61 protein-coding genes (1 of these 61 only partly in view) are annotated in these 57,671 nt (G+C 38.6%); 42 read left to right on the plus strand and 19 right to left on the minus strand.

Annotated features, from left to right (window positions below):
• Nucleotides 1-26: 26 nt before the first annotated feature.
• From MK805_RS14185 to MK805_RS14200, 4 genes are all read left to right on the plus strand, one after another.
• Nucleotides 27-1,130 (plus strand): inositol-3-phosphate synthase, encoded by a 1,104-nt coding sequence (locus MK805_RS14185; protein WP_240876549.1) that lies wholly within the window; start codon nt 27-29, stop codon nt 1,128-1,130.
• Nucleotides 1,131-1,160: 30 nt separating this feature from the next.
• Nucleotides 1,161-1,934 carry an SDR family NAD(P)-dependent oxidoreductase gene (locus MK805_RS14190; RefSeq protein ID WP_240876550.1) on the plus strand — a complete coding sequence of 258 codons (774 nt, stop codon included), beginning with the start codon at nt 1,161-1,163 and terminating at the stop codon, nt 1,932-1,934.
• A gap of 15 nt (nt 1,935-1,949) precedes the next feature.
• Nucleotides 1,950-2,756, plus strand: coding sequence for a histidinol-phosphatase (locus MK805_RS14195; RefSeq protein ID WP_240876551.1), 807 nt, complete (start codon nt 1,950-1,952; stop codon nt 2,754-2,756).
• Nucleotides 2,757-2,891: 135 nt separating this feature from the next.
• Complete coding sequence (locus MK805_RS14200; protein WP_240876552.1) at nt 2,892-3,299, plus strand: NUDIX hydrolase; 408 nt, start codon at nt 2,892-2,894, stop codon at nt 3,297-3,299.
• A 17-nt stretch (nt 3,300-3,316) separates the two neighbouring features.
• Here MK805_RS14200 and MK805_RS14205 read toward each other — a convergent pair whose 3' ends face one another.
• Nucleotides 3,317-3,922 (minus strand): AAA family ATPase, encoded by a 606-nt coding sequence (locus tag MK805_RS14205; RefSeq protein WP_338057521.1) that lies wholly within the window; start codon nt 3,920-3,922, stop codon nt 3,317-3,319.
• Nucleotides 3,923-4,357: 435 nt separating this feature from the next.
• Between MK805_RS14205 and MK805_RS14210 the strand changes: the two genes are divergently transcribed.
• The 4 genes from MK805_RS14210 (at nt 4,358) to MK805_RS14225 (ending at nt 8,357) form a co-directional block, all read left to right on the plus strand.
• Nucleotides 4,358-4,858, plus strand: coding sequence for a GNAT family N-acetyltransferase (locus MK805_RS14210; RefSeq protein WP_240876554.1), 501 nt, complete (start codon nt 4,358-4,360; stop codon nt 4,856-4,858).
• Between the two features lie 225 nt (nt 4,859-5,083).
• Nucleotides 5,084-6,490, plus strand: a complete 1,407-nt coding sequence (locus MK805_RS14215) for a S8 family serine peptidase (RefSeq protein ID WP_240876555.1) — start codon at nt 5,084-5,086, stop codon at nt 6,488-6,490.
• Between the two features lie 124 nt (nt 6,491-6,614).
• Nucleotides 6,615-7,820, plus strand: coding sequence for an MFS transporter (locus tag MK805_RS14220; protein WP_240876556.1), 1,206 nt, complete (start codon nt 6,615-6,617; stop codon nt 7,818-7,820).
• 36 nt (nt 7,821-7,856) lie between these two features.
• Complete coding sequence (locus MK805_RS14225) at nt 7,857-8,357, plus strand: GNAT family N-acetyltransferase (RefSeq protein WP_240876557.1); 501 nt, start codon at nt 7,857-7,859, stop codon at nt 8,355-8,357.
• 425 nt (nt 8,358-8,782) lie between these two features.
• Here the strand turns inward: MK805_RS14225 and MK805_RS14230 are convergent, their stop codons facing one another.
• Nucleotides 8,783-9,964, minus strand: coding sequence for a glycosyl hydrolase family 18 protein (locus MK805_RS14230; protein WP_240876558.1), 1,182 nt, complete (start codon nt 9,962-9,964; stop codon nt 8,783-8,785).
• Between the two features lie 184 nt (nt 9,965-10,148).
• Here MK805_RS14230 and MK805_RS14235 point away from each other — a divergent pair, with 184 nt between their 5' ends.
• The 5 genes from MK805_RS14235 to MK805_RS14255 are packed head-to-tail and all read left to right on the plus strand — an operon-like array spanning nt 10,149 to nt 13,932.
• Entirely contained in the window at nt 10,149-10,889 is a 741-nt protein-coding gene (locus tag MK805_RS14235) for a nucleoside phosphorylase (protein WP_240876559.1), read from the plus strand.
• Nucleotides 10,890-10,900: 11 nt separating this feature from the next.
• Complete coding sequence (locus tag MK805_RS14240; RefSeq protein ID WP_240876560.1) at nt 10,901-11,503, plus strand: ECF transporter S component; 603 nt, start codon at nt 10,901-10,903, stop codon at nt 11,501-11,503.
• Between the two features lie 5 nt (nt 11,504-11,508).
• Complete coding sequence (locus MK805_RS14245) at nt 11,509-12,285, plus strand: energy-coupling factor transporter transmembrane component T family protein (RefSeq protein ID WP_338057516.1); 777 nt, start codon at nt 11,509-11,511, stop codon at nt 12,283-12,285.
• The gene (locus MK805_RS14250) at nt 12,282-13,130 is read left to right on the plus strand and encodes an energy-coupling factor ABC transporter ATP-binding protein (protein WP_240876561.1); all 849 of its coding nucleotides are present in this window, start codon (nt 12,282-12,284) and stop codon (nt 13,128-13,130) included. Before MK805_RS14245 ends, MK805_RS14250 begins: the two co-directional genes overlap by 4 nt.
• Nucleotides 13,123-13,932: an energy-coupling factor ABC transporter ATP-binding protein gene (locus tag MK805_RS14255; RefSeq protein ID WP_240876562.1), complete on the plus strand. Its 810-nt coding sequence runs from the start codon at nt 13,123-13,125 to the stop codon at nt 13,930-13,932. The genes MK805_RS14250 and MK805_RS14255 overlap by 8 nt, the downstream gene beginning before the upstream one ends.
• Before the next feature lie 565 nt (nt 13,933-14,497).
• On the opposite strand, the gene MK805_RS14260 is transcribed toward MK805_RS14255, so the two are convergent.
• Complete coding sequence (locus tag MK805_RS14260) at nt 14,498-15,373, minus strand: LysR family transcriptional regulator (protein WP_240876563.1); 876 nt, start codon at nt 15,371-15,373, stop codon at nt 14,498-14,500.
• Nucleotides 15,374-15,497: 124 nt separating this feature from the next.
• On the opposite strand from MK805_RS14260, the gene MK805_RS14265 reads away from it, so the two are divergent.
• Nucleotides 15,498-16,961, plus strand: a complete 1,464-nt coding sequence (locus MK805_RS14265; RefSeq protein WP_240876564.1) for an MFS transporter — start codon at nt 15,498-15,500, stop codon at nt 16,959-16,961.
• 582 nt (nt 16,962-17,543) lie between these two features.
• Here the strand turns inward: MK805_RS14265 and MK805_RS14270 are convergent.
• The 5 genes from MK805_RS14270 to MK805_RS14290 all read right to left on the minus strand — a co-directional run bounded on the left by MK805_RS14270 (nt 17,544) and on the right by MK805_RS14290 (nt 21,326).
• Entirely contained in the window at nt 17,544-18,185 is a 642-nt protein-coding gene (locus MK805_RS14270) for a class I SAM-dependent methyltransferase (protein ID WP_240876565.1), read from the minus strand.
• 201 nt (nt 18,186-18,386) lie between these two features.
• Nucleotides 18,387-19,055 (minus strand): phosphatase PAP2 family protein, encoded by a 669-nt coding sequence (locus MK805_RS18060; protein WP_338057517.1) that lies wholly within the window; start codon nt 19,053-19,055, stop codon nt 18,387-18,389.
• A gap of 263 nt (nt 19,056-19,318) precedes the next feature.
• Nucleotides 19,319-19,834, minus strand: a complete 516-nt coding sequence (locus tag MK805_RS14280; protein WP_240876567.1) for a hypothetical protein — start codon at nt 19,832-19,834, stop codon at nt 19,319-19,321.
• A gap of 140 nt (nt 19,835-19,974) precedes the next feature.
• Nucleotides 19,975-20,394, minus strand: a complete 420-nt coding sequence (locus MK805_RS14285) for a hypothetical protein (RefSeq protein WP_240876568.1) — start codon at nt 20,392-20,394, stop codon at nt 19,975-19,977.
• A 140-nt stretch (nt 20,395-20,534) separates the two neighbouring features.
• The gene (locus tag MK805_RS14290) at nt 20,535-21,326 is read right to left on the minus strand and encodes a polysaccharide deacetylase family protein (RefSeq protein WP_240876569.1); all 792 of its coding nucleotides are present in this window, start codon (nt 21,324-21,326) and stop codon (nt 20,535-20,537) included.
• Nucleotides 21,327-21,656: 330 nt separating this feature from the next.
• On the opposite strand from MK805_RS14290, the gene MK805_RS14295 reads away from it, so the two are divergent.
• From MK805_RS14295 to MK805_RS14320, 6 genes are all read left to right on the plus strand, one after another.
• On the plus strand, nt 21,657-22,199 hold the full coding sequence (locus tag MK805_RS14295) for an RNA polymerase sigma factor (protein WP_240876570.1): 543 nt from the start codon (nt 21,657-21,659) through the stop codon (nt 22,197-22,199).
• Between the two features lie 6 nt (nt 22,200-22,205).
• Nucleotides 22,206-22,724 (plus strand): anti-sigma factor family protein, encoded by a 519-nt coding sequence (locus MK805_RS14300; RefSeq protein ID WP_240876571.1) that lies wholly within the window; start codon nt 22,206-22,208, stop codon nt 22,722-22,724.
• Nucleotides 22,721-23,605 carry a DUF8173 domain-containing protein gene (locus MK805_RS14305; RefSeq protein ID WP_240876572.1) on the plus strand — a complete coding sequence of 295 codons (885 nt, stop codon included), beginning with the start codon at nt 22,721-22,723 and terminating at the stop codon, nt 23,603-23,605. The genes MK805_RS14300 and MK805_RS14305 overlap by 4 nt, the downstream gene beginning before the upstream one ends.
• The gene (locus tag MK805_RS14310; protein ID WP_240876573.1) at nt 23,606-24,283 is read left to right on the plus strand and encodes a phosphatase PAP2 family protein; all 678 of its coding nucleotides are present in this window, start codon (nt 23,606-23,608) and stop codon (nt 24,281-24,283) included.
• Nucleotides 24,284-24,408: 125 nt separating this feature from the next.
• Nucleotides 24,409-24,801, plus strand: a complete 393-nt coding sequence (locus MK805_RS14315) for a hypothetical protein (protein WP_240876574.1) — start codon at nt 24,409-24,411, stop codon at nt 24,799-24,801.
• A 107-nt stretch (nt 24,802-24,908) separates the two neighbouring features.
• The gene (locus MK805_RS14320; RefSeq protein ID WP_240876575.1) at nt 24,909-25,517 is read left to right on the plus strand and encodes a TetR/AcrR family transcriptional regulator; all 609 of its coding nucleotides are present in this window, start codon (nt 24,909-24,911) and stop codon (nt 25,515-25,517) included.
• 577 nt (nt 25,518-26,094) lie between these two features.
• On the opposite strand, the gene MK805_RS14325 is transcribed toward MK805_RS14320, so the two are convergent.
• Complete coding sequence (locus MK805_RS14325; protein ID WP_240876576.1) at nt 26,095-26,274, minus strand: hypothetical protein; 180 nt, start codon at nt 26,272-26,274, stop codon at nt 26,095-26,097.
• Nucleotides 26,275-26,647: 373 nt separating this feature from the next.
• Here MK805_RS14325 and MK805_RS14330 point away from each other — a divergent pair, with 373 nt between their 5' ends.
• From MK805_RS14330 to MK805_RS14355, 6 genes are all read left to right on the plus strand, one after another.
• Nucleotides 26,648-29,053 (plus strand): heavy metal translocating P-type ATPase, encoded by a 2,406-nt coding sequence (locus MK805_RS14330; RefSeq protein ID WP_255724663.1) that lies wholly within the window; start codon nt 26,648-26,650, stop codon nt 29,051-29,053.
• Nucleotides 29,054-29,065: 12 nt separating this feature from the next.
• Nucleotides 29,066-29,317 carry a glutaredoxin family protein gene (locus tag MK805_RS14335; protein WP_240876577.1) on the plus strand — a complete coding sequence of 84 codons (252 nt, stop codon included), beginning with the start codon at nt 29,066-29,068 and terminating at the stop codon, nt 29,315-29,317.
• A 112-nt stretch (nt 29,318-29,429) separates the two neighbouring features.
• Nucleotides 29,430-29,630 (plus strand): copper ion binding protein, encoded by a 201-nt coding sequence (locus MK805_RS14340; RefSeq protein ID WP_240876578.1) that lies wholly within the window; start codon nt 29,430-29,432, stop codon nt 29,628-29,630.
• Nucleotides 29,631-29,712: 82 nt separating this feature from the next.
• Nucleotides 29,713-30,546 (plus strand): hypothetical protein, encoded by an 834-nt coding sequence (locus MK805_RS14345; protein ID WP_240876579.1) that lies wholly within the window; start codon nt 29,713-29,715, stop codon nt 30,544-30,546.
• A gap of 90 nt (nt 30,547-30,636) precedes the next feature.
• A complete protein-coding gene (locus MK805_RS14350) occupies nt 30,637-30,969 on the plus strand; it encodes a metal-sensitive transcriptional regulator (RefSeq protein WP_240876580.1) in 333 nt (110 codons plus the stop codon).
• Between the two features lie 133 nt (nt 30,970-31,102).
• Complete coding sequence (locus MK805_RS14355; protein WP_240876581.1) at nt 31,103-31,324, plus strand: hypothetical protein; 222 nt, start codon at nt 31,103-31,105, stop codon at nt 31,322-31,324.
• A 26-nt stretch (nt 31,325-31,350) separates the two neighbouring features.
• Here MK805_RS14355 and MK805_RS14360 read toward each other — a convergent pair whose 3' ends face one another.
• Together MK805_RS14360 and mgsA are read right to left on the minus strand one after the other, a co-directional pair.
• On the minus strand, nt 31,351-31,560 hold the full coding sequence (locus MK805_RS14360) for a hypothetical protein (protein ID WP_240876582.1): 210 nt from the start codon (nt 31,558-31,560) through the stop codon (nt 31,351-31,353).
• A gap of 95 nt (nt 31,561-31,655) precedes the next feature.
• Nucleotides 31,656-32,063 carry a methylglyoxal synthase gene (gene mgsA, locus MK805_RS14365; protein ID WP_240876583.1) on the minus strand — a complete coding sequence of 136 codons (408 nt, stop codon included), beginning with the start codon at nt 32,061-32,063 and terminating at the stop codon, nt 31,656-31,658.
• A gap of 278 nt (nt 32,064-32,341) precedes the next feature.
• Between mgsA and MK805_RS14370 the strand changes: the two genes are divergently transcribed.
• The 9 genes from MK805_RS14370 to MK805_RS14410 all read left to right on the plus strand — a co-directional run bounded on the left by MK805_RS14370 (nt 32,342) and on the right by MK805_RS14410 (nt 45,019).
• Nucleotides 32,342-32,500, plus strand: coding sequence for a hypothetical protein (locus MK805_RS14370; RefSeq protein WP_240876584.1), 159 nt, complete (start codon nt 32,342-32,344; stop codon nt 32,498-32,500).
• Between the two features lie 595 nt (nt 32,501-33,095).
• Nucleotides 33,096-33,917 (plus strand): GNAT family N-acetyltransferase, encoded by an 822-nt coding sequence (locus tag MK805_RS14375; protein WP_240876585.1) that lies wholly within the window; start codon nt 33,096-33,098, stop codon nt 33,915-33,917.
• A 666-nt stretch (nt 33,918-34,583) separates the two neighbouring features.
• Nucleotides 34,584-36,623, plus strand: coding sequence for an alpha-helical endospore appendage domain-containing protein (locus MK805_RS14380; RefSeq protein ID WP_240876586.1), 2,040 nt, complete (start codon nt 34,584-34,586; stop codon nt 36,621-36,623).
• Nucleotides 36,624-36,650: 27 nt separating this feature from the next.
• Nucleotides 36,651-38,303, plus strand: a complete 1,653-nt coding sequence (locus tag MK805_RS14385) for an alpha-helical endospore appendage domain-containing protein (protein WP_240876587.1) — start codon at nt 36,651-36,653, stop codon at nt 38,301-38,303.
• A gap of 23 nt (nt 38,304-38,326) precedes the next feature.
• Entirely contained in the window at nt 38,327-39,952 is a 1,626-nt protein-coding gene (locus MK805_RS14390) for a DUF11 domain-containing protein (RefSeq protein WP_240876588.1), read from the plus strand.
• 16 nt (nt 39,953-39,968) lie between these two features.
• Entirely contained in the window at nt 39,969-40,640 is a 672-nt protein-coding gene (locus MK805_RS14395; protein WP_240876589.1) for a DUF11 domain-containing protein, read from the plus strand.
• Nucleotides 40,641-40,658: 18 nt separating this feature from the next.
• The gene (locus MK805_RS14400) at nt 40,659-42,695 is read left to right on the plus strand and encodes a DUF11 domain-containing protein (RefSeq protein ID WP_338057519.1); all 2,037 of its coding nucleotides are present in this window, start codon (nt 40,659-40,661) and stop codon (nt 42,693-42,695) included.
• A 178-nt stretch (nt 42,696-42,873) separates the two neighbouring features.
• Nucleotides 42,874-44,139, plus strand: coding sequence for a phytoene desaturase family protein (locus MK805_RS14405; RefSeq protein ID WP_240876590.1), 1,266 nt, complete (start codon nt 42,874-42,876; stop codon nt 44,137-44,139).
• Between the two features lie 16 nt (nt 44,140-44,155).
• Nucleotides 44,156-45,019, plus strand: a complete 864-nt coding sequence (locus MK805_RS14410; protein ID WP_240876591.1) for an RNA polymerase sigma-70 factor — start codon at nt 44,156-44,158, stop codon at nt 45,017-45,019.
• 37 nt (nt 45,020-45,056) lie between these two features.
• Here MK805_RS14410 and MK805_RS14415 read toward each other — a convergent pair whose 3' ends face one another.
• From MK805_RS14415 to MK805_RS14430, 4 genes are all read right to left on the minus strand, one after another.
• Nucleotides 45,057-45,653, minus strand: coding sequence for a class I SAM-dependent methyltransferase (locus MK805_RS14415; protein ID WP_240876592.1), 597 nt, complete (start codon nt 45,651-45,653; stop codon nt 45,057-45,059).
• Between the two features lie 95 nt (nt 45,654-45,748).
• Nucleotides 45,749-46,201 (minus strand): hypothetical protein, encoded by a 453-nt coding sequence (locus tag MK805_RS14420; RefSeq protein WP_240876593.1) that lies wholly within the window; start codon nt 46,199-46,201, stop codon nt 45,749-45,751.
• A gap of 218 nt (nt 46,202-46,419) precedes the next feature.
• The gene (locus tag MK805_RS14425) at nt 46,420-47,091 is read right to left on the minus strand and encodes a hypothetical protein (protein ID WP_240876594.1); all 672 of its coding nucleotides are present in this window, start codon (nt 47,089-47,091) and stop codon (nt 46,420-46,422) included.
• 71 nt (nt 47,092-47,162) lie between these two features.
• Nucleotides 47,163-47,468 (minus strand): winged helix-turn-helix transcriptional regulator, encoded by a 306-nt coding sequence (locus tag MK805_RS14430; RefSeq protein WP_240876595.1) that lies wholly within the window; start codon nt 47,466-47,468, stop codon nt 47,163-47,165.
• A gap of 101 nt (nt 47,469-47,569) precedes the next feature.
• On the opposite strand from MK805_RS14430, the gene MK805_RS14435 reads away from it, so the two are divergent.
• The 3 genes from MK805_RS14435 (at nt 47,570) to MK805_RS14445 (ending at nt 49,325) form a co-directional block, all read left to right on the plus strand.
• Nucleotides 47,570-47,998, plus strand: coding sequence for a MarR family winged helix-turn-helix transcriptional regulator (locus MK805_RS14435; RefSeq protein ID WP_240876596.1), 429 nt, complete (start codon nt 47,570-47,572; stop codon nt 47,996-47,998).
• 60 nt (nt 47,999-48,058) lie between these two features.
• Nucleotides 48,059-48,697, plus strand: coding sequence for a short chain dehydrogenase (locus tag MK805_RS14440; protein WP_240876597.1), 639 nt, complete (start codon nt 48,059-48,061; stop codon nt 48,695-48,697).
• A gap of 289 nt (nt 48,698-48,986) precedes the next feature.
• Entirely contained in the window at nt 48,987-49,325 is a 339-nt protein-coding gene (locus MK805_RS14445) for a hypothetical protein (RefSeq protein ID WP_240876598.1), read from the plus strand.
• A gap of 89 nt (nt 49,326-49,414) precedes the next feature.
• Here MK805_RS14445 and MK805_RS14450 read toward each other — a convergent pair whose 3' ends face one another.
• Nucleotides 49,415-50,272, minus strand: coding sequence for an SAM-dependent methyltransferase (locus tag MK805_RS14450; RefSeq protein WP_240876599.1), 858 nt, complete (start codon nt 50,270-50,272; stop codon nt 49,415-49,417).
• Nucleotides 50,273-50,611: 339 nt separating this feature from the next.
• On the opposite strand from MK805_RS14450, the gene hisC reads away from it, so the two are divergent.
• The gene (gene hisC, locus MK805_RS14455) at nt 50,612-51,691 is read left to right on the plus strand and encodes a histidinol-phosphate transaminase (RefSeq protein WP_255724664.1); all 1,080 of its coding nucleotides are present in this window, start codon (nt 50,612-50,614) and stop codon (nt 51,689-51,691) included.
• A 26-nt stretch (nt 51,692-51,717) separates the two neighbouring features.
• On the opposite strand, the gene MK805_RS14460 is transcribed toward hisC, so the two are convergent.
• Both MK805_RS14460 and MK805_RS14465 read right to left on the minus strand, forming a co-directional pair.
• A complete protein-coding gene (locus MK805_RS14460; RefSeq protein ID WP_240876600.1) occupies nt 51,718-52,254 on the minus strand; it encodes an SgrR family transcriptional regulator in 537 nt (178 codons plus the stop codon).
• A 12-nt stretch (nt 52,255-52,266) separates the two neighbouring features.
• Nucleotides 52,267-53,322, minus strand: coding sequence for a tetratricopeptide repeat protein (locus MK805_RS14465; protein WP_240876601.1), 1,056 nt, complete (start codon nt 53,320-53,322; stop codon nt 52,267-52,269).
• Between the two features lie 134 nt (nt 53,323-53,456).
• Here MK805_RS14465 and MK805_RS14470 point away from each other — a divergent pair, with 134 nt between their 5' ends.
• From MK805_RS14470 to MK805_RS14480, 3 genes are all read left to right on the plus strand, one after another.
• Nucleotides 53,457-54,869, plus strand: coding sequence for a protein kinase domain-containing protein (locus tag MK805_RS14470; RefSeq protein ID WP_240876602.1), 1,413 nt, complete (start codon nt 53,457-53,459; stop codon nt 54,867-54,869).
• Nucleotides 54,870-55,383: 514 nt separating this feature from the next.
• Complete coding sequence (locus MK805_RS14475) at nt 55,384-56,385, plus strand: DUF4097 family beta strand repeat-containing protein (RefSeq protein ID WP_240876603.1); 1,002 nt, start codon at nt 55,384-55,386, stop codon at nt 56,383-56,385.
• A gap of 17 nt (nt 56,386-56,402) precedes the next feature.
• The gene (locus MK805_RS14480) at nt 56,403-57,254 is read left to right on the plus strand and encodes a hypothetical protein (RefSeq protein WP_240876604.1); all 852 of its coding nucleotides are present in this window, start codon (nt 56,403-56,405) and stop codon (nt 57,252-57,254) included.
• Between the two features lie 35 nt (nt 57,255-57,289).
• Here the strand turns inward: MK805_RS14480 and MK805_RS14485 are convergent, their stop codons facing one another.
• A protein-coding gene (locus MK805_RS14485) for a DUF2179 domain-containing protein (RefSeq protein WP_240876605.1) crosses the window boundary here: on the minus strand, nt 57,290-57,671 show its 3' portion. It continues 176 nt past the right edge of the window; the window shows 382 of its 558 coding nt (coding positions 177-558); its start codon lies beyond the right edge, outside the window; the stop codon is at nt 57,290-57,292.

Here is a 57,671-nt window from a genome sequence, read left to right on the forward strand (position 1 = left end):
TTTGAAAGAACATTTTGCGGAAGGTTGTGTTTATTTTGAGTAATATTCGTGTTGCTGTTGTTGGCGTTGGTTCATGTGCTTCTAGTCTAGTTCAGCTAGTTACTATGGCAAAAGAAGAGGTAGTAGGAGACACTCTAAAAGGTGTTATGTATGAACAGATTGGTAGCTATAATGCAAATAATATTGATTTTGTTTGTGCTTTTGATGTAGATCAAAGAAAAGTGGGATTCGATTTAGCAGATGCTATCTTTGCTGAACCAAACGTTGCTAAGAAACATACAGAAGTTCCAAAGCAAAATGTTTTAGTAGAAGCAGGGCCGTTACTAGATGGAGTAGAGGAAAAACTCGCCGAAATTATCGAACTATCCTCTCAAATCAATGAAGTAGATACGAAATATGTTTCTGAGAGATTGAAAGAAGTGCAAGCTGATGTTTTAATCTGCTATCTTCCTACTGGATCATATGAAGCTGTTAGAGCTTATGCAACTGCATCAGTGGAAGCAAAGGTTGCTTTCATTAATGCTACACCAGAACCAGTAGCAACAGATTCATATTTCCAAGCTAAATTCCATGAATATGGAGTTCCATTACTGGGAGACGATTTAAGAAGTCATCTTGGTGCAACAACTCTTCACACAGCCTTGATTGAACTCTTTCAATCACGTGGAATTACAGTAGATGATACCTATCAGCTTAATTTTGGAGGAAATAGTGACTTTTTGAATCTTTCCTCACCTAATCGATCAGCCAGTAAGCAAAAGTCAAAACGTAATGCTCTTCATGCTGCTGGAATAGATGCAAGTAATGTTTCTGCGGGTCCAAATGGATATGTACAATACCTTGGTGATAGTAAAGTTTGCTATTTACGACTTGAAGGTAGTTCAGTTTTGGGATCGCCAATATCATTAGAATTACGTCTTCAAGTGGAGGATAGTCCTAATTCTGCTGGTGTAGTTATCAATGCAATAAGAATCGCTAAGGTTGCAAAAGATCATGGTTTATCAGGAGTAATTGATGATGTATGTCCTATGCTATTTAAAAGTCCACGTTATGGTGCAACAGAATCAGAGGCTTTGAAACTTTTATCCAGCTTTGTTGAGCGCTATTCAAAAGTTAAGATTCCTAGATAAATATTCTGAAAATAACCTAAGGAGGAAAAGATGCGGGGTATTCAGGAGAAAGTCGTTATTATCACTGGTGGTGCACAGGGGATTGGTAAAGCAACTTGTAAAGAATTCCTTCACTATGGAGCAAGCGTTGTCATAGCAGATATCAACAGTGAAATGGGAAAGCAAACTGAAAAAGAACTAAAAGATAGCGGTCACCCAGTGCTTTTTGTTGAGACAGATACAGCTAATGAGGCTAGTGTGCTTAACATGGTACAAGAAACGATAAGTACATTTGGCCGGATTGATGTATTAGTGAATGGTGCAGCAGTTTTTATCATGCGTGGTATAGAAGCAACAGTTGAAGAATGGAGAAAAATTATGGATGTCAATATCATGGGATATGCATTATGTGTGAAACATGTAGTTCCTGAAATGATGAAAGTGGGAAATGGAGCTATTGTTAACATTGCATCCACTTCGAGCTTTATTGCCCAGCCTAAATATCTGACATACAATGCTACCAAAGCTGCAGTTGCCAATATGACTAGATGTATGGCTTTGGATTTAGCAGAACATAACATTCGTGTGAATGCAGTTTGTCCGGGAACCGTTTGGACAAAAAATGGTGAAGATTTCACAATGAAAACGATGGGATTAAATCGAGAACAAGCAGACATGCATCCTGAGATTGGTGGAGCTCATATGTTAAAGAGAACAGCTGATCCAGATGAAATTGCATCAGTTATCGTGTTTCTAGCTTCAGATGGGTCAAGTTTTATAACTGCAGAAAACGTAATGGTTGATGGGGGTTATACTGCTCAATAAACTGGAGGGAAAAGCATGAAATTTGATTTGCATACTCATCATGAACGGTGTGGACATGCTGTTGGGAACCTAGAAGACTATATAAAATCTGCTATTACCTATGGTCTCCAAGTAATAGGTATCTCGGACCATTCACCTTTTTTTGGAAGTGAAGAGGATCATGTTAAGCCTTGGGTTGCTATGGCAAAGAGTGAATTTCCTAATTATGTATCTGAAGTGCTCCGCTTAAAGGAAATTCACAAAGATAAAATAGAGATTTTGCTTGGAATTGAATCGGATTTTATTTCTGAATTTAGTGATCTTTATAGAAATACGTTTGCTAAGTATCCCTTTGATTATATTATCGGTTCTATTCATCGGACTGGTGGTATCAATATCTTTATAAAAGAACGATGGGAAGGGTTAAGTGAAGTTGATTATTTAAAAGAGAAGGAGATCTATTACGAATTAATCCAGCAATCGGTAAAAAGTAACATGTTCGATATACTTGGACATATTGATGCAATTAAAGCACGATTTCCTTATTTTTCACAGATCAAAACAGATACGGTGGATCAAACATTAAAGTTAATAACATCGCATGATGTAGCCATTGAGGTTAATACTTCTGGTAAGACAAAAGATTGTGGTGGTTGGTATCCTTCGAATGATATTTTGGAGAAAGCTTGTTTTTATGGAGTAAAAGTAACTTTTGGTTCAGATGCACATGAACCAGAACGAGTTGCGGACGATTGGGATAAAGTCAGAAGTTTTCTTAAAGAGATAGGTTATAGAGAATGGGCTATTTTTCGACAAAGGAAGCGAGAAATGATTTCTCTATAGTGCTCATCTATGGCTTTTGCTTATTGCAAGAGCTACTTTTATTTCCAAACTAAATTCAGTGTAATATTGACAATAGTAACGAATTTAATAGAATAGTATCATGTTGAAAATTTTGGTAGATGGAAGGCGATATAAATGGTAAATGTGGAATTAGAACGTGTAGATGTAGTGTATGTGCTTATTGTAGATGATAGAAACAAAAAAATTTTAATGGTTCAAAACGAAGAATCTTGGAGTTTACCCGGTGGAAAGCGGGAAGTCGGTGAAACTTTGAGTGACGCAGCTATACGTGAAGCAAAAGAGGAAACAGGTCTAGATGTAGAGGTGGAAGGAATCGTAAATATTAATGAGCGATTTGCTAAAGAACATGATTTATTCTTTACCTTTCGAGGAAGAATTATTGGGGGGGAAATTGAGCAAGGAAATGATATAGAGATTCAAAAGGTTGAATGGAAAGATATTGAACAAGCTCAAGAACTAATGCCTTGGTATGGTAATTTAAAGGCATTGATTTCAAATTCTGCTCGCTACTTGGCGGAGTAAATTTTTTTAGTAGTCACTCAGTTTTGTTTGGATTCATTATTCAGAGTATTTATTAGACTGTTAAACTCATTTACCGTTTCAATTCGGATACAACAAACTCTTTCATTAAGTTTTTTAAAAAGTTCTGTATTAGACTTTCTATTTTTTCTGTAAGTTCTAATGATAAAGGGAATAAAGTCGCTAAAGATGTGGATTATATTTTCACGATTACCGTTCCACAACTGTTTTCTATTTATTAAGTTTTTGAATGTCCTCACTATGATCCGATAAAGGATTAATTGTATTTTGAAATCTAGCCAAATGATAGTGTCAACTTGGTTTGTAATAATATCTTTCGCTTGCATGTATAAACCATCAATGACCCATTGTTCTAGAGTGCAAATCCGGGAAATCTTGTCTAAAAATTCACCTTCGTCTAATTTTGTCCATTCAGGACCCCAAAAGTATTCATCTAATTCATAATGAGTTAAGTTCAAACTTTGACAAATGATCTTTGCAAGAGTTGTTTTTCCTGTTCCAGATGTTCCAATAATCCAAATGCGTTTTCCGATGTGAGATTTAATAATAGTAGTTCTCCTTTTAAAAGTTAGAATAGAAATAATATTACATATAATAGCGGAAATTCATATTAGAAGCAAATATTTCGATATTACCAATGAAACAGCTAATAAGTTCGTCCGATATTATTGTAAATTGTCTTCCCCTTACTTCTGACACAAAAAACTTGGTAAGTAAGCGCCAAACTTTGCACAACTTACCCAACTCAATCGACCCATGAGAAAATGTGCTCATCGCATATTTTCTATCTTTTTTTGGTGAAATCAAATATGCCAAAATCAAAGCCGAGAGAGGTTTATGTAAGGATTTCTTTAAATGGAAAGACAAATTGAGATACTTGGCATTTTATTGAGATGGTGAAAGTGTTAAAGGTGAAGTGATAATTTAAAGACCACAGTAATAATCACTGCTGGACATCATGCGCTAGAATCTATATTGTTACCATTAGGTGATGGAATCTTAATTTCACGAGCAGTTTAAAAGAGAATTGGAGATCAATAATGAAAAAACTAATTTTGGAACTAGATAAAACTGATAATTCAATAAATTATAAATCAAATTACAAAGATGTTTCTTTTTTTCGCTTATTGGATGTACCTGATAATCAAGAAAACCAGTTTAAACTTTATGAGTTGGTAAAGGAAGGCGTTTTGGGAGACCCAGGACAAAATGGTGAATTCGAATCGTTTGATCAATTTATAGACAAAATATATTACCGTTGCTACTGGGATCGAAGAGATAGTCAATTCATTGTAGCAGTAGATAATAACTGGATCGGTTTGAGTAGTATCACTCTGGATCGAGATAAAAAGGTTGCAGACTGTGGTCTTAATGTCGTAAAAGAAGAGTTTAGAGGAAATGGAATAGCTTCTATGCTAAAAGAAAAAACGATAGATTATGCAAAAAAACAAGGCATCCAAAAAATGATTACCAATGTTCATGAGGAAAATTATTCAATGCTGGCAGTTAATCAAAGGTTCGGATTCCATGAAAGTAAATAGAGGCTCATTGTTTAATTCTGGTAAAATCAGAAGTGTAAGAAAAGTGCATTAGAAATGGAGAATACACAATGAAATATATTACCTCGTTAGAAAACATAACCTCACAGCGTTTAGATGGAGGTTTTTTTGTTGGATGGTCCAAGCAAGCTCTCTTATTACGATTCTTGGGTTGGAACTTTGGCTTAGGCATCACGGTTATTAGAGTATTTTGCGGGAGTGAAGATAGTGTTAGTGGAACCGGTTTGGAAACGTATTGGTCTTTTAAAACCACCAGACGAGGATTCAGGTCGTGGAATTGGTATTATCATTTTCGATGAAATCGTTTCACATTCCTCCATACAGCATTTGGATGGAAGATTAGTACAAGTAAATGTGGATAATGATTTGAATGTTCATTGTTTGGATGTTTTGCAGGAACCACCTGTTAAGAAAGTAAAAAGACATTTAGAACATGGGTTAATGATACTTAATCTTTTAGCCCACCAGCCTTTTGAATATGATAATCAGCTGTATACTGGATTAGCACCTTCTGCTTATTTTATCTATTTTTATGAGGAAGAACCGAAAAAAAGGAAAATAGGGCTACAATGGATATTACAACAAGATTGGAATGTAAAGATCTGTCTTAACTTACTAGTCCCACAGGAGAGAGGCTGGATGTCTCCAACTGAACAAGATCCAAATGTTCAAGCTATGCAGCCTATTCTTGATGCTGGAGTTTTGGTTATTGCAGCTGGAGGAAATTCAAGGGTTCATAATAATTTACATCCTAAAAAGTACTTTGTTATCGGTGGTTACAATGATAAGGGATTAAGCGATTCAAAAAACTATGCCATTCATCCTTCTGTATCCACAGGATTAAATGGAGATGGTCATTGGAGACCTGATTTGCTTGCTCCTTATACTTATTTGCCTTTGCCTAGTTTGACTGGACAAGGGTTAGATTTTTTTGCTGGGACTTGTGGTACTTCTACCGTTGTAACCGGATTAGTTGCATATCTATGCTCGATCATGCCCAAGGTAACCTCAAATGAAATTCGGAATTTGTTAACTGAAACAGGAGCAATTTTAGAGGGTTTCCCTGCTCCAATTATTAACGGAGACAGAGCTGTTCATCGATTGGCAAAAAGAGATTTAAGTAATGAACCTATTTCATTTGATCCATTAATAAAAGTCACAAATGAAGATCAATCTATTTTAAGCATCAATCCATTAGAAAGAGCTTTAGCTTTGACCTCGTTAATTAAAAAAGGAAAAAAAATACGAGAGGAAATTTGGGAGTTTACAAGAGACGAATCTCCAATGGTAAAAAAAGTAGCGATTCATGGGCTGGGTTCTCCCATTAACGATAGAGAAAGAGAAAAGTATTGGAAACAACTTCATGAAGAATCGAGTGATTTTGGGGTTAAGGAAGATTGGGCTTATACATTGCTGGAAACTTCTACAAAAGAAGAACTTCACAAGTGGATGGATTTTGCCCCGGACAACTCCATCGATATTCAAATTTGTATCCATTCCTTTTTACGTGAATTTTATCCTGATGCCCCAAAGGTAGAGCCTTCACCTGATCCGAATCCTGAAGTAGTAAAATTTTTTTATACTCCTATATTAGAGTGGTATAAAAGTAGATAAAAATCCAACAGTTTGAACCAAAGAATGTAGCAGAATGTATTACTGCTATTCACTGGATAACAAAGGTGTTGGTTTTTTGTTGTTTTTTAAGCCTAATACAATACTAGAGTTAGGTGGAGTGTTTTTGAAACGAAATGTAAATACAATAGGTGTTCTGAAAGAACATAATTTTTTTCTTTATTGGATAGGACAACTCACATCTTCTATCGGGGATAGTTTCGTTCCAGTGGCAGTAACCTTTGCCGTTCTAAAGATTACCGATTCTGCAGTTGATCTAGGTATCGTACTTGGGTCACTCTGGGGAGCTAAAATTGTCTTCTTGTTACTGGGTGGGGTATGGTCCGATAAATTACCAAGGCAAATGGTGATGATTGCTACAGATGTAGTACGAGCTGCTGTTCATTTTATCGTTGCGTTTCTCTTTTTTTTCGATCAGATACAGATCTGGCATTTAGCAGTAGCAGCAGGTATTTTTGGGATGGCAGGTGCATTTTTCTCTCCTGCAGCAAGTGGAGTTTTACCGAAATTAGTAGCATCTGATAACTTACAACAAGCGAATGCCTTGTTAAGTGTTTCTCAAAATTTTGTTATGATTTTTGGACCTGCTCTTTCTGGAATACTTGTTCATTGGGTTGGGTTTGGTACGATTTTCTTTTTCGATGCATGTACCTTTCTTATCAGTGCCGTTTGTTTGGCTTTCATCCCGTTTTTGAAAACTTTGGAAAAAGTAGAACAGCAATCCCTTTTAAAAGAAGCAAAAGAGGGATTTTACGAACTTCTCCGTCATCGTTGGTTGTGGGCAACGACCATCGCCTTCGCTCTGCAAAATTTTGTGATTGCTTGTTACAACGTATTGGGTCCACTTGTTATGGAAAAAGGGTCAAATGGATCTACCGGTTGGGGATTTATTTTGATGGGTGGCTCTATTGGCGCGGTACTAGGTGGGGTTATTGCTATTCGATTCCGACCTGTTCATCCGCTATTTTATGGTTTGATCTTCATGGCTGTTTTTGTCCCATTGGAAGTACTGGTTCTTGTTCCTCCGTTACCTGTTTCCTTTTTGATTTTATTTTCCTTATTGGGTTCCCTTAGTATTGTGGTAGCAGACGTCATCTTCGATACTCTTTTGCAACAACATATTCCTGATCAAGTATTATCCCGTGTATATTCCGTTGAATCGTTAGTAACTTTTATTTTTATGCCACTGGGATTTGTTCTTGCAGGTCCGTTAGCTGATCGCTTTGGACTGCCAAACACCTTGATTTTTATTTCTGTATTAGCATTCGTTGGTAACCTTGTTGCTTGGCATTCCCGAGTATCCGTTCCTTAAAGAATAAGGAGAACGAGATAAATTAGGAGAACAATCATGAAAAAACTAATTTTGGAACTAAATAAAACTGATAATTCAATCAGTTACAAATCAAATTTCAAAGATGTTTCTTTTTTTCGCTTATCGGATGTACCTGATAATCAAGAAAACCAGTTTAAACTTTATGAATTGGTAAAGGAAGGCGTTTTGGGAGACCCAGGACAAAATGGTGAATTCGAATCATTTGATCAATTTATAGACAAAATATATTACCGTTGCTACTGGGATCGAAGAGAAAGTCAATTCATTGCAGCAGTAGATAATAACTGGATCGGTCTGAGTAGTATCACTCTGGATCGAGATAAAAAGGTTGCAGACTACGGGCTTACCGTTGTAAAAGAAGAGTTTAGGGGAAATGGAATAGCTTCTATGTTAAAAGAAAAAACGATAGATTATGCAAAAAAACAAGGAATCCAAAAAATGATTACCAGTGTTCATGAGGAAAATTATTCAATGCTGGCAGTTAACCAAAGGTTCGGATTCCATGAAAGTAAATAGAGGCTCATAGTTTAATTCTGGTAAAACCAGAAGTGTAGGAAAAGTGCATTAGAAATGGAGAATACAATGAAATATATTACCTTGTTAGAAACATAACCTCACAACATTTAGCTGGAGGTTTTTTTGTTGGATGGCCCAATCCTCCAGCATCTAAATTATGTTATCTGAGTTATCATTATTTTACATATATGTGTTAATAATCATATAAATAAAAAATAATACTATTCTCTATTGTTGTTCATCAGCAAAGGAATAATACAAAAATTTATCAATGAAATGAATTAAAATATAATGGAACAACAATACAATGTAATGCCACCAAAAGTTGAATATTCATTAACGGAAAAAATAGAGCAAAAAAACAAGTGGCCTAATAGCAATTTATGCAAGGCCACTTGTTTATTTAGAAGAGGTACTTCCATTCATTACCTTTTCTTGATGATGAAGTTATCTTGGAGCAATTGCCAATTTTTAGGGAAGTTCTCACCAAGAACCCAATAAGCAATACCTCGAAGACCATATGATTTGATTAGATTAAATTTGGCTTGTGCACTTTGTGTGTTTTCGAACCAAATAATATGTTTTTTGCCTGTATCATCAGTGTAGACATAATAAGGAGCTTGATCCTGATTGCTGTATTGTACTTTAATGGATCTAACTTGGGCGAAAGTTTCAGCTTCTTGTGGAGATACACGTTTTGCCTTTGGACCGTTCTTGATATAGGGTAATTTCCAATCATACCCATATAGAGGGGCTCCCATGATGATCTTATCTCGGGGGATCTTTGTAATGGCATAATCGATAACTTTACGAACTTGAGGAATAGGAGAAACGGCCATCGGAGGTCCTCCTGTCCAGCCCCATTCGTAGGTCATTAAAATCACAAAGTCCGCTATTTGGCCATGGAAAGCATAGTCGTGAGCACCATGCCAAGGTCCACTTTGTTTATCGCTTGTCTTTGGTGCTAGTGCGGTAGATACAAGAAATCCTTCATTTTTAACAGCTGGCAATAAAGTGGCTAGAAATTGATTATATAATTGTCGGTCTTTTACATAGATGTGTTCGAAGTCCACATTTAAGGCTTGATATCCTTTTTGTTTCATGATTTGAATGACATTATGAACTAGATTTTTTGATGCGATCGGATCAGTAAAAAGCCGATGAGCGATAGCTGGTTGAAAATTACCATTTGCAAAATTGGTAATAACCAACATTGGAGTTGCACGATGCCGTTTTATTGTTTTTATAGCAGCAGAATCATTTACAGAGGTCAAATCCCCATTAGCCTGAGCCTGATAACTAAAATTCGCAATATAGGTCAAGCTTTTATCTGTCTGCTTAATATCCGAAATAGCTTGACTAGGGTTTATTGGTTCTAGAAATCCGATGGATTCAATGGTAGGTTTGACCGCTTTTATAGGGAGTGTATTTTCCCCTCGTTTGACAGGAACTGTTCTTCCTTTACTACTCATTGTTTTTATTTTGGGACGGGTTATGTGATTGCTAAGGCGTTTGGAATAGGGAGATTTCTCACTACTTCGCATGTTTAGATTACATCCGGTTATGAGTAGGAAAAGTACCATAAATAGCAGATAAATTTTACGCATTTTTTGTCTCCTTTTTTATTATCTATAATTCTTCTCATCTCTGATATTTATGTATTTTGAGATCAGTGTTTAATTGGTGTTTACTGGTATTTACCAATCGTATATTTATATTTATAAATCACAGATGGGTGGTATAATAAAAAAATAAGTATTATAAAATTTTTTTAAAAGAAAGGATGGGATTATGGAGTTAGCGGTACAACCTCATATTCAGATTGGCAAAGTTAAAGCAAAGTGTGCACTTTTGCCGGGTGCCCCTGAAAGGGTTGATAAAGTAGCTGCTTATTTGGATGAGCCTATACAAATAGCCTATAACCGTGAATACAAAACGATTCAAGGGAAATATAAAGGGCTAGATGTTCTTGTTACTTCTACAGGAATTGGCGGCGCATCCACAGGCATTGCTGTAGAAGAATTAAAAAATGTTGGAATAAACACAATGATTCGGATTGGCAGTTGTGGTGCACTTCAAGATGGGATGCGTTTAGGTGATCTTGTTATTGCAAACGGTTCTGTGCGACATGATGGTGCCTCTGTTTCCTATATAGAGAAATCCTATCCAGCAATACCTGATACCCATTTGCTTTTCCACCTTGTAAATACAGCTAAAGATTGCCAATATCCTCATCACTTGGGTGTTATCCGCAGTCATGATAGTTTTTATACGGATCATGAAGCAGAAATAGATCAATTCTGGGGAGCTCATGGAGTACTTGCAGGAGATATGGAAAGTGCTGCGTTATTTGTTATCGGACGATTACGTCAAATACGTACAGCCTCCATTTTAAATGTGGTTGTAGAAACGGAAGGAGACTTAAAAGAGGGGATTAATGAATACGTAAATCAAGCAGCTATTAGTGCACAGGGAGAAGAACGGATGATTCACACTGCATGTGAAGCACTGGTTCGTCTTTATAATGAATAGGAGGTTATTTAATGAATAAAAGCATGTGGTCTTTTCGATTATCTACTGCTTCATTAGTACTTATTCCAGTTGCTGTTGGGATTAACTATATTGGGAAAACATTAGCTAGTGTTTTAAAGCTGCCACTTTGGTTAGATGCAATTGGCACCATGTTAGCAAGTATGCTTGGAGGTCCAATCATTGGCGCTTTGTCTGGAGCTATTAACAATGTGATTTATGGCCTTACAATGGATCCTATTTCTTTCATATATGGAATAACAAGTTTGTTTATGGGACTGGTAGCAGGGATCTTAGCGTATAAGGGTTGGATTTCTAGCTGGTCAAAAGCGATAATAGTTGGTATCGCGGTTGGTCTAACTGCTGTTGTCATTTCTACTCCGCTTAATATTAGCTTTTGGGGCGGACAAACTGGCAACTTGTGGGGAGATGCTCTATTTGCTCTTGTAATGGCTAAAACCAAGTTAGTGTGGTTCGCTTCGTTCTTAGATGAACTTGTAGTGGATGTCCCTGATAAATTAATTACGGTGCTCATCAGTTATGCTATATTCCGAGGTCTGCCAAATAACTTAAAACAACTCTACAAGAGTAATAACAAGATTGAGTCACTTGACTAAAGCAGGTGAATAATTTGAAGGCACTTACTTTATATGAAGATAGAAATACATTTATTCATCACGTTCATCCCATTAACAAACTTATTTATATATTCATCATCATTGTGGTTCCCTTGATTTTACCTCTTTTCCCAGTGTTGATAGCAGGTATTATAATGAATACGGTGCTATTGCTGATTGCAAACGTTTTCAAAAAATCGTTGCCTATCTTTGGCTTTGTGCTCCTTATCTTACTTACTGTGCTAATCATTCAAGGTTTGTTTCATGCGGAAAATGCTACACCTTTGTTCCACCTTGGACCTCTCTTGTTTTACAAAGAAGGTTTCTTCTATGCACTACAAATTACTTTACGTGTCCTAAATATTGTTGCTGCATTTATGATATTAGTCTTAACAACGAAACCATCTGATTTGGTTGAGACTTTAGTACGAAAAGGACTTTCACCAAAGATTGGTTACGTTCTACAATCCGTGTTTCAAATTATCCCACAGATGCTATCTACAATGGAGACAATTTCAGATGCACAACGGTCCCGTGGTATGGAGACGGAAGGGAACTTATTTGTTCGAATCAAAGCGTTTTTACCACTCCTTGGTCCAGTGGTATTAAATTCACTAATTCAGACAAGAGAAAGAGCAATGGCCTTAGAGGTACGTGGTTTTAGTTCCTTGAGACATAAAACGTTTTTGAATGAAGTGAAAAATTACAGATATACTACTTTCATTCAATTTACCCTTTGGCTTGTTCTGTTGGCAGCAATCATTTGGAGGGTGGTATTATGAAGAAAATTGTGGTGGAAAACTTAAAATATCGCTATCCTTCAACTGAAAAACTTGCATTGGATGATATTTCTTTTACGATAAATCAGGGTGAATTTATTGGCATCATTGGACAAAATTCTGCTGGAAAGTCTACCTTATGCCAAGCATTGGTAGGACTTGTGCCCCATTTTTATCAAGGCGCTTATGGCGGCAAAGTAATAGTTGATGGAATAGAGGTAAAACAAAGTTCGATTAGTGAACTTTCCTTAAAAGTTGGCATCGTATTTCAAAATCCATTTACACAAGTAACTGGTTCCAAACTCACCGTATATGAAGAAATTGCCTTTGGCCTTGAAAATATGGGGCTTACACGAATAGAAATGTTAGAGCGGATAGACTCTGTTTTAGATCTATTTGATATTACGGCTGTAAAAAATCGTAATCCTTTTGATTTATCTGGAGGTCAAATGCAACGAATGGCGATTGCCAGCATAGTAGCGATGAAACCAGACGTAATTGTGTTAGACGAGCCAACATCACAGCTTGACCCACAAGGTTCGGAAGAAGTGTTTCGTGCAATTGGCGAGTTAAGTAACCAAGGTATGACTGTTGTTATGGTAGAACATAAGATCGAAAAGATAGCAGAATACTCTGATCGTGTTCTCTTGCTTCATGAAGGTAAATGTGTAGATTTCGCTTCACCCGCAGATATTTTTTCACGAGATGATTTACATGAGTATGGAGTAGTAGCCCCTGTTTATACGAGGGTTTGTCAAGCGCTGAAACAGAAAAATATAGATAAGAAAACATATCCAGCAACATTAAGTGAGGCAGTTGAAGTATTAAGGGGTAAAATACATGATTAAAGTCAAAGATGTTTCTTTTTCGTATCAAGCAGGTACCGAAATCATCAAAGACATAACACTTCATTTTGATCAGCGGTCTACAGCGATTATTGGTCAGAATGGAGCTGGTAAAACAACTTTTGTTAAGCTTTTAAAAGGTTTGTTAAAGCCAAGTAGTGGAGACATTATAATTGGTGATAGCAGTGTAAATGAGACGACCCCAGCTACTCTAGCAAAACAAATTGGACTAGTTTTTCAGAATCCAAATGATCAAATATTTAAGCGAAGTGTGTTGGAAGAAGTATTATTTGGCCCTTTAAATATTGGACAAAATCCTGAGCTGGCCAAAGAAAATGCGTTGAATGCTTTGAAAATGGTTGGTTTAGAAAATAGATTAGAGGTGAATCCCCAAGACCTGAGTTTATCCGATAAGAAATTACTTTGTATTGCTTCCATCATTGCCATGGATACCAATATTATCATCTTAGATGAACCAACCATCGCACAAGACCATTTGGGAAAACAAAAGATTAAAGAGATTATTCAATCGTTAAAAGAGAAGCAGAAACTAGTGATGACGATTATTCATGATATGGATTTTGTTGCTGAAAACTTTGAGAGAACGATTGTATTTCAACAAGGAAAGGCGATATTAGATGGATCAACACGGGAAGTATTCGCAGAGTCCGATATCTTAGCTGCTGCCCGTGTGGAACCTCCATCTATAACTCAACTTGGTTATTGGTTAGGATATAAACAAGTTTTTCTTACTGAAAAAGAGTTAATAGAAACAATAAAGACTGATTCGAAAATAGCATTGTGAGACTTTCTGATTTTTACTGTCGAAAAAAGCAGCTAACCTTTACCAGTAATTAAACTCGAGCGGCTTAGAAATGTATTTTTTATTAAATTTCACTTTTTGGGCATATAATAAATGTAATATAGATAGATTCGAAATAATTAAACCAACCATTCATGTTTGATCTGAGCTAAAAAGGTTCAACACATAGATGGATGGTTTTTATATCCCTAAAAGATTTGAAAAACAATCTTGGGTAAACTGTTTCAAAAAGTTGGTGGTGTGGATGATCAAGAGACCATCTACACTCTTAAACAGAAAATAGTGGGTTCGAACCACTCACCTCATACCATAAAGCCGCGTTTTATCCAGATGAGCTAATCTCCCGTTCGGTTAATTTTTACAATAGGAGTAATCTCCTAACAAGTGGGATTACTTTTATTGTAGAATACCTTATTCAGAATCAGAAATTGAATGAATCTGTATCTTACAAAAGGAAAATCCCCACTGGTTGTCACCAGTGGGATAATCTACAGATCAACGAGGAGGAAGATTATCAGTTGTAGACCCTCCAATGTTATGTGACCTCTTACATGTCCAGTTGCTCATATAATTGACTCTTTTTGAGCATTTCCATAAATTTGGAAAAGGCGCTTGTGACTAAACTATCTTTATGACGGATTAGATATGTTCTTGATAGACTGTATTCTTGGGGGAGAGTATACGACCGCAATTTTCCTTCTTGTATATAAGATTGAACGGCAGACTTTGGAACAAGTGTGGAACCAAGCCCAGCGATAACCCCTCTTAGTATTGCCTCCATTTGATTGAATTCCATGTATCGAAAGGAAGTAATTCCATTTAAATTTAACCAATTCTCCAATCTATCTCGATGTAAACATCCTTTAGTATTCATTAGAAAGGGCTGTTTACATATGTCTTTGAGGTTTTCATTTGCTGGGTTCGTAATTAATAAGAGTTCATCTTCATGAACAAGTTCTTCTACAATACGATCATCTTTTACTGAAGATGCGACAAATGCGCAATCCAGTTGGAAATGGTTTACCTTATCTATGAGTACTGTTGATACGTCTGTTTCAAGCGAGAGTTCCACTTCAGGATAGGTGGTGTGATAATCCACTAAAATTTTCGGAAGATGAAAAGCGGATACCGTATAATATGCACCAATTGCAAGTCGACCTGCTGGTTTTAGATCGTCATTTAATGCTTTATGCGCTTCTTCCAGTAATTGCAGAATCCTTTCGGCATAATCGAGTAGTTTCTCTCCTGAGGGTGTCAACATCATCCCGCGTTTTCGGTAAAAAAGAGTAGTTTTTAATTCTTTTTCCAGATGTTGCATTCTAGCAGTTACATTTGATTGGACATAGCCCAGTGACTGTGCGGCTTTGGTAATGCTTCCTTCATGTGCAACTGCACGAAAAATTCGTAAATCATTGTTCTCCAAAGTGATCCCCCTTTCTGATAAATCACTGAAAGTGAATCTTTATATTATTTATATTCATTTTACATGATAATCGGGTAATTGTATATTGGCTATAGAAATTTGAAAAGTCACAGGAGGAAGCGATATGTTTGCTGTAAAACCCAATAAATGGGCAGTTTTATCTGTAATTACCTTTGTTTCTTTTATCTCGAACTTAGATGCAACGATTGTGGTAATTGGCCTACAACCTATTGTTAAAGATTTGCAAATTCCAATTGCCACTGGCATGTGGACCATAACTGCCTTTTTTATCACGAATACTGTATTTTTACTTCCGTCGGGACGATGGTCAGACATGTTTGGAACAAAAAAAATTTTTTTATGGGGATTTGGCTTGTTTACTTTTGCCACAGTACTTTGTGGATTAGCGAATTCCGGTTCATCGTTAATAGCTGCTCGTCTTCTTCAAGGAGTTGGTGCGGCAATGGCAATGGCGACAACAACCCCAATCCTTATGAGAACATTTCCATCAAGTCAGCTTGGATTTGCTTTAGGTATCAATAATATTTCTTGGGTGACAGGATCACTCATTGGACCAGTGCTTGGTGGTGCATTGGTAGGTGAGTTTGGATGGCGTTCCATTTTCTTTGTAATCGTACCTTTTGGGATTATCAGCTTGATTGCTGCCGTGTTTGTTTTGGAGAGCTCGCGAACGGGTGAGAGAGAGAAAACGGATTGGCTTGGTATTATGACTTTCGGTTCTGGATTGGTTGCCTTTCTTGTTGCTTTGTCTGAGGGAACGGCATTGGGTTGGGCATCAGCAGGAACAATAGGGTTATTTGCAGCTACGCTAATTTTTTGGTCTCTTTTTGGATACATTGAACGAAAGGTTCAGTATCCTTTGTTTCATTTAAGTCTTTTACGCAATCAACGATATACCATTGGTCTTGGGATCACGATGAGTTACTGCATTGGTTATTTCTCTGTCACTATTTTGCTTACCTTGTACCTGCAAGGAGCACAACATCTAAGTTCATTGGAGACAGGGTTATTATTAATACCGTTATCTGTGCCTCAGCTATTTACAGGTCCCATAGGAGGTAAACTGGCCGACCGTTTTGGTACAGTGAACATGATTCTATTAGGATCATTCCTAATAGGGGTTTCTCTTTTGTTACTAGGTCAACTAGGTACCCAGTTATCAAACATGGCTGTCATTGTTCCGCTTTTGATCATTTCTGCGGCGACAGGGCTTTCATGGCCATCTCTTGCCAAGGCGGTATTGTCCGCCGCTCCTCTGGAACAAGCAGGATCCGCTTCTGGCATGTTTGGGACTATCTACAACATGTGCAGGGCAATGAGTCAAGCGCTTGTGCTCTTGGTTGTACAACTTGGCAGTACATCGATAAATGTTACGAAAATGTTTTCCGAACCAGGAGCAATATTAGATGCCAATTCAAAGAGTGTATTCATTAAAAGCACAAATATGGGTTTTCGCTTTTTCGCTTTATTTCTTGCTATTTCACTGGTACTAGGGTTATTTCTGATGAGAATTCAACAAAAACAACTTCTTGTACACGAGATTCAAAATGCTAAACAGTCTGGATGAATGTTTTATTCTAAAAGCCAGTTGCATTAATTTTACACTTTATGGCAGATTGTCAAGCCAAGTGCGACATTTCTCCCAATATGTATTTAGTAATCAAAGAATGAAAAGACTCAAATATAAGAGGTTGTTGCATAAATAAATTTGAACGCTGGATAAAGTGTTCTCTGTGTCTGTTGTTGAAAAACACAAAGGACGCTCCATCCACCAAAGCGAGACTTGTGCCCTTGTCTGAGGCGCACATCTGTGCTTCTACGTTGAATAATGCAACAGGTTCATAAACTTTGCATTTTAAAAATAAATAGAACTCCGTAAATAGTCAAACCAACCAATCATGGTTGAACTAAAAACGTTCAATACATAGATGGTTGGTTTTATATCATCATAACTATAAGTTACTAAATATAAGAAACTTGGTGCGTGGATGATCCTGAGACCACCCACGCTTGAACGAACAAGGAAGAGAGGACTTGAACCTCTGACCTAATCCCTTGAGGGTTGCTCTACCACTAAGCTACGTCCCTGTCCATTCATTGTGTATTATACTATGATATGAATTTTCCAACAAGTAGAGTATTTGTCTCATTATTTCTTCGTTGCATTTAGTAACCACACAAAATGATTATAACGAGTAAAAGTCACATCAAATCCATGTTTTTCAAACATATTACGCAACACAGGAATGGTTGTATAGTACTCCCTTTGTAAATCTTCTGCTAAATTATGAAATCCACGCTGTTTTGCGTGCTTAATTGTATCAATATATGATTTTTCATTTTCAAACATGGTGTCAGCAAATAGTATTTTGCTGCCGGATTGGAGGAATTTACTATACTTTTCAACGGCTTCTTCTTTTTCTATATCTGTTAGATGGTGAAATGCATATGTGCTGACAATACTATCAATTTGAACATCAGGTTTTGGGAATTGAAGGAAATCCCCATCTTTAATGGGTATACGATTACCTAGTTTTTCAATCGCTAGATCCCTCATCGGTTTCGAGGGCTCAATTCCGTAAATATTTAAATTGTTATTAAGTAGTTTCATTGTCAGGTTTCCTGTTCCTGTCCCAAACTCCAACACATTTCCAAATGCTAACTTCGCTGTATCCTGCAAAATAGCTTCATACTGTTCAAACACTTCTTTGTATTCTTCATCCTGTCCAGAAACCGAAGAATCATATTGTTCTGCCCAACCCTCAAAGATGTCTAAAAATTCCCGACCCATGATGTGCACTCCTTCAATGCTTATAATTTCTATAAATATAGTATGATTTTAAATGTTAATTTCTCTCAAAATATCACATCTTTTTTCTTTCAGCAAGTGAAAAATAGTCACAGGCAATAAAAGGATACATTCATCATTGGGAGTGAAGGATTAGGCATGTGGCTCAGTGAGTTGTCCCTTTTATATATAAATTATCTCGGCTTAGGAATGGGTTATTTGGTTTTCCATGTCTTTTGCTATTTTTAATCCCAAGAGGCAAATGGTTAACCAAGCACCTCCAACAGCATACCCGCCTAAAATATCACTTGGCCAATGAGCCCCAAGATAAACCTTACCAATCCCAATCAAGGTAACGAAAACAGCAGTGGTCAGGATAATAAAAGCTTTTGCAGAATTTGATTTCACAGCTGTTACAAACAAAACACATAACATACCATAAAAAACAATCGACCGCATCGCATGACCACTCGGATAACTAAAGCCTGAATTTATTAAAATTTGATCCCAATCTGGACGTGGACGCTGGAGTGTGGATTTCAAAAGGAGATTCAAATACTGTGCTCCTGCTAATCCAATGATGAGAAAAAAAGCCTCCAGTCTTCTTTGCATCCAAATGAATAAAGTTGAAAAAATGAAAAGGAGTAAAAATATGCCTTCACTTTGCCCGAAAAAAGCAAAAAACTTCATCGGTTGGTTTAGAAAAGGGTAAAAAGTATGCAGCCAATTGATGATGATGGAATCAAATTGGTAAAGCTTGTTTTTTACTAGGTCATTGGAAATTTTCCAAAACATCATTATAAAAAAGCTAAACGTTACAAGAGAAAACAGGATGTATGTTTTGGTTGATCGAGATAGAGAAAAAGTTCTCATTAAAAAATGTCCCTTCAGCAGTACTTGTACAATGGATGGGTAGAATTGTGGCTTGATGTTGACTGCCAGAAATTCGTTTGGCAGGAGACTTTAATTTTTGGTTGTTACGAATATGGATATGCAAATTTACAGCGGAACTTTACCATATTTTCTTGTTTTAAATGTCTCAATAGCAAATCAAGTGTGCACAAAGTAAAAGATCCCTTTACCAATTGGTTTCGGGGATCTTATCGTAAAAGCTGCGAAGTGCAAGAAATTCGCTGCTAATATTTTGAGTTGTGATTATCTGCTTTGTGAAGTTTTCTTTTTGTGTTTTGTCGTAATAAGTAAAGTCCAACTCGATTTATGATGATTAGACCGAAAATGGTATAGCTAATAGTAGTCCAAGCACTATCTCCCATATAAAAATATCCCAATAAAATTTTTCCGACTAAATATATATTCCATATGATAAGACCTAATTTAATAGAGTGTTTCCAAAAAGCCAAACATAACAATACGGCAAACATAAGATATACAAAGACTATAGCCAAAGTGGAGAGAGGGCTATGGAATAATATTTTTTCATATTCTAGACCCGCTTGCATTTGAAGGTTATCGAATGCTCCATTTGCAACGGAGCCTACTAGGATTAAAGTCATAAAAACAAAGGTACTAACTAATCCTATCCAGCTGCGTTTATAAGCAAAATAACAGCTGCCAATTAAGAAAATCGCGCGGATATACCAGTTCAGTGGATTTAAATGACGGCTTAACGCTAAAATTGTATGAAATTCCATAGCAATCCCTCCTGCTGCTTTACATCATTGATGCTATCATTCTAGTTTACATTTGTTTCATTTGGTATAGGAAAAATATTGCTTTCTAGGATTTAAAATAGATACTCGAAGGGATTTGACAGCAATAAGTACATTGTCCATTAAGGCTGTAATTTCGATTGTATAATTTTCAGTTTTATTTCTTCTTCTATGTTTTCATCCAGCAATTTGTTTATTTCTATTCGTTCTAAACGCTTAGCAAAAGCAGCTTCAAAAGAAAGTTTCTGAGACTCAAACTCTAGTGTTTCTAATCTTTCATCGACTAATTTGGTAAGGCTTTGAAACTCTATTGTATTTATTCTTTCTAATTTACGAAGTTGAAACTTTTCTTTTAGGTTTTTCAAAGCATTTAATTGGTTAGCTGTTTTAATATATTCTCTATTAGAAGAAGGATTTGAGATTGGACTGCTTATGTATAAAAGGTGTTTGGTTAAGAACAAAATGCATTCTTTGACCAGTTTTTCTAAGTAAGATAATTCATCTGGTGTTAATTTATTTTTGGCATATAATTTTGTGATCATAACAATTGTCGCTCCTTAATCATTCTAATTATTGCCATTATAACAAATTGATGGTGATGTGGGGAGGGAGGAGCTTGTTCCCTCCAGTTATACTAAACGCAATCGTTATTTGTACATCGGATTGTGCTAATACTTCTAAACTATGAACCTAATCGATCCTGTTTCGGACTGGACTGGATTTGTAAAGAAACGACTGGGAGAAAAGCTTTTTGTTGCAGCATTTCATCTACTCTCATACATTGATATCCTTGTTGAAGAACACTTTGGAAAACATATTCCAGAGCTTCGATTGTAAACGATGGTGCATCAATATCAGCGCCAAATGTATCTCCACTATCATGTAACAGAATAATATCCCCGTCTTTTATGTTTTGAAGCAGATTTTTCTTTATTCTGTCGCTTCCTCCCTTACTTTTCCAATCGCCAACCATTAAGGACCACAGTATAATTTGAAAATGTTTTCTCAATCCAAAGTCAAATAAGTTTAGAAGTCCCCAAGGAGGTCGATAAAAAATGGGACGGACTCCAGTGATTTGTTCAATAAGCGAAGCCGATTGATTTAATTCACGACGAATAGCCCATGGTGAGCGAAACCAGTTAGATTTGTGGACATAATTGTGTACTCCGATCGAGTGACCTTCGAGATGCATGCGACGAATTAAATTTGGATATTTTTCTACTTTTGACCCAAGAGTAAAGAAGGTAGCTTTGATATTATATTTTTTTAAAAGATCAAGTAGTTGAGGAGTATATATTGGATCAGGACCATCATCAAAGGTAAAAGCTAATCCATGTCGAATAGGTCTTCTTTTGTATACCCCAATACCTAATCCCAAAGTAGCGATAGCTGGAAGGATTGCATATACAAAAAATAGAATTGCAATAGATATTATTATTGCCAACGAAAAATGCCTCTCAACAAAATGCAACATATGTGAAAACTCCTTTTTTGTGGCTTTCCTAATATGCCACAAAGTTGTACTAATAAAGCCTTCCTATAAAATAGGAGTACTTCGTTCTATCTCATTATTATAAAACAATAAAAGAGACGGCTGAAGCACAAGAAAAGTTCATCAAAGAAGCATTTTCCATCGTTTTTGTTTTCCTTTTATTGATTTTTGATGGGACGGATACCTTTATCATTTGTATAAAAAAGAAAGAAATATAAATAATGGAGATAGACGGTGAACTTTTTTGCGTTATTCACCGTCTATTAAGGTATAGAACTATCTTATTGAAGTGGAGGCAGGAGAGGGTAGGGTGTGGACCAAGAGCTTTACGATCTGATCACCAAAGCAAAACAAAGGGATAAAAATGCATTTGAAGCCCTTGTAGAGAGATACAAAAAACAAGTATATTATCAAGCTGTAGCCATGTTGAATGATACCATTGAGGCAGAAGATGTACTTCAAGAAGCATTTCTCAAAGCCTATTTCTCTTTGGAAAATCTAAAAAGTCCCTTTGCCTTCACTTCTTGGTTAAGTAAGATTGTATATCATCTCTGTAATGATCGTTTAAAGAAGCGATATAAAGAGAAAGCGGTTGTCAGTGATTGGCTGACCAATAAAATAGAGAGTATTCAAGACTCAAATCTTCCTATTGAACAAAAACAATTGGAAATGGATTTATACCAAGCTTTGCAGTCTTTATCTCCTGAGCATCGTTCTGCTTTTTTACTAAGGGAAATACAGGGATATTCTTATCAAGACATAGCGAAAATTATGGATGTTCCTGAAGGTACTGTCAAATCAAGAATACATACTGCTCGTATGACATTACGAAATGAATTAAAAAGTCAGAGGTGATCAAAAATGCAACATGTGGATCATTTGCTATCTGCCTATGTAGATAATGAATTGAAAGAACAGGAAAGATTAGTAGTAGAGAAGCATTTGCAAGATTGTACAGATTGCCTCGAACTATATGGAGATTTTACGTGGATGAATGGGCAACTGAAAAATACTTTCGAAAGCCTTTTATTACCGAAGAATATAACCAGCAAGGTAATGCAAGGGATACATTCTCATGAAGAACAAACTTATCGGGAAGTACCAGTTATCTTTTCGTATACTGCCTTACGTTGGAGTACGATAAGTAGTATTTTACTCTTGCTTGTCATTCATATATCTCTGTTTTTTCTATTAGGAAGTCTATTTTCTTTTACTCCTATTCGTATTTTGTACCATCTCGTTCATGGTTTTCATACCGTTTTTTCTGCTATACCGTACTTAAGTCTAACTGTAGCCATTTTCTGTTTCCCTTTGATAGGGGCATCCCTTTGGTCTTTGCGCCTATTGTTGAGTTCAAAGAAGGTGGAGATGCAACAATGAAACAGAAGTTCATTTTATTAAGTCTCCTATTTTGTGTTATTGGGTATATATGGATGGGAAGCGTAAATGTTTATGCATCAAATAATCCAGATATCTTGTCCTTTTCCAATAATAATACGGTGTTTTCATATAAAGATTTGGTAATTTCCGAACGACAAAAAATCGATCACATCGTCGAGTTTGGCGATGATGTTACATTAGCAGGATCGGCTAGAGAAATTATCGTGGTGGGTGGTAATCTTCATCTTAAGAAAAGTGCACAAGTAGGAGAATTAGTACTTGTGATCGGTGGAAAGATTACACAAGAGCCAGGAGCTAAAGTTACAGATGAAATTTTCCATCTGTCTTTTGACCATCAAATGGCAAACAATTTGCTGATCACTAGCAGTTTTTTATTTGGTTGGTGGTTCTTTCGATTCTCTTTCAGTTTGTTACTTTTCATTCTGCCCATAGCAACTGTCCTCATCGCACGGCAACGAATCGATCCTTTTATTGTGAGAATTCGTCAAGAGTTAAAGCAAACCATATTAATAGGTATTACAACTAGTTTATTATTAATAGCCATTGCCTTTCTTCTCATCATTAGTATTATTGGAATCCCGATCCTCATTATTTTAGCCCTTATTCTGGTGGTCTTTAGCATCATTAGTTTAACGGCTGTTTCGATCATGATTGGCGAACAAATTTCCCTGCTAAGAGGCCGCGAAAAATGGCTGATCGCAGCAGTAGGTTCAGCTATCCTTGCTTCCGTTATTAATTTCCCATTATTAGGAGGAATTTTGTTATTAGGTCTTCATTGGTTATCGCTAGGTCTTATGACTACATGGTTATGGGAGAAAAAGGATATATGGAGCAAACCAAAAATTAAAGGAATGAAATAGATGAACTGGTCTAAAACCTTAACATCTACCAAAAAGTACATACTGATTTCTATTTTGTTTTTATCCTTTTTCACATTTGTCTTTGCAAAATTCGCGGATGAATTGGTGGAAGCTGACTTATTTCACTTCGACCAAACTATTATCAATTGGATAGGGACATTTGTTAAACCACAACTTACTTCGATGATGAAATTTTTTACCTTTTTTGGTTCTCCATTAGCATTAATATTATTTCTTATTATTTCTGTGTCGTGGATGGTATGGCAAAAGAAAAGATGGGAGTCTTTGTTTCTTGTCATTGCGATAGCAGGAGGGGGGCTGTTTAACCAATTACTCAAATGGATTTTTCACCGCCAAAGACCCACTCTGCATCGTCTCATTCAAGAAACCGGCTATAGCTTTCCCAGCGGTCATTCCATGATTTCGTTCGTTTTTTATGGAATGATTTGCATGCTGTTAATGGTATTTTTAAAATCTAGAACACCAAAAGTTATTGTGATCATAAGTACTGTTATTATGGTTGTGATGGTTGGGATGAGTCGAATTTATTTAGGAGTCCATTATCCAAGTGATGTTTTAGCTGGATATGCAGCTGGTGGAGCATGGTTAATGATTTGTTTAATAGGTCTGAGGCTTGTTCTGGAGACAAGAGAGAAAAATAGAGGTGAAAAGAATTAAGTTATAAAACTTCTGGGGCGTACAAGGAGTCGGTGTTCATGCATCCTTTTGTGGGAGTATTCTTTCTATTCGGACAGACATCTGTTAAGCTATAGGTAACCAGCCCTAGTTCTGAGGAGGACAAGGTGAGCAGTGACTTGAAAGATCTGTTCGACCAGATCGAAGAAGATGGTGCTCAACTACAGCAAGTGCGCAGTGCAATCGAGGAGGGCGAGGATCGGTGGCTTCGAAGCCTGCTGATTCTCGCCCGGGATTCCATCAGGTGGTACCGGCGGGCAGCTGTGGAGATCCGCGATGCAGGGTACGAGATGGAGAAGCTCCCCATCGGTCAGAGGGGAGGGAGCCCGTATCCGCGCGCCCAGACTTACCTGACCATGGCGGAGGCGTTGCTGACGCCGGTCAACATGCTCCGCGGCCAGACGGATCCACACGTGATCCACGGCATCGAGATGGCGATCGTTCGCCTCGTCCCCTCGGATCTTTCGGAACGGATGAGGTCCAACAGCCTTGGTAATTGAGAACCTTGAAAAACAAATTGACAGGACGAAGACGATCAATTATAGTGAATACATGGTCAGTCATTAATTTATTTTAAATACGTGGGTCTTCTATAGAGGTGAGTGTTTTGAGTAAACAAAAAGAGCGTTTTGAGGCAATGAGGGCGGAAGCAACGAAGAAAATTTTATTTTCAGCAACGAAATTGTTTGCTCAGAAAACGTTTTTTAAAACTACAATGCAGGATATAGCAGATGATGCTGGGGTGAGCAAAGGTTTAGCATATCGGTATTTTTCTTCGAAAGAGGAAATTATGAACCATCTGATTGAATTATCGGTTCCTGGTTTTGATAGTTTATCGACTTTGCTGCATCAAGACAGAGATGAAAAAGAACTTTTGTCAGAAGTGACAGGCTTTTTACTAGAGAATCTGAAACATGATTCCTCTACTTCAGAGGCATTTCAAATCCTTAGTCAGATTGATAGTTTTTCAGAAAATGAGTTAAGTTCTGAGGTAAGGGCAGGTTATGAAAAATCACTCCAAAATCTGATAGCTAATTTTGCTCGGGTGATTAAGTCTGGTCAGGAAAAAGGATATTTTACCGAAGGGAATCCCGAGCATCTTGCTCTCTTTTATTACAGTACGTATCAAGGAGTAGCGTTTTCCAGCCGGACATTTAAAGAAAAATATGTTTATCCTACTGTAGATGTATTTTTGAAGTTTTTAATCAAAGTGTAATAATAGAACTATATTTTTATTTCTAACTGGAGTAACCAATTTAGTGTCAGATGCCTCTTATAGAATAAGGGGTTTTTTGTTATTAGGAAAAAATGTTTTTTTGAGGTGTCGTATAAATCAAATGTTTGTTAAATTCGAATAATGGGATGACCTTATTGTCAAACTGTTGTATCCTATGGTTAGGGCTAGTAATCGTGCTATCCCTGTGTCTACCTTTAAGGAGGTGCACCATGACTGCTAACTCCGAAGACGAGAGCGAGGAGACGAGTCAGTCTGGTTCATCGCTGCCCGTCTTCGTGAAGCCTGATCCCGTAGGGGACGATGAGGCTCGTAGGAATCAGGGGGGTGCCGGTCGCTGATAGGAACTGATCGTTCCTGTTAGTGGAGACAAGGCCGGCTGATCTGTGTTCACATGGATCAGCCGGTCACCCAATAAGTGCGATACCTTGAATTGATATAAAAGAAAGCAACGAAAATTCCTCATTTTTATAGGTGTAACAAACAGACGACCGACTGATATGACATCAGCCGGTCGTTTTGTCCCCTACTAGCAATCAAGGAACAAGTTGCAGCAATCTCAACTCACGTAGAGAACAAGAAGTGCCGCTACCATCCCTGCTCCTACACCGATATTTCGGCATACGGAACAGAAAAAGTAGTCCTTGATACTCTCGTCCCTCAGAGCCTTCTGATACAGCTTGTGAACGACGGCTGCATAGGCGAAGAAAAAGATCATCGAGATGGTTCCTGCAAGCATTATAACTCCCGTAAGGATGATCGCGACAACTTTATCTATATCAGGCAAAAATTAATATGAATAAGATTTATAAAAACTCTTTACATAGGATAAGGGGGTATGGTATATTTACAACTGTAAGATAACTCAATTTAAAAGGTGAAAAGTTTAATACAACATAATTCTTCACATAGAGGAGATCCTACATCGAAAAAGAAGTAGTAAAGATACAAAAACCGAATAAGTATTTGTGTTACTTGTAAAGTGGTTTTTCCTATTCATTTCTCAAAAACGAGTAATGAAAGGCTCAAAAGATACAATATACCCTATAGGGGTAAAAAATTTTTAAGTTCATTATACCCCTATAGGGTATACAGGCAAAGGAGTTTCCTATATGATTGCCCAACAAAAGATGAAAATTACTGGTATGACTTGTGCCGCTTGTGCCAATCGGATCGAAAAAGGACTGAAAAAAGTCGAAGGTGTGTCCGAAGCAAATGTAAATCTTGCCTTAGAAACCGCTACGGTTTCCTATGATACATCTCAAACAAATGCTAAGGAGTTAGAAGAAAAAATTTCTTCCCTTGGATATGGCACTGTCAAAGAAACAGTAGAATTACAACTCACTGGTATGACTTGTGCTGCTTGTGCCAATCGAATTGAAAAAGGCTTAAATAAGTTACCTGGAGTCTCGAAAGCTACTGTGAATTTTGCCCTTGAGACAGCAAGAGTAGAGTATTCACCAAGTGAAGTTACACTAAGCGATATGATTCAGAAGATTGAAAAGCTAGGCTATAAAGCTCAAACGAAAGAAGATACCAAAAATAAAACCGATCATCGCCAGCAAGAAATCAAGAAACAAACCCGTAAATTTATCTTTTCAGCTGTATTGTCTTTTCCGTTGTTATGGGCGATGGTCAGTCATTTTTCTTTTACATCGTTTATTTGGCTGCCAGATATCTTCATGAATCCTTGGTTTCAGTTGATATTAGCTACTCCTGTTCAATTTTTGATCGGTGGACAGTTTTACGTTGGGGCATATAAAGCACTGCGAAACAAAAGTGCTAATATGGATGTTTTAGTAGCTCTAGGAACATCAGCAGCATATTTTTATAGCTTATATCTAACGATTACTAATATGGGACATGGCGGTCATTCTGTCGAGTTATATTATGAAACTAGTGCCGTGCTCATCACCCTTATCATTTTGGGGAAATTATTGGAGGCACGTGCCAAAGGGCGTTCTTCAGAAGCAATCAAGAAACTGATGGGATTACAAGTGAAAACAGCATTAGTTGTCCGGAATGGCGAAGAAAAACATGTTTCTATTGAAGAAGTAGTTGCAGGTGATGTGCTGATTGTCAAACCAGGTGAAAAAATTCCAGTTGATGGAGAAGTGATAGAAGGAACTTCCGCAGTGGATGAGTCCATGCTGACAGGGGAAAGTATCCCGATTGAAAAACAGATCGGGGATGCCGTAATTGGTGCTACGATGAATAAAAATGGACGTCTCTTGGTAAAAGCGACGAAAGTAGGGAGAGACACAGCATTAGCTCAGATTATTCAAGTAGTAGAAGAAGCACAAGGTTCAAAAGCACCGATTCAACGGGTTGCGGATAAAATTTCAGGCGTATTTGTTCCAATTGTCATCGGAATTGCTGTTGTGACCTTTTTTATCTGGTATTTTGCTGTCAGTCCCGGGGAGTTTGCAAATGCGCTGGAAAAGGGAATCGCAGTGTTAGTAATTGCCTGTCCTTGTGCATTGGGATTAGCAACTCCGACTTCGATCATGGCTGGATCAGGTCGTGCAGCAGAATGGGGCGTTTTGTTCAAAGGTGGAGAACATCTGGAATCCACTCATCAAGTTGATACAGTAGTATTGGATAAAACGGGCACGATCACAAATGGAAAACCTGTATTGACAGATATCCTTGTAGCAGAAGGATTAGATAAAACAACATTTTTGTCCTTGATTGGTGCTGCAGAAAAAAACTCTGAACACCCACTAGCAGAAGCAATTGTCGAGGGTATCAAGGATAGAAATATTTCTCTATCTCATGCAGAGGAATTTGAAGCTATTCCAGGCTATGGAATTCGCGCAGTAGTAGAGAAAAAAGAACTATTTATCGGTACAAGAAGATTAATGGCAAGACAGCATATCGAAATAAATCAAGTAGAAAAGGCAATGGCTGAATTAGAAGTATCAGGGAAGACGGCTATGTTAGCAGCGATAGATGGACAGTATGCAGGTTTAGTAGCAGTTGCTGATACGGTAAAAGATACTTCTACAAAAGCAGTACGTCGTTTAAAAGACTTAGGACTTGAAGTGATTATGATTACTGGGGATAACGAGCGAACTGCCGAGGCAATCGGACGCGAAGTAGAGGTTGATCGAGTATTAGCAGAAGTGCTGCCAGAAGCTAAAGCAGAAGAAGTGAAAAAATTGCAGGCGGCCGGCAAGAAAGTAGCAATGGTTGGCGATGGGATCAATGATGCTCCCGCACTGGCAACGGCAGATATTGGGATGGCGATTGGTACAGGGACAGATATAGCAATGGAAGCAGCGGATGTGACCTTAATGCGGGGAGATTTACAGAGTATTGTCGATGCCATTTCGATGAGTCGTAAAACAATGCGTAATATCAAACAAAACCTCTTTTGGGCACTCGCTTATAATGTCATTGGTATTCCCATTGCAGCTATTGGCTTTCTTGCACCTTGGCTGGCTGGGGCTGCTATGGCTCTCAGTTCGGTTTCCGTTGTCTTAAATGCATTACGTCTACAACGAGTAAAACAGTGAGGAGGAACTGCAATGAGCCAATCCCATGTGGTGATTTACACCATTCCCACTTGTCCCGACTGCCATGAGGCAAAACGTTATTTTCGAGAAAAGGGAGTATCTTTTCAGGAGAAAGATTGCACGACTGACCCTGATTACCCTCCAGAAGTTTACAATTTGACTGGAAAACAGATCGTACCTACGTTAGTGATAGATGAACATGTTTTCGTTGGTTTTTCCAATAATTACGATGCGATAGACAAGATAATAAAGGAAGATGGATGAGAGCTCTGATGTATGTTGCATCATCCATCAAAATAATGATTGATTTATTATAGGGTAGATAGGTATACTATAATCACCTTTGAACATCTTAGAATAAAAGGAGAGAAGGGTTATGTTGCAAGTAACGCTAAAAGTAGAAGGTATGAGTTGTAATCACTGTGTTGTTTCTATTGAAGGAGCATTGAAGCAAATTGGCTCAAAAGGAAAAGTCGATTTGGCTAATGATACCGTAACAGTAGAATATGATGAAAAGAAATTGGCTGTAGAGCAAATTAAAGAAGCAATCGAAGATCAAGGTTACGATGTTCTTTGATCAAATGATTTTAACAATAAAGGGAGCAAGCTGATAACCAGCAAGCTCCTTATCACGTTACAAAATAGAAAGAGGTTACTAGATGAAACGTATGGTCGTTATTTTAACAAGTATAATATTTTTAACTGCATGCAGTACCAATAGCCCTTCTTCACACACTGATCATAGTCAGCAGCATCATTCCACTCACACTGATCACAATCAAAATCAGTCATCTGAACAGGAAGATCACATAAAAGTAGCATATTCCTTTAAAGAAGGGAAAGCAGAAGCGAATAAAGATACAGTCATTCAAATTCATGTTCAAGATGAAAAAGGGAAACCAATTGAGCGATTTGACACCACTCATGAGAAAAAATTACATCTCATAGTCGTTAGTAAAGATTTGCATTACTTTAACCATATTCATCCTGAGTTAAAAGGAAAGGGATTATTTGAAGTGACCACACGGTTTCCTGCTGGTGGAGAATACAAACTATTCTCTGATTTCGTTCCTACAGGGGGCACTGCCACAACAAAGAGTGAATGGGTCAAAGTGGAAGGAAAACCTTCAGCTTCTGTTTCTATTCAACCTGATCAGAATTGGACAAAGTCAGTAAACGGCAAAGAGATAACATTGGAAACAGATCGTTTACAAGCTGGAAAAGAGACAATGTTGACCTTTATGATTAAAGATGATCAGACTAAAAAACCGATTACAAACTTGGAGCAATATTTAGGTGCGGTGGGACATGTTGTGATAATAACAAAAGATACAAATAAATATTTACATGTACATCCAATGGAAGAAAAAGCAACAGGTCCTGATGCTAAATTTATGACTACTTTCCCTCAGCGTGGTATCTATAAAATCTGGGCTCAATTCCAACATGAAGGAAAAGTCATCACCGTTCCGTTTGTGGTGAACGTATCATAAAAGACACTTAGGCTAATAGAGTGGATATAGGGTAGGGGGCTATGTTAAAATAAGGGGAGGAATCAGTATTTAAGATCGGAGAGAATGATCATGGATATAAATACAAATGAAAAAGGGACCCAAGAAGCTTGCCATGCAGAGGATGTCCGTAAAAGTCATCACTCTGATAAAATCAAGAAAAACCTGATGAACCGTTTAAGTCGAATAGAAGGACAAGTTCGTGGTGTCAAAGGATTGATAGAAAAGGATACGTATTGCGATGATGTGTTAAATCAAATTGCTTCCATTCAATCCGCATTAAATGGTGTTGGCAAGCTGCTGCTAGAACAGCATTTGAAAACGTGTGTAGTAGAACGATTTCAGGAAGGCGATGAAGAGGTAATTGATGAACTATTGATCACTGTGAACAAGCTGATGAAATAAAAGAGATCATTGGATGTCTGTTTCAGCAAACAATAGGACGAGATATTCCATTTTACCTTTCTCCCTTTTTTTCGATAGAATAGTATAAGCCAACTGATAGTTTGTACTAGTGGTAGAAAAGGAGTTGTTTGTGATGGAACAGAATCAGGGCAAGAAAAGACATACCGGTTGGAGAATACTAGGTTATATTTGTGTTGTACTTACTGTACTTTTGGCATTAGCCGCTATAAACAATATTGCTGGTGCAAGCGGCGGTGATGCTGCTGAGCGTATAGGGCGAATTATCGGCGCTGTACTTGTTCCTGTATTGGTGGGATTTTTTGCTCGTTACTGTTTTCGCCGGTCAAACCGATAGATAAATAAGGAAACCCGCTGCGAAAACTATGCAGCGGGCTTTTTTCTGCGCAATCTTCCATACAAAATAAAGATTTCCATCAGCAGACCGATTCCAGCAGAAGTCCAAATTTGTTTTGTGACTGACCCGTCTAATTTTGTTGCAAGCATTGGTCGAAGCCAGCCGGAAGGGTCTGCTATAACGTTTACTTTTTGTCCGACCTTTAAGTTATCCCAGCAGCCTGTTGCTTCTGTCATCGTGTATCGGATAGGTTTTCTATCTGTTGTTACAATCGTGCGGCTTTTTTCTTTTGTGTTTCAAATAAAAAACAACCATACTTGATAGAATAAATTCAAGTATGGTTGTTTTCTTCATCTTTTTCTTTTAACAGCCAACCAATTTCTAGTGCTTGTACCAACAAAGTAGCCGTTGATTGGTTTGTTGCTAGAGGTATACCATAAACATCGCATAGGCGAAGCAAAGCACTGATATCGGGTTCATGAGGCTGCGCGGTGAGTGGGTCACGAAAGAAAAAGATCAAATCGAGATCACCCATGGCAATGAGAGAACCTATTTGCTGATCTCCGCCTAATGGTCCTGATTTTAATAGATGAATGTCCAAATTTGTCGCTTCCATGATGCGTTTTCCGGTTGTTCCTGTTGCATAGAGGGAATATGGCTGAAAAACAGATTCATATTTCCTCATAAACTCAACCATTTCTACTTTCTTTTTATCGTGGGCTACTAGAGCTATTTTCAACGTAACCGCCCCATTTATCAGATTTCATCTGTTATAGCTAGGAGATGTAATTATTATATATGATTTGTAGGTTGAATTTAAGAGAATGAAATGACTGTTTTATTTTCCATAATTAGTATAAATTTATTTATTAAATATATAAAAATAATGCCAAATGGCTAATTTTTCGATATTTCTGTTGACGTTAAAGCATAATTTTATTAGTCTTATAAAGGTTCCACAAATAAAAAAATGCACAGCAAAGAAAGGAATGAATTACTTTGGAATCTTATTTTCATTTGGAAACTTATACAAATGACACGAGAAGCAAAATTTATCGAGAAGTAAAAAATATCCCTGCTACAGAATTGGAATCCACTATCCCAGCAGGTGTTTCTACAAGTACAAAACCAAAATGGATGAACTGGTTACGTGTAGTCCCATTTCTTAAATTCTAGGATTCCTCTTCTTTTCTCGCTTCGCTTCTTCTGCATTTGTTATTCCTATCGTTTGATTACCTAAATTCCCATTCTTCATCTTTTTCTATGTCATTGTTTTAAAGGAGACATTTTCAAATGAAATATTAGCAAGAATTGTTTAGTACTGGATAATTAAGCAGTATTTACACCAAAGACAGGTTTGGATATTAGGTCAAACTCTACTGCCTAATACGAAAATCTGTCTTTTTTGTTGTTTTATGCTGAAAGCGATTTCTTCTTATTATTCATTTTTACGCGAAAAGCTTGTCTTTGTCAATAATTTTTTTGATGTATTAAATTTATTTCATTTAAATTTCTGTGAATAACTATTACATAGAGAGTTTTGGAAGAAAATTTTTTAGTTTTATAGTTTCGTAGAATAATTTAAGGTTTTTAATTTGGTAAGAATTAGCTGTTCATTTCAGAAAATTAGATGAATGCCTTTTTGAAGATGGAAGTTCAAAAACTATCCTAGCATTTTTTGGGGATGTTTTTTTATCATGCATAAAGCGCGAATTTTTGCTGCAATTTTAGTAGCCTATACTGGCGATTCGACACTCTACGAGGAGTACCTGTGGCAGCGATCCGTGAGATCCCGGAACCGGAGCAGTTCCTGAGGAACGAGGATGACCAGTTCACCCTCATCATCATCACCCCCTCGGGTGAGAAGTACTACTTGGTTCCCTACTCGGAGGAGCTCTTCCCGAGTTTCCTCAAGGCTCTTCGGGTTCGTCCCGGAGACAAGGGGATCTGGTGGGCGTTTCGACCGCCGAGCGTCATCGACAGCGAGGAGAAGGGTCGGAACCACTACGACCGTGCGATCCACGAGTGCATCGAGGACCGCAAGCGTCAGCCGTACATGATGCTCAACGAAAAGCGCGAAGTCGTTGGGATCATCTCGATCACGGACATCATCCGTGAGACCAAGTTCGGCAAGCTCGTCAGGAGGTTCCTGAGCGACAAGCTCGTCATCGAGCTGAATGCCGAGATCCTCAAGCTCGACGTGAGGATCACGAAGCTGGACCACAAGCTTGAAAGGCTTGTAGGCAAGCTCAACCCGCACCTCTACCTGTTCGGCAAGCGGTTCACCTGGTTCGGCAAGCGCCTCATCAAGTGTATCCAGCTCGGCAAGTCAGGCAAGTTCGGCTGGGTGGTGCTCAACGAGGAGCACCAGCATCAGGGACTCGCTTCCGCAGCGATCGCCCGACTGGAGGAGTGGGGTTTCGAAGGCAACCGCTTCGACGTTCTCACCGCAGACATCGCGGACAAGAACAAGAAGTCCCTTCGCTGCTTCGAGCGGCGAAACTTCAAGCGCGAGGTCGACGGTGAGCCCAGGCCCGGCGCCGATGGTGAGCTGAACACCATGGGGTTCTATGTGAAGAAGCGCGCTGCGTAACCTCCACAGGTATCTCTTCACAGAAGTGTCCTCCCTACCAGCATGCACTGTGCAGGTGGGGAGGTGCTACATAAATAGATCGAATATTTTGATCATATAATTTTAAAAACTCCTTTCATCCCGATTATAGACATCTTGCACAATTATTTGCCTTTTTAAAGTCTCCCCTTTTTTAATTTATCTATATAATGACTCTATTATTTTCTCTTCCAAGATTTAAAACCAACTTTAGTGTATTCGATGCTTAATTTCATTGATAAAGAAGAAGTGATCAGCTCCTTCTCATGAAATAGAGAATGTTATTTTTTTGTGCATAATTTTGTCCTACATACATAATATCTAATCTCCTATAATTATACAATTCTTATTTTTTGTATTTTTTTATTTTTTTGGGGTTGACATACTATTTTTCCTATATGTTACAATATTGGAGTATCACAGAAATATTTTTCAGCTTGACGATATACTTTGCTGATATGTTTCTGTTTTGCGAATTTGTTGCCTCTGCAGAAATCCCCGCAAATGATAATAGAATAGACATAGTGTTCTTTCTCACGCCGAAGAAAATAGTTGTTTTCCTCTGCCCGTTTTGGGCTGCTTTGTGTGCAAAACAGATGCAAAACTTCTTTTGTCCCATCATTATTTTTCCTCGAAAGGATGAAGTGGATGGCATTGCTTCGGCGGTTTTCGACAACTACGAAGGGCGCGATGACTTTTACTGGTAATACGCTCGGCTATGGTGAGCTAAATACCATCTATAATGACATTGGCGCGTTTCTGACCCTCGATGTTTCCCAGCAAGTTCCTGGTTACCCTCTTGGAAGTACACTCGATTGGAAAAAGAATTCTTCGATGGCTTATCTCAATCTCCCTGCCGGCAGTGAAGTGTTATATGCAGAATTGATTTGGGGGGGTTCCACTAAATCAAGTAAAGAAGATGTGACAAGTGAGATCAATACTCCCGTTACATTAATGGATTCATTGGGAGGATCGCAGTCGATCACACCTGATCCTGCAACAGCCCAGCAAGTCACCCATGAATCGCAAGTGTTTTATATTCGTTCTGCGGATATTACGGATATCGTGAAAAACAGCGGTGCTGGGTCTTATGTAGTCTATGGCGTGCCAGCTACGGTACTCCATCCAAGCAGAAGTAATGCTGCTGGTTGGACACTGGCAGTTATTTATAAAGATGTATCTCTAGCCCTGCGCAATATGAACCTCTTTGTAGGTATTGCCTCGATCGACCGAACTGGATTTGTCGATCAAACCATCTCTGGTTTTGCTACCCCTGATTCAAGACCATTCGCTGCACGTGCGTTATTGACAGCGATAGAAGGTGATAGTTTCATCCCCAAAGATCAGTTTTTATTTGGACCTGATACAAGCAGTTTACAAGTTATTTCTGGACCAAATAATTTAGCTGATAATTTTTTCGCTTCTCAGATCAATGATGACAATGGAAATTTGGACACCAATGGGACAGCTGGTACAAACAATGTAATCCCTGGCCAAAAGCAATCCGCCAATCGCTATGGTTGGGATATTACCAATGTCGATGTTTCTAGTGCGATGGATACATCCCAGACATCTGCAATTGCACGTCTTGCGACGAAAGGAGATGGATTTGTCTTATCTGGCCTTGGATTGCAGATTGATGTAAACAGCCCAGATATACAAATGGAGAAAACCGTTGACAAAGATATTGCTGTAGTTGGAGATATATTGACCTATACTATTTTGCTTTCTAACAATGGATTGGTAGAAGCAGAGAATGCCATTTTTACGGATAAACTCCCTGCGAGTGTTTCGTTTGTTCCCGGCAGTTTGCAAATAGATGGAATTGCTCAACCGACAGCAGACCCTACCAGAGGTGTATCGGTTGGTTCCGTATCTATCGAAGGACCAGTGGAAATTGTATTTCAAGTAGAAGTTACTTCTGTTCCGCCAAGTGGGAAAGTCCTCAACAAAGGAATGTTAGATTATGAGTTTCATAGTGCCCCTAGCCTTCCTGTGAGCTATGGTTCGAATGAATCAAATGAAGTAGAAACCGTGGTCAAACGAGTTCAAATTGATGCGGTGAAAATGGAAGATAAATCGGTTTACGACAAAGAAAATGAAGTAATTACGTATACCATTCTCGTCTCTAATAATGGTGATGTTGATGCTAATAATATTTTGGTCAAAGATGCGATTCCAGTTGGCACTGCCTTTGTTCCAGGCAGTATAAAAGTGAATGGCACTTCCACAACAGGTGATCTAACATCTGGTATCCCAGTTGGTTCCCTTGCTCCTGATCAGAGTGTGGAAATCACGTTCCAAGTATCTGTGCTAGCTCCATTACCATCGCAAATAGATAATCAAGCAGAAGTGAGTTATGACTATCAATTAAAGCCAGATGGCGAGGTTATATCAGAAAGCGAGACAACAAATGTTGTTACGGCAGTGATCCTAACAGAATGCCAGAAAGCACAAAATCAAATTTTTGAATCAGTAGCACAGCAAGAAGTGGCATTAGCTAGATTGATACAGGCAGAAAGCACCAAAGTAAAAACAGCAGTAGAAGCTTTTTCGGAAGGAAGAATTACTGCCAGTCAACTTGCAAGAATCAATCGCAGTGCTGAACAGGTGACACGAAAAATAGCTCAGTTGGAGAACGTCCTCAAAGAAAAACTGGATATCGCCAAGCAGATTTGTTGCTCGTAATGTGATTCAAAGCAAAGGAGGAGAAGCATGCCATTTTATCAACGCTTTACGAAAACGACAAATGGGCAATTAACTTTTACTGGTAACACGTTGGGTTATGCCGATGGCAGTACGGACATTGGGGCATTTATCACCATTGATACTTCTAAACAGGTAGGTGGGTATCCAGCAGGCAGTACGATGAATTGGCAAGAAAATTCATCTTCCGCAGTTTTGCGTATGGTTGATGATGCAGAAGTGCTGTATGCGGAGTTGATTTGGGGCGGATCAACTAACTCTAATTCGGAAAATGTGATCGGATCGATCAATACAGCTGTTACCTTTACAACACCTGCCGGTACTTTTTCCATAAGTCCTGATCCGTTAACAGCTAGGGAAGAACCGGCAAGTGGTGGGCAAGTATTTTATGTACGATCTGCAAATGTGACGAGTTTTGTTCAAGCAGGCGGAGCAGGCCTGTACACAACAGGAGGAGTACCAGGTACCGTTCGACCAAAGATTGGGGAGACCAATACAGTTGGTTGGACGTTAGCAGTAGCGTATAAACATCCAGATCTGAAAATTCGGAATATGAATATCTATGCTGGTTCCCAAGTTATTTCCATGTTTAATCCACCTGTAGATGAGCGATTATATGGGTTTATGACCTTAGAAGCGGGAGAAGTAAAAGGTCGTGTGATGCTGACTGCGATGGAAGGGAACTCCAATCTCCCAGGGGACCGGTTTGAGTTTGGTCCTGATGCTTCATCGCTTCAAGTCATCTCTGGACCAAATAATCCAGCCGATAACTTCTTTGCTTCACAGATTAACGATGACAATGGAAATTTAGATACAAGCGGGACAGCAGGTACATTAAATAAACCAATAGGTTCGGATGGCTTTGGAGTGCGAACAGGATGGGATATAACGAATGTAGATGTGTCTCATACTCTGCTCAACAGTCAAGGGGAAGCGATCGTTCGGATTGCCACTGCTCAAGATACCTACTTAGTCAGTGGGTATGGTGTGCAATTGGATGCCAATAGTCCGATTGTCAAAATGACCAAGTCAGCAGATAAAACCAAAGCAGTTGTGAACGAGATTGTTACCTACACCTTAGAAGTCAAAAATGAAGGCTTTGTACCGGCGACTAATATTATTTTCCAAGATTTCCTCGATTCTGAGCTGGAGTATCTTCCAGATAGTTTGCGAGTACGTGGAGTACCTTTTCCGGGAGAAGATATCGAAGCAGGAGTAAATGTCGGTACGATCGCTGTTGGTGAAACAATCATCATTACGTACCAAGCAAAGATAAAAGAAGAACCACCAGGTAAGGTTGTTCACAACAAAGCGTCCATGACCTTTGACTTTCAAAGTAGACCTGATTTGCCGATTTCTACAGCGACGGTGATCAGTAATGTACCAGGAATCGAAGTGATTGAACCCCCTCCTTGTGAAGAGAGTAAAAATGAGATCATCAAAACGGTTGCCGAGGCAGAAAAAGGAATTGCCCATATCATTCGGGCAGAGGCAGAAAAAGTAGAGGCTGTATCCCGTGCATTTCAAAACGATACTGTTTTGATCCGTGATCTCATTGCAGTAAATGAAAGTGTAGAGCAGATGCTCGATGCGGTAATTGAATTAGAAGAAAAGCTAAAAACAAAACTATCGACCGTCAAAGAAATCTGTGATTACTGCTAAATCAATGGGGAGGAAGGTGTATTATGGCTCTCATTCGCCGCTATGCAGCTACGATTAATGGGGCAATTACATTTACTGGCAATGTGCTGGGACTTGCTGATCTGAGTAACCCAGGTAACTTTTATATTGGCGCATTTCTCACTACAGATACAACTAAGCAAGTATCTGGTTTTCCACCAGGAACGACTGCAAACTGGGCGGAAAATAAGTCTGCGGCCGTATTGCGTCTCACAAGTGGTGCAGAAGTGCAGTATGCAGAGCTGATTTGGGGTGGGACAACAGATGCGAGTGTTAGTGGTTCATTGAACAATCCTGTTGATTTTACCACTCCTAACGGCACAGTTTCACTTGCTCCTGATCCTGCCACCGCACAACAAAATGGAAACTTTTACGTTCGTTCTGCGGATGTGACTAATTTGGTGAAAGCGGCAGGAGATGGCAGGTATGCAGTAGGAAAAGTTCCTGCTACCTTAGGAGCAGTTGGTTGGACATTGGCAGTCGCATACAAAGATGCTGCCATGCCAAGTAGAAATATTACGTTTTTTGTGAATGACACGTTTATTTTCAATGGTTCGCCTCAATCGATTGAAGTTACCGATTTCGGTACACCTGCAACAGGACCTGTCAATGCTCGCTTGCTGGTGACAGCTATGCAGGGTGATACAAATCTTGTCGGTGATCAATTTTTATTTGGACCAACAGACTCCACTTTGCAACCTATGAGTGGTCCAAACAATCCAGCAAGTAATTTTTTTGCAACCCAAATCAACGACGATAATGGAAACCTAGATACAAGTGGAACAGCAGGTAATCTCAATCCTGCCATCGGTGGTTCAAACGGTGTTGTTCGGTATGGTTGGGATATTACCAATGTCGATGCTTCCACGGCGATGATCAATAGTCAAAATCGAGCGGTTGCCCGCTTTACATCCAATAGTGATGCTTATCTCGTATCTGGATTAGCGGTTCAGATCGATGTGGACAGCCCAAAGATTCGTATGGAGAAGACAGTGAACCTTTCGGAAGCAAAAGTACGAGATGTTGTCACCTACACTATTTTGCTGGTGAACACAAAAGATATCGAAGCAAGAAATACCGTTTGGGCTGATATTTTACCAGCCGAACTTCAATTTGTTCCAGGGAGTATCCGAGTGGATCGAGTTCCCCAACCGAGCAGTGATCCTGCAACAGGTGTTTCCCTTGGTACATTAGCCTTAAATGTACCAGTGGAAATCACCTTCCAAGCAAAGATCGTGAATGTCCCTCCAGATGAGATTATCAAAAACAAAGCTTCGCTCACGTATGAGTTTGAAAGTGCCCCTGGATTGCCAATTGCGGCAGGCGATGCATCCAGTACAATCGCGGAGACAAAAGTAGTCGTTCGACCCCCAACTCCTTGTGAACGAAACAAAGAAATAATTGAAAATTCCATTCGCCAAGAAGAACAAAATATGAAATTGCTCCAAGATGCGGAGCTGCTAAAAGTAAATGCTGCTAATCAAGCATTTGCAGATGGGACCATAACCGCTGCGGAGCAAACCCAGATCATCCAAAGTGCGAGTGGCGTTTCTGATGCGCTTCGTGTGCTGCAACAAGCACTCGATGCCAAAAGAGCCAGCCTTATAGATTTGTGCAGCGGATGTAAATAAAGAGGAGTGGTGAAAGATGGCTGATAAACCAGAAGTGGTGTTGGCAAAAGAAGTAGATAAGTCAGATGCTGTTGTTGGAGATATTTTGACTTATACCGTGATTTTGACAAACGATAGCTTGGTGGAAGCAGGAAATGTGATTTTTAAAGATGTGTTACCAGAAGAATTGGCCTTCGTTCCAGGGAGCGTGGCGATCGACGATATTCCTAATCCGAGTGCTGATCCGACAGTTGGATTCCCTCTTTCCTCTATATCGATAGAAGGTCCAATTGTAGTTACCTTTGAAGTGGAAGTACTAAAACCCGATCCAAGTGGTGTCATTGGGAATACAGCAAGTGTGGAGTATGAATATGAAGAAGAACCGGGTGAACCACCGATCAAAGACAGCGCAACAAGTAACGAAGCCCAGACAAATGTCCCTGCTGGGCGGACTGCTTGTGAGTGGGCGAGAGATTTGATCGTACACTCCATCGCTCAAGAACAGAAGGCAATTGCCGGTGTAATCGATATGGAAGGTGAAAAAATTCAAGCAGCTTCTCAGTTGTTTCGAGCTAGACTGCTCACTGTAGCCGAGTTGTTGGAGTTAAACCAGAGTGCGATAGATGCGGTGCGTTCCATTTCACAATTGGAAGATGTGCTGATTCAAAAATTAGATCAAAGCAAAGATATTTGTTGTGGTTGCAGCTAAAGGGAAAGGATGGATGAGATGAGCTTTCAAAGGCGTTATTCGACAACGACAAATGGGGCAGTTACGTTTACCGGAAACACGCTTGGATTGAGCAATACCAATACCATCTATTCAGATATTGGAGCATTTATTACCCTCGACACGACAAAGCAAGTTACAGGATATCCTCCTGGTTCAACACAGGATTGGCGGGAAAATGGTTCTGCTGCTCGCTTGCAAATACCAACTGGAGCAACAGTTTTATATGCAGAACTGATCTGGGGAGGGTCTACCAAGACAAGCACAGAAGATGTAACCAGTGAGATTGATGGGGCGATCACGTTTACTTCACCAGCCAGTACCTACACTATCACGCCAGACTCCACTACTGCACAACAAGTAACCCAAGCGAATCAAACGTTTTACGTCCGTAGTGCCAATGTAACCAGTTTGGTAAACAGTGATGGAGCTGGTACGTACACAGTCAGCGGTGTTCCAGCAACAGTTCAGCGGTTTAAAAGTAACAACGTAGCAGGTTGGACCTTGCAAGTGGTCTATCAGGATGCTTCGCTTCCCTTGCGAAATATGAATGTATACGTCGGTACAGCTTCCATCGAGCGTGCAGGTGCGATCAATCAAGACATTACAGGTTTTTCCACTCCTGATGCAGGAGATGTTCATGCACGACTGCTCGTTACGGCGATGGAAGGAGACTCCAGAATACCTGGAGATCAGCTCTTATTTGGGAAAGATGTATCTTCACTGAGTCCTGTATCAGGACCGAATAATCCTGTAGATAACTTCTTTGCATCACAAATCAATGATGATGACGGCAATTTAGATACAAGTGGAACAGATGGCTCGTTAAATGTCAGACCAGGAAATGCCGCTGGAGCGGTTCGCTATAGCTGGGACATTACCAATGTGGATGTCTCCGATGCGATGGAAAATTCGCAGACAGACGCGGTTGTTCAATTTACATCTAAATCAGACGGATATATTGTAACGGGTTTAGGAGTTCAGATCGATGTAAACAGCCCGGAAATTAAAGTTACCAAAGAAGTAGATAAGAAGGCAGAAGTAGTGGGAGAAATTCTGACCTATACCATCTTTGTAGAGAACAGTGGATTAACCGAAGCACAAAACACCATTTTAAAAGACACACTTCCACCTGAGGTTTCTTTTATTCCAGGCAGTCTGCTGATCGATGGGGTGTTACAGCCAAGTGGAGATCCTACTGCTGGAGTTAATATCGGTTCTGTTTCTATTGAAGGGCCTATTGAAGTGGTGTTTCAAGTAAAGGTAAATAAAGTTCCTCCGAATAATGTAGCAGTAAACAAGGCTTCTGTCATCTATGATTTTCAAAGCGGACCTGGACTGCCAACCTCCACTGGAACAGCGGAAAGCAATGAAGCGACAACCGTTATCCGCTTTGTTCAGGTAGGGGTAGCCAAAAAAGAAGATGTACCTGTTTATAATCGGGCAGGAAACACGATTCTTTACACCATAGAGATTGACAATACTGGAGATACAGACATAACTGATGTTGTTGTCGAAGACGTTATTCCAAATGGTACAAAGTACGTTGCAGGCAGTTTAAAACGAGATGGTGTTCCGGTTAGCGGAGATATCCAATCAGGAGTAAATATTGGAACCGTGCGAGCAGGTAAACTTGTTCTCGTTACTTTTGAGGTAGAAATCGATAGTCCAGAACCGGAAAAAGTGGTCAATGATGCAAGTGTTCATTACGAATACGAATTGATTCCCGGAGACCAAGTATTTAAGAAGGATACAAATACAAATGAAGTCACTGCAACCCTTGTTACCAACTGTAAAGAAGCGCAAAAACTCATCATTGGTAAAATAGGGGAAGAGGAATTGGCGATAGCAGGAGAGATTGTACAAGAGAAGGTAAAAATTCAAGATACTATTCGTTCCATTTTTGCTGGAGCGAAAGATGCACAAGAATTGCTGGAAGTAAATCGACAATTGAACCAGCGATTGCAGCGATTTATTGTGAGGGAAAAACAAATGCTACCGACATTAGACAAAGGGAAGCAACTTTGTTGTTCTTAGTAGAAACAAAAACATACCTTTTAAGGTATGTTTTTTTACTGCCAGTCTCTCTCTTTTAAAAACCTATCTGAAGTGGGCTACTTTCTTTACACATAGGGATTATTTTTTTGTGTTTTTTTGTCACAAAATCATTCGTCTAATCGTTATACGAGTAAAGAAACGAAAGGAATGATTTTGGATGACAAAATATGATGTTGCGATTGTTGGTGGAGGTCTTTCAGGTTTGATAGCTGCAATATATTCTGCAAGAGCTGGGAAGAAGACAGTTGTATTGGAACAACAAAAACAACTGGGTGGCAGAGCCATCACCAAAAAGAAAAATGGAGCCTACTTTGATTTGGGAGGGCATGCACTATATAAAGGTCATGCGTTTGAAATTTTACAAGAACTAGAAATATCGTTTGCAGGAAAAAAATCCTCTGTCGATACCTTCTTTGGTATTTGGAAAAATAAACTTATTCCTTTACCTATGGGGGTTATGTCGTTATTGACAACACCTCTCTTATCCTTTAAAGGAAAACTAGAAGTGGCAAGATTTTTTACGTCATTTCTGAAGTTAGATACAAAGCAATTTGATCACATAAGTGTACGTGATTGGATCGAAAGTAATTTAAAGGATCCTATGGTGCGTCATTTCGTTTATTCTTTATTGCGAACTGCTAGCTATGCCGTCTCTCCAGATCTACCAGCTGCTGGACCGGTTTTAAGACAATTACAGCATTCGATGAACGGTGTATATTATATAGAAAAAGGTTGGGGATCATTAGTAGATCAATTGAGGATAACAGCAGTCGAAAGTGGAGTTGTTTTTATACTAGGTGGAAAAGTAACTGAAGTTATTCATCAAGATAGGAAAGTAGAAGCGATACAATGTGTGGATGGAACCAAAATCGTTGCAGATAATGTTATTCTCACTGCATCACCAGAAATTGCTTATAAACTTGTGCCAAATGCAGATCAAACTGCTCTACAAGTATGGAAAGATCAAGCTATTCCTATTACAGCTGCATGCTTATCTGTTGCCTTACGTCGATTACCCAAGCCAAAACACAATGTTATTTATGGGATTGATCAAACAGTATTTCTTTCCAATGAATCTACAGCAGCTTATTTAAGCGATAATGGAGATCAAGTGATTCAACTGTTCAAGTACCAAGGAGCACAAACAGATGCGAAAAAAGATGAACAAAATTTGGAACAAGTGCTAGACCTAGCCCAGCCAGGCTGGCGTGATGAATTGGTAGCAAGACAATACTTACCTAGAATCGTTGTAACACATGACTTTAAACATATGAAACGTAAAGTGAATCCAGGTCCAAATGTTCCTGAGATTGAAGGATTATATGTTGCAGGGGATTGGGTAGCACATGAGGAGTTACTTGCAGATGCAGCAGCAGTAAGTGCTAAACGTGCAGTAGAACATATACTTGCAGAGCATAACTAAGAGAGGTCTTCTACGAATGGACATCGAGTTGTTATATAAAAAGTACAAGGCATTACTTTTTTCACTTGCTTATCGCATGTTGGGTAGTGTGATGGATGCGGAAGATATTGTGCAAGATGCGTTTCTTACTTTTAATCAACTTCCTGATGCAGAAAAGATGGAAAATAAACGCGCATACTTGTGCAAAATGGTGACGAATCGATGTCTAGATTTACTTCGATCATCAGCAAAGAAACGAGAGTTGTATGTCGGACCATGGCTTCCTGAACCACTCTTGGATCAAGAAGAGTTAGACGATCCGTCTGCGTCATACCTAAAAAAGGAGTCTCTGTCCACCGCTTATTTGCTGCTTTTGCAACAATTAAATGCGATGGAACGAGCAGTATTTTTACTTCGAGAAATCTTTCAATATTCTTATGAGGAAATAGCAGAGATGGTAGAGAAGTCTAGTGCTAACTGCCGGCAGATCTTTCGTCGAGCCAAACAGAGTATTCATTTTGATCCTGCAATATTACCAGACGTATCTACAATGGAAGCAAAAGTAAAAGACTTTGTACAGTCTATCTTACATGGAAACACGACTCATTTGATGGAATTGATTCGTGAAGACGTGATCTGTTACAACGATGGTGGAGGAAAAGTGAGAGCTGCTCAAGTTCCGATCAAAGGGTTCTCGAACGTGATTCATGTACTATCCAAATTTGCTCGGATGTATTCGGGACAATACACGATGCGCTATGCAAATGTCAATCTGTTACCTGGTCTAATTTTTACAATGGATAATGGTGATCGATATGTTTATTCCTTTGAATTCAGAGGTTCTGAAATCAAGACCATATATGCAGTAGTAAATCCGGATAAATTAGCACATATTGTCTAAAGAAAACGCCTATAAAAAGGCGTTTTCTTACTTTCTGTTATTTACGTTTGGTCAGAATCACAAGACCTCCATGTAACAAAGAAGGTGTTCCATCATTCATTTCTAATGGATAGACAGGGGTGGCATCGAAAGCATCACTAAAATAAGTTTTTATCGCTTCATCCGTAATGGCATGAAAACGTTCATTACTGGTATCTCTACAACCACGTATGAAGATTTTACCGCCTGGTTTTAGTAAACGAGCCATCTCTTTGGCATAGTCAGGTCGAATGTCATCTGGTATCACATGAAAACAGCCACGGTCATTGATGAGGTCAACAGTTTGGTCAGCAAGTGGAACATGAAGTATATTTGCTTCTTGAAAGGTGATGTTTAAGCCCAAATCTTTTGCACGCTGTGTGGCAATCTTGAGAGCTTCTACACTCTGATCGAATCCATAAGTAGTAAATCCACACTGTACTAAAAAAATAGCCTCTGTCCCTGCTCCACAACCAACATCAATAGCGACTTTACCAGCAGTGGAACCATAAGCAGCAGCAAAACTGACTAGTTCTTGGGAGGGATGGGGCATTCCCCAAAGTTGCTGGTATTCACCAGTACGATAAGCTTCATCCCATTGTGAAAATGTTGGCATTTTTCGATCACCTCGCTTTAATTGTAAAATATGGAACCAATCAAGTAAATGCTAAACGTTAAAACCATCAGCCTAAAAAACTGATGGTTTTATATTTATGTTATGGACTTTTCCATGATCTTCTTCAATTCAATTAGCATATGAGCGTGAGAATAGGTTACTCGTTTCATTACAAATTCTACTAGAAAGTCTGGGGATTCTACTAACGTATTACCCATTACCACTGTTTCGTCATTATTTGCTTGGAGTTTTAGATCATTTTGAATTTGGATATTTGGGAAAGTCGTTGTTTTCATGGTAATCGAACAATCGAGTGGATGTGCTTCTGCAATAGTCTTAAAATTTTTATAGAACGGTACAAACCCAAATAAAGAGAGTTTATCTTTGATCTTCAACGTACTTTTATGTGGTGTATTAGATGGAAATTCCCGAATGTCCACCATGAAAGGATTAAGGTGAATCAAATTTTGGTATTCACTTAAATAATTATAGACTTCAGAAAATGGTGCCTGAATAGTAACAGAGCGTTGAAAGTGATTCTGCTGCATAGGAACACCTCACTAAGTAAGTAGTACAGAGTTGTTTAGGTGAGTTGTCCCATATTATAGCACAATGAGGAAAATTGCTAATTCTATTTTATATTTTAACCATGCAAAGGATTTTATCCCATAAACGGCGGTCGGCTGGATCATCGCATCCAGCCGACCCTACGTCACCTATCAGTTGTGTATCTATCAAGGTGCCGTGCCGTACTCTCTACTGGAAGTCAGAGCTTCTTGACTCCGTCCGCGGCGGGTTCGACTCCTTCCTGGCTCGCCTCCACCATGTTCATGTTCTTGCGCAGCTTCTTCGACCTCACGATCGAGATGAAGAAGTAGCTGAGCAGGAGCAGTCCGGCCGCGAGCGTCAGAATGCTTCCCCACACGTAGATGTGGGACAGATCGTGGAGGTTCTCGCTCATCTTCTGGGAGAGCTCAGAGACACGACCGGAGTGTCCCGATTTCGCCTTCCAGCTCTTGGCGCTGTCCTGGGTGCTGGAGCTGAGTGAGAAGAAGAGCCACCAGCTCACCCCGAAGTAGAGCGCTGAGCCGGCCAGCAAGATGAGCGCTTCGACGATCGGAGACAGCTTCTTCTCGGGGCGCTTGCTGTTCTCGGTGACGACCACCTGGAAGAGGTCGCCGAAGGCGATCTTCATTGCACTGTGTGTCAGCATGACGAAGATCGCTCCGATGAGCAGGAACGAGGAGGTGGCTACCGACAGCGCGATGAGGCTCTGGTCCTCGTACGAGCTGTTGTGGTAGTGCTCGAACAGGCTCTGGTAGTACTGGGAATTCTCCCCCTGTAGTTCTCCCATCATGAAAAGGGGGTAGAGGATCGCCGCGGAGATGACGCTCATGAGCAGCAGAGCCCGAAGGATACGCTTGAAACGGTTGGTCATATTCCCTTCTTCCGGTTGAGTTACGGTTGTACGTAAAATATATCATACTAATAAGAGAGTTGGTATCGTTTTTAGTCTCTTTTCTGTAATATCTGACTAAACTCATCCAATATGGATTCAAGCTCTTTCCCAATTGTGGCAATACGATACTCTATTTTAGGTGGAACAACAGGATAGATGGTTCGATTGATTAATCCATCCTCCTCTAATTCTCGTAATTGGATGGTGTCGTAAACTTTTGGTATAGCTCGTTGTAATTGACCAAAACTCATCGTTCTTTGAAAAAGTTCATACAATATAGCTGGCTTCCTTTTCCTACTTAGCATTCCTAGCACATTTTCAACTGGACAACCATGTATCCCATCATTACTGTGCATGAAACGTTTTCTTGACTATGTCAATTTTTTTGCGTATTGGTTGAATCCATTACATCATCATGCTATTATTTGTATGTACAACAAAGGGTGGTGAAAGTCCGATGATGCAAGAGTTGTTAAAAGGCTGTCTATACTTTACTGCAAATCAACTCGCTCGTGAAGCAGGTAAACTAGCAGAGGAAGAATTTCGAAAAATAGGATTATCCCCTACATATGCCTTTTTGATACTAGTTGTAAAAGAGCAGCCACGTATTACCTTAACAGAGTTGTCCTCTATTTTGCACATCGCCCCTTCAACTGGTACTCGATTTGTTGACAAGTTGATTGTAAAAGGGTTAGTAGACCGTAAAACAGAGGGGAAGCTTGCTAAAGTTACACTTACGGAAAAAGGATTGCAGCTGCATGATGAAATTCAAGCATGTTGGGATCGTTTATATGACCGATATTCTGCTATTTTTGGAAAAGAAGAAGGAGATGCGTTGACAGAAACAGTTTTAAAAGCAAGTGAAACATTGAGAAAAGCAGAGTAATTTTTTTGGTCTATCATTTGTATGTACAAGTAAATAACAAATATGAAGGAGACTCAATAGATGACAGAAGAAAATACGAAAAAAATTTTGGTAATTGGAGCAACGGGAACAATTGGCAGTGCTGTCAGCGAAGCATTAGAAAACCAAAATTACGAGGTAATTTGTGCCTCTCGTAATGGGGATTATCGAGTGGATTTAGAGAAACCCGCTACGATCGAAGAATTATTTGCTAGGATAGGTAAGGTACATGCAGTTGTAGTGACTGCTGGCAGTGGTACTTTGACTCCCTTTTTGGAAATAACGACAGATAATTTTATCGATGGGATGAAAAGTAAAGTCTTTGGACAGTTTGCTCTCTTACAACATGCAATCGATTTTGTTTTTAATGGTGAATCGATCACGATAACAAGTGGCAATATGTTTGAACATCTAATTCCCGGCAGTGGGGTGGGTGCATTTGTAAATAATGGGCTTGATGGATTGGTGCGTGCTGTAGCATCAGAATTGCCAAGAGGACTACGTATCAATGCGGTAAGTCCAGGATGGGTGCGGGAATCGCTCGAAAAAATGGACTATAATCTGCGAACACAACTAGGCGTGGAAAATATGAATGGAATACCTGCAAATCACGTAGCACAAGCCTATATTCAATCGATTGAAGGAAACATGCAAGGGGAAACGATTTTCCCAACAGTTTAAAGAATCTGGAAAGCTACTTTTTCTTGTGGGTGAGAAAAGTAGCTTTGTTGTTAGAATTACATATAGTGGATCAACCCATCAATCAATTCATTGCTCATTCCTGTTGTGACATGAATTTGAGGATAAGTGGATTGAAATTTTTTTAAAAAGGAGGAAGCTTGTATTGAGCAAAGTAACTTATATGCTGGGGATAATGAGTTATAAATATAGATAGATAACCATATAGATTTGTAAGATGATATAATATTTAATGGATTGTTGCAATTTGGAAGGGGAAGGGGGATTTCAGATGGATAAAAGAAAAATGGCAAGAGATTTTGTGGACATCATGGATGAGATGGAAAATGTTCGCAGCAGTCGTAATTTTATCGTGATTGAGATTTTGATTCTTTCGGCAATTTTAGGGTATTATTTCCACTCATGGCCTACATTTTTCGGCTCTGTTATTGTACTAGCCATATTATTTGTTATCCCATATTTACGAGTCGTATTATTTGTACCATTGAGTGTCATTTGGGGATTAATTGCTTATGCCATATTGGGTATGTTTGCGAGCGGAAATATAGCAATAGCTGGTGGAGTATTTATTTGTGTTCTTGTATTTTTCATTCACGTCGGTTCAAGGTAAGTGCCACAAAGGATTTCTTGTCGCACTAAATTCCTTACACATAAAAACTCTTGGCTTTTAATATAACCAAGAGTTTTTGTCTTCACAAGCTATTTTACATACGCATAGGCTATTGCTAAACCTGGAAGCATGATGCGTTTCGCATTAACCCCTTTAAAATACAGTCGTTTTAGCTCATCAATAGATGCATTATGGATATCCCGAAAACCGCGATCAGCTAAAAACTGGTCAATCGTTCCTTCTTCAATTCCAAAAATATAGTTTTCCCCTGTCCATTTAGCGGAACGATGTATGCTTTTTACATGAACATTGTCTTTATCTTGTAGTGTTTCCCTGTAGTAGTAATCAAAAATGACTGCACTGCCCGATGAGCTGTGGTCGGCGATGAAAGATAAAGTACTATCTACGCCTTCTGGATTTAAATATACGGTTACTCCTTGCCAGATAAAGAGTGTTTTCTTATTTTCCAAATAGCCATTTTGCAAAAGTCGTTCTCTTAAATTTTGTGTATTGAAGTCGACAGATACAAACATAACATTTTTCGGCAGAGGGTTAATGATATTTTTTAGTTTTTGTAATTTGACTTTTTGTGTTGCAGGATGATCTACTTCAAACACTTGTGTCTTCTCGATACCATCTATTCGATACGCACGGGTATCAAAGCCTGCACCAAGGATGACAATTTGGTCAAAATCTTGCAGTAGGCATTTTTTCAAAAAATCATCGATATAACGTTCCCGAGCAGTGACAAATGCTAAAGCTCCATGACTGAATTTCTCATATAACCCTGAGCTTATCATCCATTTGCTGAATAAATAGGTGATGTTGTTCACAAAGGAACGGGCGAATGGATCAAAACAAATACGTTCATTTTCAGGTTTGCTCGATTCAATTGCGCGCATCAATGCTATTCCCACAGCTGTTATACTGGATTTTTCACTTTTCATACCAATCACTCCACTTTCACTTAGGAAATAAAGAATGAAACAGCAAGCAATTTGGTATATGATCTAATGATGTTAAATTCATATTACCCGATTTTGACCGTATGGTCAATTGCGGTTACAAAAAGTATCAGCTCCTAGAAGCTGATTTTTTGTTTTTCTTCTCCAAAAGCATCATTTCTGCAACAGGCAGAAGTAATGTGTTTTTTCGTATGGTAGGGTGTAGGTTCTTTGGTTATTTTTCATCTTCAAATATATAAGAAATGTGCTTTTGGAATTATAATGATAACAATCATAGATAGTAGTTTTTTATTATATAAAAACAGGGAGGATGCGTGGACGATGATAAGGTCAAAGCGATCTGTACAAAATCTACCAGTCTATCAAGCGGGAAAACCGATAGAAGAAGTACAGCGAGAATACGGATGGCAAGATGTTATTAAACTAGTATCCAATGAAAATCCAGTTGGTTGTTCTCCTAAAGTAATAGAAGCTTTGAAAGACCTTCATTTGCTGCATCACTATCCAGAACCGCTCGCTCCTGTACTGCGTAACAAGTTGGCAGATCATTTGAATATAAAGCCGCAAAAGTTGATCTTTGGTAACGGATCAAGTGAACTTATTCAAATGATCTGCCGCGCCTTTTTAGAACCGAAAGATGAGTCGATTCTAGTAGATTTTACGTATTCCATATATCAGTCGGAAGTGAAAATTGAAGGTGCCATTCCCATTATTGTTCCTCTGCAAAATGGTGTCTATGATTTAGAGGCGATGTATCAAGCAATTACAAGTAAGACAAAAATCATTTGGATTTGTAATCCAAATAACCCTACTGGTGCACTGATCGATCATGAAACACTGCGTGTTTTCTTAGCCCGTATTCCCAAAAATATTTTAGTAGTATTGGATGAGGCTTATATCGAATACGTAACAGATTTGAGATGTCCAGATAGTCTTACATTGTCTGCCGAATTTAAACAATTGCTGATCTTAAGGACCTTTTCTAAAATTTATGGATTGGCTGCGGTGCGTATGGGCTATGCCATTGCGGATAAAACAATTATTGATGTGTTGCATCGTGTTAGACCATCATTTAATACCAATCGATATGCACAACATGCTGCAATTGCAGCGATAGACGATCAATCCTTTGTAACTCATTGGAGAACGGTGAATCATCAAGAGCGAAATAAAATAATGGAGCAATTAGATAGCTGGGGGCTTCACTATTATCCAACACACGCAAATTTCATTTTAATCGACACAGGTTTACCTTCTCATGAGGTGTTTCAGTTTTTCCTAGAGAGAGGAATTATTATTCGAGACCGCTTAAAGTATCCAACCTATATTCGTGTAACAGTAGGTACACCAGAGCAAAATAGACGATTTTTAGCAGTATTTGCAGAGTTATTATCTTCGTAATTCCCTTAATCATTCACCTGAAAAAGTTAAAAATCGGTATCTTTCTTTGGCCATTGAATGGTATTGTGTTTAGGTATTTTTTTCCCTAATACCCACGAAGAGGTACGATTTCCAATATGACGAACAATATGATTGAAGGTCATTTTTTTAGAAACAGGTGAAAGTTTTTTGTCCTCTGATGGTTCCATCTGTGGCAGATCTAATCCAAATTGAGGTCGTAGTTGGTTATAGCATTTCTTTTTTATATTGATAGGAATTTCTTTTCTGTCCAGAAACTGTAATGCTTCTTCCATATTATTTTGCTGGATAAGGCTTTGGAAATGAAGGATGATGACAGATGGTAAAGGGAAGATAAAGGTAAGATGAGAGCGATTTCCTCTTCCTTTGCCTGATGTCCATTCAATAAATCCTTCACTGTTCATTTTTTTTAACAGAAGCCGTGCGTTGCGTGAGGAACAGTGAAGGATTTCGGATATTTGTGTGGTATCAACCGTGATAGGAGTTTGATCTGCTACAGTATGAAACGCAAGCCTCAGTTCAATGTAATATTCAATTGTGTTCATTTTTAAACCCTCCTACACTTTGGCAGCAATAAGATCCAATGCTTCTTGCCACCTTCCTTTCTGGCGAAGCAGTTGGATTTTTTTGGTGATAAGGTGCTGTTTATCTAATTGTTTCTCTTCTGATAGAGCTAAAGCTTTGTCGATAAATTTAAGCGAGGAATCCAACTGATTTTTAGCTGATTCCATGTCACTTAGTAACTCATATGCCTTGATCGAAAAAGGTGAATGATTTTCTTTTTCCGATAAGATGATGTTGCAATAAGAAGTTGCTTCTTCCCATTCTCCATCTTGATATAAAAAAGAGGCCAATTTACTCATACATTGCAGTTTCATCTGGGGTTGGTCTAATTGGCGATACAATGATATTGCCTTTTGTAATTCCTGAGTTGCCTGATCATAGACATGGTGATATCCATAAAGAAGGCCCAAATTCATATGTGTTCCAGCAAGATTTTCTTCATCTCTAGCTAACTCGAATGAAAGCAAAGCCTTCCCAAAATGTTGTCTGGATTGATGAAATTCGTGGAGCTGCATATAACAAACGCCTAATGACATAAAAATTTGCCCTGATTTATAGGTTATATCTAGGTCTTCACTGAATTGAAGAGCCTTATTAAAGTAATAAATAGCAGAATAGACTTCCCCTAGTTTCCCGTGTTGAACCCCTAGTTGAAAGAATAATGTTATCTGGTTATAGGTTGAAACCTGTTCATAGACGGCAATCTCATAGGCTTCTATTAATAAATGAAGTGATTTATCTTCTTCACCTGAGAAGGAGATTGTTTTACTCATGGAGATCATTGTTCGAATAAGAGGGTTTTTATCTGGGCAATATTCGAGGGCATTCATGCTCTTGGTAAAATAGGAAATCGCATTTTCTGTATGCTTTTTGTGCGATTCCCAATGGCCTAAAATCCAATAAAAAATGCCTTGTTCCAGTCTGGGCCAAGTTTCTATTTCCTCTGTTTGGAAATCTTTGATCAAATCATAAGCCTCTTGAAATTGATAACGTTCTATTTTTTTCTCTGCCATATAAATAGAACGGAGCGTTTTTTTATTGAGTTCCATGATGTTCAAATTTTCACCCTTTACATTATAATGAAGTGAAAGAGTTTAAAGGGAATCACTTCCATCATATCATCGAATCAAAATGATTACTATTATCGCATTTATTAATGTTTTCTAAAAGGGGAAAGGGTAAGGTGTTACAAGATAGACAGAGACTCATCGATCGGTATGATCTGATCAAAAAGTTAGGTCAAGGCGGAATGGCTGCTGTGTATTTGGCATGGGATACACGCTTAGAAAGAAATGTAGCAATAAAAGTGATCGATGACAGGCAGTTAGATGGAGAAGAGGGGATAGAAAGATTTATACGCGAAGCGAAAATTGTCAGCAGTTTAAATCACCCCAACATTGTCCAAATACATGATATCGTTCATCAAGATGAGACACATTTTATTGTAATGGAATATGTGGATGGTCCATCTCTACATCAAGTATTAAAAGAAAATGAACATTTGAGTGAAGACCAAGTGATCGGTTTTGCAAGTCAAATTTGTGATGGCTTAGCTCATGCTCATGAAAATGGGATCATTCACCGTGATATCAAACCTCATAATATTTTATGTACTGCAAGTGGTGTCGTAAAAATTGCTGATTTTGGGATCTCCAAACTGATGGATTCTACTAAGATGACGTTGACTGGTATGGTCATGGGTTCTGTCCATTATTTTTCTCCAGAGCAAGCTTCTGCCCAAGTTGTACAGCCGTCTTCCGATGTTTACTCCTTGGGAGTTGTGATGTATGAAATGATAACGGGCAAGGTGCCCTTTGATGAAGACAGTTATATCGCTATTGCAATGAAACATATCAATCAACCTGTGCCTTCTTTAAAGGGATTGGCCAACAAAATAAATCCTAAGTTAATTCAAATTATTTATAAGGCATTGGAAAAAAATCCTGTTCATCGTTTTCAGACAGCAAGTGAAATGAAGTTATCGCTTTCAGGACTTATGAAGCAGGATATACCTAAAACATCAAAAGAAAAAGATAAAGTATATTTCTTTCGAAAATGGGTCTATTTGCCAATAATGATTCTACTGCTCGGCGTTATATGTACATATGTTTGGTATGGTGCATACCGAAGTGATGCAACAAGACAAACACAGACTACGCAAACAAACGAAAAAAGTTTAGATACTTCAACATCAAAGGCAAAAGGGAATCATCCTTGGTGGAAAGAACTTCCCAAAAATAATAAACTGAGCCGTATTTTTCATAATCGTAAGGTAGTAGGAGAAAACGGGGAGTACGATGTGAGTGTGGATGTGGGAGATTTGCCTACTTCAAAATTTTATTACAACATATATGTGGTCGATCGGATAAATTCAAGGCTTGTGATATCGAAGCAAATAGTTAAATACAAACGTTCTTCGCAATCGACATTAACCCCCGTGAAATTCCATGTATCTGTCCCAGAGCAATTATTGCCAACAGACGAAGGAATTTTAAAAATAGAGCTTTACTGGAAGAATAACCTAAATAGTGATGAAAAAAATTATGTGGCAGAAGAAAGTCTATTGCAACAATGGGGAACAGTTCCCCATTCATAAAACCTAAGGTTTCGTGAAATGAAGAAGATTGGATTCAGCTCTTTCACGAGTTCAACGACTTTTTTAGAAAATATATTTACAAACATACATTCCGATGATAACCTATCATAATTACATATCTTGGATAGTTTGAAATGCGAAAACCAAGCAATAAAGCTATTCCTTGTTGTAATGCAACCGTGGGGCTCACGGGGTTAGCTTGGTAATGAAGTAGTCGTTAGACTTCCGTCCCAAGAATTCTACGGTTTTAGCCGTATGGAGTGTCAAGTAGTGACAAAAGAAGAATTTAACCACACACCATTGGAACGTTGAGGACAGAATACAAACAGTTATATTTCATCACATCCCAAAAATCAGTCTTAGGGAGACTGATTTTTTTGTATCTTTGTTCATTTCCGTTTTCTTGTACAACTTTCTGATTTACATAGACTGGTATATAAAAATATGTCAAAATGTATAGTATTAATTTTAAAAAATGGAACTTAGCGTCATTTTCATCGAAAGGGGTGTACAGTTGAAAAACAATACAAAAGTCATATTAACCGCATTGATAATAGTTGCACTTATAGGAGCTGGAATCGTTTATTTTCGTTCAGATCTTTTTCAAACAAAACCCGTAGATGATCGCAAAGTGGTAAATCAGGTGAAAAATGTAGATGGTACATCAGCGAAGATCATAGGGATCTACTCAAGTAGAGCAGATCTACACCTGCATAAGAGTAGCAATGGTCAAATGCAAGCGAAGATAAACGGAAAAATACCGAAACAGGATAAGGTTGAGTTGAAATGGTCGAAACAAGGGAAAGGGATATATTTAAAAGTTTATTATCTAGAAAATGATATGAAAACAGAAAGAGAAAAAGAAAAACAAGCATTTCCTGATGAGTTAAGTCTAGATGTATTCATCCCTAGTAAAGTTTATGATTCTATTGAAATGAGTACACACGATGGAAATGTAACATCGGATATCCCTCTACAAGCTAGTGAAATGAAAGTAGATACACAAGAAGGCTCCGTAAATCTTACTAATATCTCCGGGGATCAAGTTCAATTTAAAAGTGATGAAGGAAATATTCAGTTGAAAAAAGTCAACGCCGGGTACATGACGCTTACTTCATGGGAAGGAAACATTTCACTGACAGACTCTGTGGGACAAGTAAATGGAGAATCACATTCTGGAAACATAAACATCACCCGCTATAATGGATCGATGATTTTGAAATCGAGCACAGGAAATATTAAAGCTGAGCAAATTGCACCTGTCTATACAAGTGATGAAATAACAACAGATTCAGGAAATGTGGATTTTGCTTTCCAAACCTTACCCACTAACCTCTATCTTGCCCTCACAAGTGAAAGTGGTTCGTTGAAAAATAGCTTGCCAACTAAAAAAATGATCGATAAAGATAAGGATTATTATCATATTCGCTACATCAAAGGAACCTTAGGGAACGGAACAGGAAACGTAGTTATTGATACGAAGAGTGGAAACATCCATGTATCCTTAAAAAAATAAAACGATGAGGGGTAAAAATGCGAGTAAAAAAAATAGCTTATTTCATTCCTATGTTTATACTGCTGCTGGTTCTGTCAGCTTGCTCAGGGAAAGCCGAAAAAGTAGTGGTAAAACCGTTGACAAAAGATCAAGTGATGACAAAGGTTTCCCAGCAATTGAAAAAACAAACGAAGCTAATCCCTACCCAATATCACCTCAAAGAGTCATTGATTGCTGGAGGATGGGTGGAGTCTAAAATCGATTACTATGGAGTTAACGAATACTACACACAATCAAAATATAGTGATGGTTCTTCTGACGAACAAGTTTATCAATTACCCGGATACCAATATAATCGAGATGCATATGAAGGAGAGAAAAAAGAATGGAGTAAAATCCCATATGAAAGACCATTCAAAGAAGACGATATAAAGTCCCTGACTTCTTCTGGAAGTATCAATGATTTAAAGGCCCAAACTTATTTTTCTATTTTAGAATCAGTTCAGGGACAAGTCCAAATGAAAGAAACAGGCAAAGCCTATGTATTAGATTTAACAAGTACAGATACATCGAATAACCTTAAATGGATGCAAGGCTATCTGAAGCATTACGATGTAATTGATCCAAAGGAAACAGCGTTTCAAAAATATCATACAAAAATGGTAATCGACAAGAAGACATTTGCGGTTCAGTCGATCGAAAATGAAGTTTTCTATACGAGACAAACGTTTAATCCGGATAATGGAGTGAAAGGACAAAAGCATCTTGATATCCAAACGGTTATCGAGTACCCAACTGCAAAGAAATTAATTGTGCCTCAAAATGTTATAAATGAAGCAGACAAAAACGATCCATATAAGCAATTTGAACAACAGTTCCAGCAAAAATAAAAGCTTTGCTCCATAGGAGCAGAGCTTTTTTACAGTTAGATTGCTTTTTTCTTCTTGGGGAGAGTGAATGCATTGGATGCTCTACGAAAAGGTTGAAAAGAAAAACCACCCTGAAAATGTTTGGGCTCATAAGCTACGATAAAGGCATCTGGGTCTAATTCTGCGATCTGTTTAGAGAGTTTACTCTGTTGTTTCCGATGAGCAGTAATAGACAGAACTAATCGCTCTCCTTCCATACCTTCACCAAACCAAGCAGTGACTCCATAGCCAGCCTCTCTTAGCTGTCCTGCAAGTTGAACGTTCTCTTTTTTGGTGATAACGGAAATATTTAGATATCCAAGTGCTAGTTTTTCTTCTAATTTCATGCCTATAAATAACCCAATGCCATAGCTGACACAGTAGACGATCAGATTGATT

It is taken from the genome of Shimazuella soli, from assembly GCF_022511585.1.
Classification (GTDB): Bacteria; Bacillota; Bacilli; order Thermoactinomycetales; family Thermoactinomycetaceae; genus Shimazuella; species Shimazuella soli.

Coding starts and splice junctions, on each gene's coding strand:
- MK805_RS14190 (WP_240876550.1), top strand. CDS start 1,161: ATGCGGGGTATTCAGGAGAAAGTCGTTATTATCACTGGTGGTGCACAG.
- MK805_RS14195 (WP_240876551.1), top strand. CDS start 1,950: ATGAAATTTGATTTGCATACTCATCATGAACGGTGTGGACATGCTGTT.
- MK805_RS14200 (WP_240876552.1), top strand. CDS start 2,892: ATGGTAAATGTGGAATTAGAACGTGTAGATGTAGTGTATGTGCTTATT.
- MK805_RS14210 (WP_240876554.1), top strand. CDS start 4,358: ATGAAAAAACTAATTTTGGAACTAGATAAAACTGATAATTCAATAAAT.
- MK805_RS14225 (WP_240876557.1), top strand. CDS start 7,857: ATGAAAAAACTAATTTTGGAACTAAATAAAACTGATAATTCAATCAGT.
- MK805_RS14230 (WP_240876558.1), bottom strand. CDS start 9,964: ATGCGTAAAATTTATCTGCTATTTATGGTACTTTTCCTACTCATAACC.
- MK805_RS14235 (WP_240876559.1), top strand. CDS start 10,149: ATGGAGTTAGCGGTACAACCTCATATTCAGATTGGCAAAGTTAAAGCA.
- MK805_RS14240 (WP_240876560.1), top strand. CDS start 10,901: ATGAATAAAAGCATGTGGTCTTTTCGATTATCTACTGCTTCATTAGTA.
- MK805_RS14250 (WP_240876561.1), top strand. CDS start 12,282: ATGAAGAAAATTGTGGTGGAAAACTTAAAATATCGCTATCCTTCAACT.
- MK805_RS14255 (WP_240876562.1), top strand. CDS start 13,123: ATGATTAAAGTCAAAGATGTTTCTTTTTCGTATCAAGCAGGTACCGAA.
- MK805_RS14265 (WP_240876564.1), top strand. CDS start 15,498: ATGTTTGCTGTAAAACCCAATAAATGGGCAGTTTTATCTGTAATTACC.
- MK805_RS14270 (WP_240876565.1), bottom strand. CDS start 18,185: ATGGGTCGGGAATTTTTAGACATCTTTGAGGGTTGGGCAGAACAATAT.
- MK805_RS18060 (WP_338057517.1), bottom strand. CDS start 19,055: ATGAGAACTTTTTCTCTATCTCGATCAACCAAAACATACATCCTGTTT.
- MK805_RS14280 (WP_240876567.1), bottom strand. CDS start 19,834: ATGGAATTTCATACAATTTTAGCGTTAAGCCGTCATTTAAATCCACTG.
- MK805_RS14285 (WP_240876568.1), bottom strand. CDS start 20,394: ATGATCACAAAATTATATGCCAAAAATAAATTAACACCAGATGAATTA.
- MK805_RS14290 (WP_240876569.1), bottom strand. CDS start 21,326: ATGTTGCATTTTGTTGAGAGGCATTTTTCGTTGGCAATAATAATATCT.
- MK805_RS14300 (WP_240876571.1), top strand. CDS start 22,206: ATGCAACATGTGGATCATTTGCTATCTGCCTATGTAGATAATGAATTG.
- MK805_RS14305 (WP_240876572.1), top strand. CDS start 22,721: ATGAAACAGAAGTTCATTTTATTAAGTCTCCTATTTTGTGTTATTGGG.
- MK805_RS14310 (WP_240876573.1), top strand. CDS start 23,606: ATGAACTGGTCTAAAACCTTAACATCTACCAAAAAGTACATACTGATT.
- MK805_RS14325 (WP_240876576.1), bottom strand. CDS start 26,274: ATGCTTGCAGGAACCATCTCGATGATCTTTTTCTTCGCCTATGCAGCC.
- MK805_RS14330 (WP_255724663.1), top strand. CDS start 26,648: ATGATTGCCCAACAAAAGATGAAAATTACTGGTATGACTTGTGCCGCT.
- MK805_RS14335 (WP_240876577.1), top strand. CDS start 29,066: ATGAGCCAATCCCATGTGGTGATTTACACCATTCCCACTTGTCCCGAC.
- MK805_RS14340 (WP_240876578.1), top strand. CDS start 29,430: ATGTTGCAAGTAACGCTAAAAGTAGAAGGTATGAGTTGTAATCACTGT.
- MK805_RS14345 (WP_240876579.1), top strand. CDS start 29,713: ATGAAACGTATGGTCGTTATTTTAACAAGTATAATATTTTTAACTGCA.
- MK805_RS14350 (WP_240876580.1), top strand. CDS start 30,637: ATGGATATAAATACAAATGAAAAAGGGACCCAAGAAGCTTGCCATGCA.
- MK805_RS14355 (WP_240876581.1), top strand. CDS start 31,103: ATGGAACAGAATCAGGGCAAGAAAAGACATACCGGTTGGAGAATACTA.
- MK805_RS14360 (WP_240876582.1), bottom strand. CDS start 31,560: ATGACAGAAGCAACAGGCTGCTGGGATAACTTAAAGGTCGGACAAAAA.
- MK805_RS14380 (WP_240876586.1), top strand. CDS start 34,584: ATGGCATTGCTTCGGCGGTTTTCGACAACTACGAAGGGCGCGATGACT.
- MK805_RS14385 (WP_240876587.1), top strand. CDS start 36,651: ATGCCATTTTATCAACGCTTTACGAAAACGACAAATGGGCAATTAACT.
- MK805_RS14390 (WP_240876588.1), top strand. CDS start 38,327: ATGGCTCTCATTCGCCGCTATGCAGCTACGATTAATGGGGCAATTACA.
- MK805_RS14395 (WP_240876589.1), top strand. CDS start 39,969: ATGGCTGATAAACCAGAAGTGGTGTTGGCAAAAGAAGTAGATAAGTCA.
- MK805_RS14400 (WP_338057519.1), top strand. CDS start 40,659: ATGAGCTTTCAAAGGCGTTATTCGACAACGACAAATGGGGCAGTTACG.
- MK805_RS14405 (WP_240876590.1), top strand. CDS start 42,874: ATGACAAAATATGATGTTGCGATTGTTGGTGGAGGTCTTTCAGGTTTG.
- MK805_RS14410 (WP_240876591.1), top strand. CDS start 44,156: ATGGACATCGAGTTGTTATATAAAAAGTACAAGGCATTACTTTTTTCA.
- MK805_RS14415 (WP_240876592.1), bottom strand. CDS start 45,653: ATGCCAACATTTTCACAATGGGATGAAGCTTATCGTACTGGTGAATAC.
- MK805_RS14420 (WP_240876593.1), bottom strand. CDS start 46,201: ATGCAGCAGAATCACTTTCAACGCTCTGTTACTATTCAGGCACCATTT.
- MK805_RS14425 (WP_240876594.1), bottom strand. CDS start 47,091: ATGACCAACCGTTTCAAGCGTATCCTTCGGGCTCTGCTGCTCATGAGC.
- MK805_RS14430 (WP_240876595.1), bottom strand. CDS start 47,468: ATGCACAGTAATGATGGGATACATGGTTGTCCAGTTGAAAATGTGCTA.
- MK805_RS14435 (WP_240876596.1), top strand. CDS start 47,570: ATGATGCAAGAGTTGTTAAAAGGCTGTCTATACTTTACTGCAAATCAA.
- MK805_RS14440 (WP_240876597.1), top strand. CDS start 48,059: ATGACAGAAGAAAATACGAAAAAAATTTTGGTAATTGGAGCAACGGGA.
- MK805_RS14445 (WP_240876598.1), top strand. CDS start 48,987: ATGGATAAAAGAAAAATGGCAAGAGATTTTGTGGACATCATGGATGAG.
- MK805_RS14450 (WP_240876599.1), bottom strand. CDS start 50,272: ATGAAAAGTGAAAAATCCAGTATAACAGCTGTGGGAATAGCATTGATG.
- hisC (WP_255724664.1), top strand. CDS start 50,612: ATGATAAGGTCAAAGCGATCTGTACAAAATCTACCAGTCTATCAAGCG.
- MK805_RS14460 (WP_240876600.1), bottom strand. CDS start 52,254: ATGAACACAATTGAATATTACATTGAACTGAGGCTTGCGTTTCATACT.
- MK805_RS14465 (WP_240876601.1), bottom strand. CDS start 53,322: ATGGAACTCAATAAAAAAACGCTCCGTTCTATTTATATGGCAGAGAAA.
- MK805_RS14480 (WP_240876604.1), top strand. CDS start 56,403: ATGCGAGTAAAAAAAATAGCTTATTTCATTCCTATGTTTATACTGCTG.